General features: G+C 71.2%; 55 protein-coding genes and 2 pseudogenes (1 of these 57 only partly in view). 49 read left to right on the top strand and 8 right to left on the bottom strand.

The window, feature by feature from the left end:
• The 6 genes in view from ACYVAQ_RS16875 to ACYVAQ_RS16850 are tightly spaced (at most 58 nt apart) and all read left to right on the top strand, a layout consistent with a single transcriptional unit that may run on beyond the window.
• On the top strand, positions 1–640 hold the 3' portion of the coding sequence (locus tag ACYVAQ_RS16875) for a TylF/MycF/NovP-related O-methyltransferase (RefSeq protein ID WP_460791573.1). The gene continues 311 nt to the left of window position 1, outside the view; 640 of the gene's 951 nt are visible here — the last part of the coding sequence; the start codon falls outside the window, past its left edge; it ends in the stop codon at positions 638–640.
• Positions 641–698: 58 nt separating this feature from the next.
• Complete coding sequence (locus ACYVAQ_RS16870; protein ID WP_460791572.1) at positions 699–1,613, top strand: NAD-dependent epimerase/dehydratase family protein; 915 nt, start codon at positions 699–701, stop codon at positions 1,611–1,613.
• Between the two features lie 8 nt (positions 1,614–1,621).
• A complete protein-coding gene (locus tag ACYVAQ_RS16865; RefSeq protein WP_460791571.1) occupies positions 1,622–2,911 on the top strand; it encodes a hypothetical protein in 1,290 nt (429 codons plus the stop codon).
• Positions 2,908–3,654 (top strand): glycosyltransferase family A protein, encoded by a 747-nt coding sequence (locus tag ACYVAQ_RS16860; RefSeq protein ID WP_460791570.1) that lies wholly within the window; start codon positions 2,908–2,910, stop codon positions 3,652–3,654. Before ACYVAQ_RS16865 ends, ACYVAQ_RS16860 begins: the two co-directional genes overlap by 4 nt.
• Positions 3,651–4,694, top strand: a complete 1,044-nt coding sequence (locus ACYVAQ_RS16855; RefSeq protein ID WP_460791569.1) for a hypothetical protein — start codon at positions 3,651–3,653, stop codon at positions 4,692–4,694. The genes ACYVAQ_RS16860 and ACYVAQ_RS16855 overlap by 4 nt, the downstream gene beginning before the upstream one ends.
• Positions 4,691–7,372 carry a glycosyltransferase family 8 protein gene (locus ACYVAQ_RS16850; RefSeq protein WP_460791568.1) on the top strand — a complete coding sequence of 894 codons (2,682 nt, stop codon included), beginning with the start codon at positions 4,691–4,693 and terminating at the stop codon, positions 7,370–7,372. Before ACYVAQ_RS16855 ends, ACYVAQ_RS16850 begins: the two co-directional genes overlap by 4 nt.
• A gap of 28 nt (positions 7,373–7,400) precedes the next feature.
• Here the strand turns inward: ACYVAQ_RS16850 and ACYVAQ_RS16845 are convergent, their stop codons facing one another.
• The gene (locus tag ACYVAQ_RS16845; RefSeq protein WP_460791567.1) at positions 7,401–8,051 is read right to left on the bottom strand and encodes a sulfotransferase family 2 domain-containing protein; all 651 of its coding nucleotides are present in this window, start codon (positions 8,049–8,051) and stop codon (positions 7,401–7,403) included.
• Positions 8,052–8,161: 110 nt separating this feature from the next.
• Positions 8,162–10,228, bottom strand: coding sequence for a phosphoadenylyl-sulfate reductase (locus tag ACYVAQ_RS16840; protein ID WP_460791566.1), 2,067 nt, complete (start codon positions 10,226–10,228; stop codon positions 8,162–8,164).
• A gap of 120 nt (positions 10,229–10,348) precedes the next feature.
• Here ACYVAQ_RS16840 and ACYVAQ_RS16835 point away from each other — a divergent pair, with 120 nt between their 5' ends.
• The 9 genes from ACYVAQ_RS16835 (at position 10,349) to ACYVAQ_RS16795 (ending at position 20,662) form a co-directional block, all read left to right on the top strand.
• On the top strand, positions 10,349–11,383 hold the full coding sequence (locus tag ACYVAQ_RS16835) for a hypothetical protein (RefSeq protein WP_460791565.1): 1,035 nt from the start codon (positions 10,349–10,351) through the stop codon (positions 11,381–11,383).
• Positions 11,380–12,102: a glycosyltransferase family A protein gene (locus tag ACYVAQ_RS16830; protein WP_460791564.1), complete on the top strand. Its 723-nt coding sequence runs from the start codon at positions 11,380–11,382 to the stop codon at positions 12,100–12,102. The genes ACYVAQ_RS16835 and ACYVAQ_RS16830 overlap by 4 nt, the downstream gene beginning before the upstream one ends.
• Positions 12,103–12,114: 12 nt before the next feature.
• Positions 12,115–13,257: a signal recognition particle-docking protein FtsY gene (ftsY, locus tag ACYVAQ_RS16825; RefSeq protein WP_460791563.1), complete on the top strand. Its 1,143-nt coding sequence runs from the start codon at positions 12,115–12,117 to the stop codon at positions 13,255–13,257.
• A gap of 141 nt (positions 13,258–13,398) precedes the next feature.
• Positions 13,399–14,715 carry an ammonium transporter gene (locus ACYVAQ_RS16820; RefSeq protein ID WP_460791562.1) on the top strand — a complete coding sequence of 439 codons (1,317 nt, stop codon included), beginning with the start codon at positions 13,399–13,401 and terminating at the stop codon, positions 14,713–14,715.
• Entirely contained in the window at positions 14,712–15,050 is a 339-nt protein-coding gene (locus ACYVAQ_RS16815) for a P-II family nitrogen regulator (protein WP_460791561.1), read from the top strand. Before ACYVAQ_RS16820 ends, ACYVAQ_RS16815 begins: the two co-directional genes overlap by 4 nt.
• Positions 15,051–15,129: 79 nt before the next feature.
• On the top strand, positions 15,130–16,413 hold the full coding sequence (locus tag ACYVAQ_RS16810; protein ID WP_460791560.1) for an ammonium transporter: 1,284 nt from the start codon (positions 15,130–15,132) through the stop codon (positions 16,411–16,413).
• Positions 16,413–18,644 (top strand): [protein-PII] uridylyltransferase, encoded by a 2,232-nt coding sequence (locus tag ACYVAQ_RS16805; RefSeq protein ID WP_460791559.1) that lies wholly within the window; start codon positions 16,413–16,415, stop codon positions 18,642–18,644. Before ACYVAQ_RS16810 ends, ACYVAQ_RS16805 begins: the two co-directional genes overlap by 1 nt.
• 66 nt (positions 18,645–18,710) lie before the next feature.
• A complete protein-coding gene (ffh, locus tag ACYVAQ_RS16800) occupies positions 18,711–20,288 on the top strand; it encodes a signal recognition particle protein (RefSeq protein WP_460791558.1) in 1,578 nt (525 codons plus the stop codon).
• A gap of 5 nt (positions 20,289–20,293) precedes the next feature.
• Positions 20,294–20,662 (top strand): NYN domain-containing protein, encoded by a 369-nt coding sequence (locus ACYVAQ_RS16795; RefSeq protein ID WP_460791557.1) that lies wholly within the window; start codon positions 20,294–20,296, stop codon positions 20,660–20,662.
• Between the two features lie 15 nt (positions 20,663–20,677).
• Here the strand turns inward: ACYVAQ_RS16795 and ACYVAQ_RS16790 are convergent, their stop codons facing one another.
• Positions 20,678–21,559 (bottom strand): VanW family protein, encoded by an 882-nt coding sequence (locus ACYVAQ_RS16790; protein ID WP_460791556.1) that lies wholly within the window; start codon positions 21,557–21,559, stop codon positions 20,678–20,680.
• A 62-nt stretch (positions 21,560–21,621) separates the two neighbouring features.
• On the opposite strand from ACYVAQ_RS16790, the gene ACYVAQ_RS16785 reads away from it, so the two are divergent.
• Positions 21,622–22,695 (top strand): amidohydrolase family protein, encoded by a 1,074-nt coding sequence (locus ACYVAQ_RS16785; RefSeq protein WP_460791555.1) that lies wholly within the window; start codon positions 21,622–21,624, stop codon positions 22,693–22,695.
• On the opposite strand, the gene ACYVAQ_RS16780 is transcribed toward ACYVAQ_RS16785, so the two are convergent.
• The gene (locus ACYVAQ_RS16780) at positions 22,672–23,280 is read right to left on the bottom strand and encodes a hypothetical protein (RefSeq protein ID WP_460791554.1); all 609 of its coding nucleotides are present in this window, start codon (positions 23,278–23,280) and stop codon (positions 22,672–22,674) included. The two genes, ACYVAQ_RS16785 and ACYVAQ_RS16780, sit on opposite strands and share 24 nt — an antisense overlap.
• A 138-nt stretch (positions 23,281–23,418) precedes the next feature.
• Between ACYVAQ_RS16780 and ACYVAQ_RS16775 the strand changes: the two genes are divergently transcribed.
• Positions 23,419–24,123: a hypothetical protein gene (locus ACYVAQ_RS16775; RefSeq protein ID WP_460791553.1), complete on the top strand. Its 705-nt coding sequence runs from the start codon at positions 23,419–23,421 to the stop codon at positions 24,121–24,123.
• Between the two features lie 124 nt (positions 24,124–24,247).
• Here the strand turns inward: ACYVAQ_RS16775 and ACYVAQ_RS16770 are convergent, their stop codons facing one another.
• A complete protein-coding gene (locus ACYVAQ_RS16770; RefSeq protein ID WP_460791552.1) occupies positions 24,248–24,793 on the bottom strand; it encodes a carbohydrate-binding protein in 546 nt (181 codons plus the stop codon).
• 29 nt (positions 24,794–24,822) lie between these two features.
• Positions 24,823–25,956 (bottom strand): FUSC family protein, encoded by a 1,134-nt coding sequence (locus ACYVAQ_RS16765; protein ID WP_460791551.1) that lies wholly within the window; start codon positions 25,954–25,956, stop codon positions 24,823–24,825.
• Between the two features lie 187 nt (positions 25,957–26,143).
• Between ACYVAQ_RS16765 and rpsP the strand changes: the two genes are divergently transcribed.
• Positions 26,144–26,635, top strand: a complete 492-nt coding sequence (gene rpsP, locus ACYVAQ_RS16760; protein WP_460791550.1) for a 30S ribosomal protein S16 — start codon at positions 26,144–26,146, stop codon at positions 26,633–26,635.
• 4 nt (positions 26,636–26,639) lie between these two features.
• Entirely contained in the window at positions 26,640–26,879 is a 240-nt protein-coding gene (locus tag ACYVAQ_RS16755; RefSeq protein ID WP_460791549.1) for an RNA-binding protein, read from the top strand.
• Between the two features lie 51 nt (positions 26,880–26,930).
• Here ACYVAQ_RS16755 and ACYVAQ_RS16750 read toward each other — a convergent pair whose 3' ends face one another.
• Positions 26,931–28,154, bottom strand: coding sequence for a CoA transferase (locus tag ACYVAQ_RS16750; protein WP_460791548.1), 1,224 nt, complete (start codon positions 28,152–28,154; stop codon positions 26,931–26,933).
• A 37-nt stretch (positions 28,155–28,191) separates the two neighbouring features.
• Between ACYVAQ_RS16750 and rimM the strand changes: the two genes are divergently transcribed.
• The 18 genes and pseudogenes from rimM (at position 28,192) to ACYVAQ_RS16660 (ending at position 43,687) form a co-directional block, all read left to right on the top strand.
• Entirely contained in the window at positions 28,192–28,755 is a 564-nt protein-coding gene (gene rimM / locus ACYVAQ_RS16745; protein ID WP_460791547.1) for a ribosome maturation factor RimM, read from the top strand.
• A pseudogene (trmD, locus tag ACYVAQ_RS16740) lies at positions 28,752–29,426 on the top strand (tRNA (guanosine(37)-N1)-methyltransferase TrmD); the annotation flags it as partial. The gene rimM and the pseudogene trmD, both read left to right, overlap by 4 nt.
• Positions 29,427–29,438: 12 nt before the next feature.
• Positions 29,439–29,906 carry a GNAT family N-acetyltransferase gene (locus ACYVAQ_RS16735; RefSeq protein WP_460791624.1) on the top strand — a complete coding sequence of 156 codons (468 nt, stop codon included), beginning with the start codon at positions 29,439–29,441 and terminating at the stop codon, positions 29,904–29,906.
• Positions 29,907–29,944: 38 nt separating this feature from the next.
• Positions 29,945–30,919, top strand: coding sequence for a hypothetical protein (locus ACYVAQ_RS16730; RefSeq protein ID WP_460791546.1), 975 nt, complete (start codon positions 29,945–29,947; stop codon positions 30,917–30,919).
• 156 nt (positions 30,920–31,075) lie between these two features.
• Positions 31,076–31,438: a 50S ribosomal protein L19 gene (rplS, locus tag ACYVAQ_RS16725; RefSeq protein WP_460791545.1), complete on the top strand. Its 363-nt coding sequence runs from the start codon at positions 31,076–31,078 to the stop codon at positions 31,436–31,438.
• A gap of 142 nt (positions 31,439–31,580) precedes the next feature.
• A complete protein-coding gene (lepB, locus tag ACYVAQ_RS16720) occupies positions 31,581–32,399 on the top strand; it encodes a signal peptidase I (protein WP_460791544.1) in 819 nt (272 codons plus the stop codon).
• 36 nt (positions 32,400–32,435) lie between these two features.
• On the top strand, positions 32,436–33,257 hold the full coding sequence (gene lepB, locus ACYVAQ_RS16715; RefSeq protein ID WP_460791543.1) for a signal peptidase I: 822 nt from the start codon (positions 32,436–32,438) through the stop codon (positions 33,255–33,257).
• On the top strand, positions 33,254–33,943 hold the full coding sequence (locus ACYVAQ_RS16710; RefSeq protein ID WP_460791542.1) for a ribonuclease HII: 690 nt from the start codon (positions 33,254–33,256) through the stop codon (positions 33,941–33,943). The genes lepB (ACYVAQ_RS16715) and ACYVAQ_RS16710 overlap by 4 nt, the downstream gene beginning before the upstream one ends.
• Positions 33,940–34,248, top strand: a complete 309-nt coding sequence (locus ACYVAQ_RS16705) for a DUF2469 domain-containing protein (protein ID WP_460791541.1) — start codon at positions 33,940–33,942, stop codon at positions 34,246–34,248. Before ACYVAQ_RS16710 ends, ACYVAQ_RS16705 begins: the two co-directional genes overlap by 4 nt.
• 140 nt (positions 34,249–34,388) lie before the next feature.
• Positions 34,389–36,152: a pilus assembly protein TadG-related protein gene (locus ACYVAQ_RS16700; RefSeq protein ID WP_460791540.1), complete on the top strand. Its 1,764-nt coding sequence runs from the start codon at positions 34,389–34,391 to the stop codon at positions 36,150–36,152.
• A 156-nt stretch (positions 36,153–36,308) separates the two neighbouring features.
• Positions 36,309–36,776 (top strand): TadE/TadG family type IV pilus assembly protein, encoded by a 468-nt coding sequence (locus ACYVAQ_RS16695; protein ID WP_460791539.1) that lies wholly within the window; start codon positions 36,309–36,311, stop codon positions 36,774–36,776.
• A gap of 1 nt (position 36,777) precedes the next feature.
• Positions 36,778–38,556: a hypothetical protein gene (locus ACYVAQ_RS16690; protein WP_460791538.1), complete on the top strand. Its 1,779-nt coding sequence runs from the start codon at positions 36,778–36,780 to the stop codon at positions 38,554–38,556.
• A 139-nt stretch (positions 38,557–38,695) separates the two neighbouring features.
• Positions 38,696–39,094 carry a YraN family protein gene (locus ACYVAQ_RS16685; protein ID WP_460791537.1) on the top strand — a complete coding sequence of 133 codons (399 nt, stop codon included), beginning with the start codon at positions 38,696–38,698 and terminating at the stop codon, positions 39,092–39,094.
• On the top strand, positions 39,094–40,716 hold the full coding sequence (locus ACYVAQ_RS16680; protein WP_460791536.1) for a YifB family Mg chelatase-like AAA ATPase: 1,623 nt from the start codon (positions 39,094–39,096) through the stop codon (positions 40,714–40,716). The genes ACYVAQ_RS16685 and ACYVAQ_RS16680 overlap by 1 nt, the downstream gene beginning before the upstream one ends.
• Positions 40,713–41,846, top strand: coding sequence for a DNA-processing protein DprA (locus tag ACYVAQ_RS16675; protein WP_460791535.1), 1,134 nt, complete (start codon positions 40,713–40,715; stop codon positions 41,844–41,846). Before ACYVAQ_RS16680 ends, ACYVAQ_RS16675 begins: the two co-directional genes overlap by 4 nt.
• 41 nt (positions 41,847–41,887) lie before the next feature.
• Positions 41,888–42,832, top strand: a complete 945-nt coding sequence (locus ACYVAQ_RS16670; protein ID WP_460791623.1) for a tyrosine recombinase XerC — start codon at positions 41,888–41,890, stop codon at positions 42,830–42,832.
• Positions 42,833–42,930: 98 nt separating this feature from the next.
• Entirely contained in the window at positions 42,931–43,428 is a 498-nt protein-coding gene (locus ACYVAQ_RS16665) for a DUF5994 family protein (protein ID WP_460791534.1), read from the top strand.
• A 28-nt stretch (positions 43,429–43,456) separates the two neighbouring features.
• The gene (locus ACYVAQ_RS16660; protein WP_460791533.1) at positions 43,457–43,687 is read left to right on the top strand and encodes a hypothetical protein; all 231 of its coding nucleotides are present in this window, start codon (positions 43,457–43,459) and stop codon (positions 43,685–43,687) included.
• A gap of 19 nt (positions 43,688–43,706) precedes the next feature.
• Here ACYVAQ_RS16660 and ACYVAQ_RS16655 read toward each other — a convergent pair whose 3' ends face one another.
• Positions 43,707–44,210 (bottom strand): murein hydrolase activator EnvC family protein, encoded by a 504-nt coding sequence (locus tag ACYVAQ_RS16655; RefSeq protein WP_460791532.1) that lies wholly within the window; start codon positions 44,208–44,210, stop codon positions 43,707–43,709.
• A gap of 304 nt (positions 44,211–44,514) precedes the next feature.
• Between ACYVAQ_RS16655 and rpsB the strand changes: the two genes are divergently transcribed.
• The 12 genes and pseudogenes from rpsB to ACYVAQ_RS16595 all read left to right on the top strand — a co-directional run.
• A complete protein-coding gene (gene rpsB, locus ACYVAQ_RS16650; protein WP_460791531.1) occupies positions 44,515–45,387 on the top strand; it encodes a 30S ribosomal protein S2 in 873 nt (290 codons plus the stop codon).
• A 37-nt stretch (positions 45,388–45,424) separates the two neighbouring features.
• Entirely contained in the window at positions 45,425–46,234 is an 810-nt protein-coding gene (gene tsf, locus ACYVAQ_RS16645; protein ID WP_460791530.1) for a translation elongation factor Ts, read from the top strand.
• A 143-nt stretch (positions 46,235–46,377) separates the two neighbouring features.
• On the top strand, positions 46,378–47,499 hold the full coding sequence (locus ACYVAQ_RS16640) for an SPFH domain-containing protein (RefSeq protein ID WP_460791529.1): 1,122 nt from the start codon (positions 46,378–46,380) through the stop codon (positions 47,497–47,499).
• 4 nt (positions 47,500–47,503) lie between these two features.
• Positions 47,504–48,688 (top strand): TFIIB-type zinc ribbon-containing protein, encoded by a 1,185-nt coding sequence (locus tag ACYVAQ_RS16635; RefSeq protein ID WP_460791528.1) that lies wholly within the window; start codon positions 47,504–47,506, stop codon positions 48,686–48,688.
• 46 nt (positions 48,689–48,734) lie between these two features.
• Positions 48,735–49,448, top strand: coding sequence for a UMP kinase (gene pyrH / locus ACYVAQ_RS16630; RefSeq protein WP_460791527.1), 714 nt, complete (start codon positions 48,735–48,737; stop codon positions 49,446–49,448).
• A 94-nt stretch (positions 49,449–49,542) separates the two neighbouring features.
• Positions 49,543–50,097 carry a ribosome recycling factor gene (frr, locus tag ACYVAQ_RS16625; RefSeq protein WP_460791622.1) on the top strand — a complete coding sequence of 185 codons (555 nt, stop codon included), beginning with the start codon at positions 49,543–49,545 and terminating at the stop codon, positions 50,095–50,097.
• A gap of 21 nt (positions 50,098–50,118) precedes the next feature.
• The gene (locus tag ACYVAQ_RS16620; RefSeq protein WP_460791526.1) at positions 50,119–50,994 is read left to right on the top strand and encodes a phosphatidate cytidylyltransferase; all 876 of its coding nucleotides are present in this window, start codon (positions 50,119–50,121) and stop codon (positions 50,992–50,994) included.
• 14 nt (positions 50,995–51,008) lie between these two features.
• A complete protein-coding gene (locus ACYVAQ_RS16615; RefSeq protein ID WP_460791525.1) occupies positions 51,009–51,335 on the top strand; it encodes a hypothetical protein in 327 nt (108 codons plus the stop codon).
• A 3-nt stretch (positions 51,336–51,338) separates the two neighbouring features.
• The gene (gene rlmN, locus ACYVAQ_RS16610) at positions 51,339–52,466 is read left to right on the top strand and encodes a dual-specificity RNA methyltransferase RlmN (protein ID WP_460791524.1); all 1,128 of its coding nucleotides are present in this window, start codon (positions 51,339–51,341) and stop codon (positions 52,464–52,466) included.
• 91 nt (positions 52,467–52,557) lie between these two features.
• The gene (locus ACYVAQ_RS16605; protein WP_460791523.1) at positions 52,558–54,009 is read left to right on the top strand and encodes a flavin-containing monooxygenase; all 1,452 of its coding nucleotides are present in this window, start codon (positions 52,558–52,560) and stop codon (positions 54,007–54,009) included.
• A complete protein-coding gene (locus ACYVAQ_RS16600; RefSeq protein WP_460791522.1) occupies positions 54,009–55,385 on the top strand; it encodes an FAD-binding oxidoreductase in 1,377 nt (458 codons plus the stop codon). Before ACYVAQ_RS16605 ends, ACYVAQ_RS16600 begins: the two co-directional genes overlap by 1 nt.
• A 71-nt stretch (positions 55,386–55,456) precedes the next feature.
• Positions 55,457–55,873: pseudogene (locus ACYVAQ_RS16595) on the top strand (lamin tail domain-containing protein); the annotation flags it as partial.
• Between the last annotated feature and the right edge of the window lie 863 nt (positions 55,874–56,736).

The following is a 56,736-nucleotide window of genomic DNA, read 5'->3' as shown; positions in this document are numbered from 1 at the left end:
CAAGCCGCGCACGATGACCGGTCCGCCCAAGCTCGCGCCGCTCATCGAGGCGGTCCGGTACGTCGTGCGCCACCGCATCCCCGGCGACGTCGTCGAGTGCGGCGTCTGGCGGGGCGGCAGCATGATGGCGATCGCGCTGACCCTCGCGGCCGAGGGTGACACGTCGCGCGAGCTGCACCTGTTCGACACCTTCGAGGGCATGCCGCCGCCGACCGAGGAGGACACCCGGCTCGACAGCGACGGTGCGCGGATCACCGCCCAGCACGCGCTGGACCGGGTCGGCCGCGACGCCCGTGTCTGGGCCGTCGCCGGGCTCGAGGACGTCCAGGAGGGCATGGCCGAGACGGGCTACCCGGCCGACCGGGTGCACTTCCACCAGGGCATGGTCGAGGACACCGTGCCGGGTGAGGCGCCCGGCACGATCGCGCTGCTGCGCCTCGACACCGACTGGTACGCCTCGACCAAGCACGAGCTCGAGCACCTCTACGACCGGCTCAGCCCGGGCGGCGTGCTGATCCTCGACGACTACGCCGACTGGGAGGGGGCGCGGCGCGCCACCGACGAGTGGCTCGCGGCCACGGGGGAGCGGCTGCTGCTGGTCCCCATCGGCCAGGGCGTCATCGCCGTCAAACCCGGCTGAACCGACCCGACCCCCTATTCTTGGTGCCCGCCCTACCCCGACCCGAAGAGGATCGCTCGTGAAGAACGTCCTGATCACCGGAGGAGCCGGTTTCGTCGGCGACCACCTGGCCGATCACCTGCTCCGCCGTGGTGAGTACGCCGTCACCGTCATCGACAACGAGGTCCTCGGCGACCGCAACGTGCTCGACCTGGACCGGGTCACCTTCATCGAGGGCGACCTGCGCAGCACCGACGACGTCGCGAAGGCCGTCGAGGGGCAGGACGTGATCGTCCACCTGGCCGCCGACACCCGGGTGATCCCGAGCATCGAGGACCCGGCGTTCAACTTCGACAACAACGTGGTCGGGACCTTCAACCTGCTCCAGGCCGCGCGCGCGGCCGGCGTGCAGCGGGTCGTCGCGGCGTCGACCGGCGGCGCGATCCTCGGTGACGTGACCCCGCCCGTGCACGAGGAGATGGCCCCCCAGCCGACCTCGCCGTACGGCGCGTCGAAGCTGATGCTCGAGGGCTACCTGAGCGCGTTCTCGGCGTCGTACGGTCTCAGCGGTGCGGCCCTGCGCTTCTCGAACATCTACGGCCCGCGGTCCTTCCACAAGGGATCGGTCGTCGCGCACTTCTTCAAGCAGATGCTCGACGGCGAGCCGCTCGTCGTCTACGGCGACGGCAGCCAGGCCCGCGACTTCCTGTACGCCGGCGACCTGGTCGAGGCGATCGAGGCGGCCATGAACAGCACGGCCACCGGCGCGTTCCAGCTGGGCAGCGGCAAGCCGACCACGGTCAACGAGCTGCTCGACGTGATCCGCACGGTCACCGGCCTCGACCCCGAGGTCCAGTACAAGGACTTCCGGGCCGGCGAGGTGCGGTTGACGTGGTGCCAGGTCGACAAGGCCCGCGAGCACCTCGGCTTCGAGCCGAGGACGCCGCTGGAGCAAGGTCTGCGCGAGACGTGGGAGTGGTTCCAGAGCCGATGACGGACCCGATGAGCGACAAGGACGCGTGGGGACCGCGGATCCGGCGCAAGCTCGGGCAGGTCAGGCGGACGGCGCAGGACAAGCGCCGGCCGGTGGGCGAGAAGCCCGAGGTGGTGCGCGAGGAGACGCACTACGGACCCGCCATCGACGACCTCGTGGCGCGGCAGCGGGAGAACCAGCGCCGCTACGGCGTCAACGACGAGTACGACCTGGTCCGCGAGCACTTCGACCACTACCACTACGCGCTGCAGACCGAGGGCGCCCTCGACGAGGACGTCGACCCGATCCGGCACTTCCTGTGGTCGGGCCCGGTGGGACGGTACAGCCCGCATCCCGACTTCAACGCCCGCAAGTACCTGCGCCGGCACCCCGAGCGCCGCCTGACCGAGGAGCGCTCGCTCTACCTGGAGTGGCTCAAGCGGGGCCGGGACGCCGGCGAGATCGCCGACCCGGCCGAGGGCGTCGAGCCGATGGCCGAGCTCCTCGGCATGGAGCCGCTCACCGTGGTCGACAAGGTGCGGGCGATCCGGAGCGACACCACCGAGCGGCTGCGCACCGGCACCCTCGGCGAGATGTTCGCCAAGGCCGTCGAGCTCGAGCCGCTGATCGGCGACGCGTGGCGCGAGACCGCCGCGCGGATCGCCCAGCTGCCGCTGCGCAACGACTCCGTCGCGCTGTGCGCGGCGGCGATCCACGACGCTCACGAGCAGGCCGGCTTCCGGCGCGCGCGGGTCGTGGTCGCCGTCGATCGGCCGCGTGCCGACGGTCTCGACGTGCTCGTCGTGACCAGCCTGGCCGCGGGGGTCGACCCCGAGGAGATCGTCGTCATCTACACCGACGCCGCCCCCGGGGACGTCGCCGTCACGCTGCCCACCGGGGTCCGGGTCGTCGACTTCTCCAGCCGCTTCGCCGACCTCGTCTGGGTGGTGCCTGAGGACCGCCAGCAGGCGATGGCCTCGCTGGTGCGGTCGTTCTGGGCGGACGCGCTGGTCAACGTGGAGTCCGAGCTGTTCCACGACATGCTGGCGCCGTACGCGAAGGCGCTGCTCAGCTCGGAGCGGATCTTCCTCAGCTTCGGCACCGGTGCCGACGGCCGGCCCAGCCCGGGCAGCCTGCGCTGGCTCTACCCCACGATCGGGTACGTCGAGAGCATCTTCGTGGCGACCGACGAGGTCCGCGACGTGCTCGACGAGCACTTCCAGCTCACCGCCCCCTACCTGGAGAGGTTCCACGTGCTGGGTGCCGAGGGCGATCCGGACCTGGCCACGCGGGTGCTGCGCGAGGAGGCGCGGTCATGACCGACCTGACCCTGATCGTCACCGCGCACAGCGAGACGACCGTCGCCGGGCCCACGATGCGCTCGGCCAACGCCGCCGTCGCCGCGGCGCGTGCCGCGGGCTACTCGGTGCAGCAGATCATCGCGCTCGACCGCGCGACACCGGCCACGACGGCGTACTTCTCCCAGGAGCGGTTCGACGACTGGGAGCGGTGGACGATGGACGAGGGCGACCTCGGCCTGGTCCGCAACGCACTCGTCCCGCGGACCGACGGTGACTTCATCGCGTTCCTCGACGCCGACGACATCTTCAGCGAGAACTGGCTGTCCGCCGGCCTCGACGTGGTGACCGAGGGCGCCCGGCAGGGCGTCGGCATGATCGCCAGCCCCGAGCTCGAGGTCCTCTTCGACCGCAACGTCGCGGTGACCCGCAACCTGGAGCAGGACTCGGAGCTGTTCACGCCGTACTTCCTGTACCTGCGCGGCTACTACGATTCGCTGTGCATCACGCCGCGGGAGGCGCACCTCGAGGTGCCCTACGCGAGCCGGGACATCCCGAACGGGCTGGCGTTCCAGGACTTCCAGTTCGCGATCGAGACCATGGCGAGGGGTTGGAAGCACGTCACCGTGAAGGACACCATCATCTTCAAGCGGCGCCGTGACGTGTCGCTCGTGACCGAGAGCAGCGGCCGCCGCGCGATCATCCGCTCGCTCCCCGAGATGACCATCGACCGCGTGCGTGGCCTGGCGCAGGAGACCCGATGACCAACCCCAAGGACCTCGACCTGGTCCTGCACATCGGTCTGCACAAGACCGCATCGACGTACCTGCAGAACGTGCTGAGCGCCCGACGCTACGACCTCATCGAGCACGGGGTGCTGTACCCGAGCACGGGCATGCACCCCGAGCGGCCGATCCGCACCCGCGACGGCGCCCAGTCGGGCCAGGCCAAGTTCACCGGTCGCACCGTGGGCAAGCAGCTCTTCGACGACCTGCTCGACGAGATCCCGTCGACGGCCTCCACGGTCCTCATGTCGGCCGAGGACTTCACCCACCCGCGGGTGTCCCCGGCCCAGCACGTGGAGCGGTTCAGCATGTTCGGCTCGATCAAGGTGCTGCTCGTCCTGCGCCGCCAGGACGTGTGGATCGAGAGCCTCTACAAGCAGTCGGTCGACCAGCACTACTACTTCGAGTCGCGCGCCTTCGGCGACTACCTCGCCGAGGACGGGCCCGAGCTGCTCGACTTCCACACCCGGTTCTCCCCGTGGCGCGACCTGGTCGGCCCGGAGAACTTCCACGTCGTCTCGTACGACGACGTCCCCGACGGTGCCGCGATCTGCCGGCGCCTGCTCGAGGTGGCCGGTGTCGACGTGGACGCGCTGGAGCCGTTCCCGGGCGTCGACGTGCCCCGCTACGACAGCATCCGACCGATCGACACCCTCGGCCTGCGGATGCTCAACAGCCTGCGGCTGCGCAACCGCGACCTGCGCGACCGCACCGCGCGCCGGATCTACGACGCGGCCCCGGCCGGCGACATCGCGCTGATGACCGAGGAGATGCGCGAGGGCATCATCAAGCTCTGCGCCCCCATCAACGAGCGCATCGAGGCCGAGTGGTTCGACGCGCCCGTGCCTTGCCTGCGCTTCGGCACCGAGATGCGCTCCACCCCGGCCGTCGTCCCGAGCAGCGAGGAGACCGTGCGGTACGTCGAGGACGTGCTCGCGCTGTGCACGGCGGCCCGGACCCAGGACGACGCCGAAGCGGAGCTGGCCCGGCAGGCCAAGGCGGAGAAGGCCAAGGCGTGACCGAGCTGAACGGGCTCGTCGTCGGCACGCTGTTCCGCGGTGACGCGAGGCAGCTGCTCCAGTGGTGCAACGTCCACCTTGGCCGCGGCGCCGACGCGCTGTACGTCGCCCTCGACCGCCCCGCGGCGGCCCTGGTCGACGCGCTGCCGGACGACCCGCGGGTGCACTGGCTGCCGATCGACGCGGCGACCTGGACCCGCTTCTACGCCGACAGCTCGGCCGCGGTCGAGCGCAAGCAGGTCGACGCGGCCCGGTGGCTCGCGCGTGCGGCTGCCACCGACGGGCACACCTTCTTCGCGTTCATCGACGCCGACGAGGTGCTCGACCTGCGCCGCCCGTTCACCGAGCTCGCCGCCGAGCACCCCGCGGCGGCGGCGTACACCATCGGCGTGCGGGAGATGTGGTACGACGGCCACGGCGTCGACGAGCCGTTCGGCGCGACCCTCGCGATGCGCAAGGTGCCGGCCCGGACGGACCTGACGCCGGTCTTCGGCTGGCGCTCGCAGTACCTGCGCAACGGCATGCTCGGCCACGACGTCGGCAAGACCGTCTACCGCCTCCCGATCGGGGCCGGCGCCATCAGCGTGCACGGGCCGCTGCCGGGCCGGCTCCGCGCGCGCACCGTCGCCCTCGGCGAGGACGCCCGGCTGCTGCACTTCGACTCGGGCAGCGTGGCGACCTGGAACCACAAGTGGGCCTCGCGGCTGTCCGGGGACGCGGTCGCCCGTGGCCTGGGCCTGCACCGGCAGGCCCAGCTGCGGCTGTTCGAGCCGGTGCTGCGGCGTACCCCGGACGAGCAGCGCGCCTTCTTCGACAGCTTCTTCCGCCTCGACCCCGCGGGCGCCGCGCGGCTCGAGGCCGAGGGCACGGTGGAGCGGATCGACCTGTCCGGTCTCCTCGATGGTCCGTTGCCCGTGCCCGCCGGGTCGCACGACCTGGTCCGGCTGCCGGCGAAGGACGATCGGGTCGACTTCCAGTTCGCGATGGTCTGCGACCGGAACTTCGTCAAGCCCACGTTCGCCACGATGATCTCGGTGCTGGCCCAGCTGGACCCCGAGCGCTCGGTGCGCTTCGTGGTGCTCGGTGACGCGCTGGACTCCTCCGACGTGCACCACTTCCGCTCCCTGGAGCGGTTGGGCCGGCCGGTCGAGGTGCAGGTCCACGACGTGACCCGTGACCTCGACCGCGACGTGGGTGTGGCCGAGACCGGCGTGAGCCGCTCGCGGGCGACGTACGGCCGGGTCTACCTGGTCGACCGGCTGCCCGAGCAGCGCACCGTCTACCTCGACGGCGACGTGCTCGCGACCCGTGACATCGCGGAGCTGTTCACGCTCGACCTCGGCGGCGCCTGCGTCGCCGGCGTCCCCGACAGCGCCGCGCTGCGTGCCGTCGAGCAGCCCGACAGCGTCTCGACCGAGCAGCGGATGCGGCTCACCGGCATCGCCGGCCCCGACCCGCTGGAGTACGTCAACGCGGGCGTCCTGGTCCTGGACCTGGACAACCCCGGCTACCGCGAGCGTGCCCTCGTGGCGCGGGGCCTCGTGGCCCGGGCCGGCCGCGCGCTCGCCCAGCACGACCAGGACGCCGTCAACATCGCGTTCCGCGGGAGCAAGCACCGGCTGCCCAGCACCTACAACTACATGACGCAGTTCTACACCTCCGAGCGCGCCGTCGCCGACGGCCTGCAGGCGCGCAAGTACGCCGCCGCGGACGCCTCGCTCATCCACTTCTCCGGCCGCATCAAGCCGTGGCTGACCGCCGACGAGGAGTTCTACAACGGCGTCTACCGGCAGATCGTCGGGCGGGCCGAGGAGCTGCTCGGCGTGAGCTGTGGCTTCTACTTCTCCCACCGCCCGCGCGTCGGGCACCTGGACTGGACCGCGGACGGCTGGGCCACGAACCTCACCATCGGGCCGCTGCGCGAGGACGGTCCCGGCTCCCACGACACCGACGTCGAGTACGTCGACGCCACCGACTCCGCCCTCTACCTCCGGCTCTCCGCGGCCGCCTACGAGCACGTGCTCGCCACGGGTCTGGTGCTGCGCGTCGAGGCCGGTGGCGCGGTGCTCGCGAACCTGTCGCCGGCCGACCTCGGGCCGCAGCAGGCGCACCTGGTCGAGCGGGTCGCCGCCGGCGTACGACGCCTGCCGGTGGACCTGCCCGCGCTGCTGACGCCTGCCGGCGGGGTCGCCCGCGGCGTCGAGATCTCCCTCGTCGACCCGGCCGCGCCGGACGGCTACCGGCGTCCGATCGCCGTGGTGGACGTGCTGTCCTCCGGCGCGCTGACCGCGGCCACCCGCGACGGGCTGCTGCGCGAGCTGGGCGTGACCGGCTCGATGACCGGGCTGGCGAAGGGCTGGCTGCAAGGCAGCTACCGCAGCACCGGCGACGTCCCGGTGGTCCTGCACGCCGGCGACGAGCTCGTCGTGCGGCGGACCCCCGACGCCGACCCCGACGGCAGCCGTCGGCTCCGGTTCCGTGCGGCCCACCTCGCCCGGCGCGGCTACGGAGCAGCCGGCGGTCGCTTCGTGGTGTGCGTGGCCGGCACCAACGTATCGCTGCCGGGGGAGACCCCGACCGCGGCGGAGGTGATCGCCGAGCAGGCGTCACGACCGGCTCTGGAGATCGCCGCCGGGATCGGCGGGCGGGTCCGGCGTCTCGCGAAGCGGCGCCGCTGAGCGGTCATCCGACGGGTCGGCCGACCGGTCAGCGGAACCGCGACCGCTTCCTGGTCGCGTAGCCGAACCGCTCGAAGTCACCGGCGTACAGCTCGCGCAGCCGGCCCTCGAGCCGCCGGCTGATCCGGACGTCGCTGCTGGCGAGCCGGTCCGGGCGGCTCTGCGACGACGTACGACGCTTGAGGGGTACGTCGATCTCGATGGCGTGCCTCTCGCGCAGGTCCGTGACGGCGGCCTCGAGGCCGTCCTCGTAGCGGTAGACGACCGTGTCGGGCACGACGAACTCGTGCTGCGGGCGCAGGTGGTTGTCGAGCAGCGTCGGCTCCGTGGCATAGCGACGGAACCGCTCCTCGGCCCACTCCTCGACGACGTGCTCAGCGCCGCCGGCCGGATCCTGGCAGCGCATGGCGTACTCGGAGCGGAAGCGGGCCAGCGGGTCGCGGACCATGCAGAAGCGCAGGTCGAACAGCCCGACGCGCAGGGTCGTCCGGAGCAGCCGCCCGTGGTAGTGCTGCTGGGAGACCCGGACCAGGTGGAACCGGTCGGGCTCGGTGCCGGGGGACTGGTAGAACGAGCGCGTCCAGCCGGACTCGATCAGACCCTCGCCGAGCGAGGTCCCGCCGGTCTTGGGGATGTGGATGAACAGGACCGAGGTGTCGTCCTTCACGAAGATCGGCACGAGCTGGTCCCCTTTGTTCTGTTCTGCTCCGGCTGGCGAGCCCGACCCTAACGCAACGAGGCTCCGGTCCCTGTCGGACCGGAGCCTCGTGGCTGCGTGGGTTGCCGGCGTCAGACGGTGGCCGACTCCGGCACCGGCGGGGCCTCGTGCTGGTGCTCCTTGTTCCACGCCGAGAGGGCGGGGATCTTGGCGAGGTCGCAGCGGTCGGCGTACTTCCGGGTGATCTCGGTGACCTCCTCCATCAGGCCCTGCGACAGGGTGATGGGGTCGAGGCCGAGGTGCAGGAAGCGGTCGTTCGCGACGTGCAGCTCGTTCTCGTCGGCCTCGTTGCGCGGGTTCGGCAGCTTCGCGATCTCGACACCCGTGCGGTCCGAGATCATCTTGGCCAGGTCGCGGACCCGGTGGGTCTCGGTCATCTGGTTGAACACCGAGACGCGGTCACCCTTCGCGGGCGGGTTCTCGATGGCGATCTGGATGCACTTGACCGTGTCCTGGATGTGGATGAAGGCACGGGTCTGGCCGCCGGTGCCGTGCACCGTCAGCGGGTAGTTGATCGCGGCCTGCATGAGGAAGCGGTTGAGGACCGTGCCGTAGTCGCCGTCGTAGTCGAAGCGGTTGATCAGCCGCTCGTCCAGCTTGGTCTCCGTGGTCTGGGTGCCCCACACGATGCCCTGGTGCAGGTCGGTGGCCCGGATGTGGTCGTTCTTCGCGTAGTAGGCGAAGAGGAGCTGGTCCTGGGTCTTGGTGAGGTGGTAGATCGAGCCCGGGTTGGCCGGGTACAGGATCTCCTGCTCGACGAGGCCGTTCTCGCCGGCGTCGACCTGGACGGTCAGGTAGCCCTCGGGGATCTGCATGCCCGCGGTGCCGTAGCCGTAGACGCCCATCGTGCCGAGGTGGACGACGTGGATGTCCTTGCCGGACTCGACGACCGCCGCCAGCACGTTGTTGGTCGCGTTGAGGTTGTTCGAGACCGTGTAGCGCTTGTGGTAGCTCGACTTCATCGAGTACGGAGCGGCCCGCTGCTCGGCGAAGTGCACGATCGCGTCCGGCTCGAAGTCCTCGATGAGGGTGAGCAGGCGGTGGTAGTTCTCGGCCACGTTGAAGTTGTGGAACGAGATGTCCTTGCCCGAGACCTCCTTCCACGCCTTCAGCCGCTCGCCCATCGGGCGGATCGGCGTGAGCGAGGAGACCTCGAGCTCGGTGTCGATGTTGCGACGCGAGAGGTTGTCCACGATCGCGACCTCGTAGCCCTGCGCAGACAGGTGCAACGCGGTCGGCCATCCGCAGAAGCCGTCCCCTCCGAGGATCAGTGCCCGCATTGCCTTCCCTTCGTTCGGTGTTTCCATGGTCGGTGCAGCATCGGGCTGCGCCTGCTTGGTCGTGGTGGTGGCCACCGGGGCCGGAGTGGCCTCCTGCGGCTCCTTCGGTCCAGTCTCGGTGACGAGCGTGTCGATCCGGGGGACGTCGCCGCTCTTGACCCGCTCGAACTTCCCGGTGAGCGGGTTGATGTGGATGCCGCACTCCTTGACGGTGTCGACCTCCCACCACCAGCGGCCGGCGCGCTCGTCCTCGCCGGGCGAGATCGCCCGGGTGCAGGGCGCGCAGCCGATGCTGGTGTAGCCCTTCGAGTGCAGCGCGTTGACCGGCACGCGGTGGTCCTTGATGTAGGCCCAGACCTGGTCCTTGGTCCAGTCCAGCATCGGCAGGAACTTCTGCAGCCCGTGGCCCTCGTCGTACGACGACACCTCGAGGTTGCGCCGCGTCGCGCTCTGCTCGCGGCGCAGGCCGGCGATCCACGCCCGCTTGCCCTCGAGCTGGCGCGACAGCGGTCGGACCTTGCGGACGCCGCAGCAGCCCTCGCGGTTCTCGACGCTCTCGTAGAAGCCGTTCTGCCCGTTCTCGCGCACCCAGTCGGCGACCTCGGTCGGGTCGGGGCTGACCATCGTGATGATGCCGCCGTACCGCCGGTGCACGTTCTGTGCGAGCGCGTGGGTCTCCTCGGGGAGCCGGCCGGTGTCGAGGCTGAACACCTCGATGTCGAGGCCGTGCCGCGCGATGAGGTCGGTCATCACCATCGCCTCGGGACCGAAGGCGTTGGCCAACGTGGCCGGGCTCCAGTCGCGTTCGATCTCTTGGAGGAGCGCAAGCGTGCTGCTCAGCGCATCGCTGTAATCCAAGAGGTTGCTCCCGTGGGTGCTTCGACGGTGGGAAAGGCGACCCGATGCTAGCATCGGCGCCCGATGAGATGGTTGCCCGCACGTCGTAGGACGACCGTCACATCCCTTCTCCACGCCCTCGTGCACCCGCGGTTCTACGCCGCCCAGACGGGCACCGATCCGCTCGCGAGCCCGGCCGAGGTGCTGGCGCACTTCCGCGCCGAGGGCAAGGCGGCGGGCGCCCGCGTGACCGCGCTGTTCCAGCCGGCGTTCTACTGCGCGGCAGCCGCGGCGGCGGCCGTGCCGGTCGAGGGGGACCCGTTCGAGCACTGGCTCGCGGTCGGGGTCGAGCGCCGGATCGTCCCCACGCCGCTGTACGACGACGCGCACTACCGTGCCCACCACCCCGAGCTCCGCGACGACCGGTGGGCGTTCGTCGACTACGCGACCGACGGCTGCTACCGGCTGGACCGGCGGCCCACGGCGTACGTGCAGAGCTACGGGGCGCGGGTGCCGGAGCGGGCACGCGAGCGGCAGGACCCGGTGCTGCTGACCGGGATGCTGCACCGCGCCGGCGAGTTCGACCTGCGCACCACCTCGTGGCTGGAGGAGGGGATCGCCGCGGTCGCGGCCAAGGTCGAGCGGCTGGCGTCCGGTCCCGTGGCCGACCTGGTGGCGCGGGCTGTCGCGATCGAGCCCGCCATCGGCGAGGCGCCGCTGGCGATGCGGACCGCGAGCTGGCCCCCGCACCTGCACTGGGACTCGCTGACCGTCGCCGCCGCCGAGGACCTGCGCCGCTCCCTCCCGGTCGGGCAGGCCGACGCGGTCGTGTTCCTCCCCGACGACGGCTCGGCCGCCGGTGTCGACCTCCCGGGCCTGGTCCTCGAGGTCGCCTGCACCGACGCCGCCGCGTCCGCGGCACCCCACGCCGTCGACCTGCGCCCCTTCCTCGACCGGCTGGGTCCGCGGCAGCGGGTCCAGGTCGTGCTCGACCTGGTCCGCGGCGTACGCCCCGGCCGCGTGGTCGTGCTCGAGAACGTCCTCGGCACCCGGATGCTCGCGCGCTACGGCCGCCCCCTCGCCAACACCATGACGGTGGCGGGCCGCGTCGACGGGGAGAAGGTGGGTCTCGCCGGCTTCGTCGAGGCCCAGCGACGCAGGGACGAGGGCGCATGACCGACATCACGGCGGTGATGACCGGGCACAACGAGGGCGAGCTCCTCGTCACCTCCTGGCGCAGCATGCTCGCCGCGGCCGACCACGCGCGGGCCGCGGGGCTCACCGTCGACTTCGTCGTGATGCTCGACCGCCCCGACGACGCCACCCTCGCGACCGCGGAGGTCGTGCGCGACCGGGCTCGGGTCGAGGTGCTCGACCTCGGCGACCACGGCATCGTGCGCAACGAGGCGATCGGGCTCGCCGAGGGCGAGTACGTCGCCTTCCTGGACGGCGACGACCTCTGGAGCGAGAACTGGCTCACAGCGGCGTACGACGTGTGCCGGGCCGACCCCGACCGCGTCGTCGCCCACCCGGCGCTCAACTGGTTCTTCGAGGGCCAGTCCAACCTGTTCTTCATCGCGGACCAGGACGACCCGGACTTCTACGCCGGAGCGTTCCTCCGCGTCGCCAACCCGTGGGACCAGCTCTGCATGGCCTCCCGGGCGCTGCACCTGGCGTATCCCTACCCGGCGCGCGACCTCGCCGTGGGCTACGCCTACGTCGACTGGAGCTGGAACCTGGCCACCGTCGAGGCCGGCTGTGTCCACCGGGTCGTGGAGGACACCATCCACTTCAAGCGGCGTCGGTCGACCTCCCAGCTCACGCTGGCGCAGGCGGCGTCCACGATCCCGTGGCCGAGCGCGCTGCACAGTTGGGGGGAGCAGCCGTCGGGCTGATTGGATAGCGCCATGGCTGAATGGCTCTACCTCGTCATCGGGATCGCCGTCGTCGGCGTCCTCGCGATCGTCGGCTTCGTCACGACGGCGGTACGCCGGAGGACGCCCCCGCCCTCGTCGACGCTCACCCCGGTGCCCGGCACGCGGGTGGGGGTGCCGTCGGTCGAGGCGCCCACCGAGGAGCCGACCGCGGTCGAGGAGCCCGAGGTCGAGGAGCCGGCCGCTCCCGAGCTGGAGAAGCCGGAGAAGGTCGGCAGCCGCCTGCAGCGCCTCCGCGCGCGCCTGGCCGGCTCCGGCACGCTCGGCAAGGGCCTGCTCGGCCTGCTCAGCCGCGACCAGCTGGACGAGGACACCTGGGAGGCCATCGAGGACCTCCTCATCGGTGCCGACCTCGGCGTCGCGCCCACCCAGGAGCTCGTCGAGAAGCTGCGCACCCGCCTGCGGGTCGAGGGCGGCAACGCCAGCCCGCGCGACGTGCTGCGCGAGGAGCTGATCGCCCTGGTCGGCCCCGACACGGACCGCGCGCTGCGGGTCAGCGGCGCCGACGGCAAGCCCGGCGTCGTGCTCATGGTCGGCGTCAACGGCACCGGCAAGACCACCACCTGCGGCAAGCTCGCCCGGATCCTCGTCTCCGAGGACCGCACGACCGTGCTGGGCGCCGCCGACACCTTCCGCGCGGCCGCCGCCGAGCAGCTGTCCACCTGGGGCGAGCGGGTCGGCGTCGACGTCGTCCGCGGGCCGGAGGGCACCGACCCCGCCAGCGTCGCGTTCGAGGCGGTCAAGGAGGGCATCGACACCGGCGCCGACACGGTCATCGTCGACACCGCCGGCCGGCTGCAGAACAAGGCCGGCCTGATGGACGAGCTGGGCAAGGTCAAGCGGGTCATCGAGAAGCAGACCCCGGTCACCGAGGTGCTGCTCGTCCTCGACGCCACCACCGGCCAGAACGGCCTGGTCCAGGCCAAGGTCTTCTCCGAGGTCGTCGACGTCACCGGCATCGCCCTGACCAAGCTCGACGGCTCCGCGAAGGGCGGCATCGTCGTCGCGGTCCAGCGCCAGCTCGGCGTACCGGTCAAGCTGGTGGGCCTGGGCGAGGGCCCGGACGACCTGGCGCCGTTCGACCCGGCCGCCTTCGTCGACGCGCTCCTGGGGTGAGCCGTGGCCGGTTAACCGGCGCGTAACAAAGGCCCACAGACGTTTCTTCACCGAAACAAGTCACTGCCTGACGCGAAACCTCACGCCTTCACTGTTGGCGCAACGGCGGCAAACCTTGCCGCAGCTGAAAGTGGAGGTCCCATGGACAACGGCTATTACGCCTGGATGATCGTGGCTACGGCCCTCGTCCTCATGATGACCACGCCCGCACTGGCACTGTTCTACGGCGGTATGACCCGCGCGAAGAGCGTGCTCAACATGATGATGATGTCGTACCTCGCCATGGGCGTCATCGGCATCGTCTTCGTGCTCTGGGGCTGGTCGATGGGGTGGGGTGGCGACGGCATCGGCAACCTGAACGGCAAGCTGATCGCGAGCCCCTTCTCGATGTGGGAGCTGCACGGAGTCTCTGCTGGCAACTACATCTACGTGCTGTTCCAGCTGACCTTCGCCGCGATCACGGCCGCGCTGATCTCCGGCTCGATCGCCGACCGCGTGAAGATCTCCTCCTGGATCGTCTTCATCGTCGGGTGGGTGACGCTGGCCTACTTCCCGATCGCCCACAACGTGTGGGCCGGTGGCTGGCTGTACAAGCACTTCCCGAACCTCGACTACGCCGGTGGCACGGTCGTCCACATCAACGCCGGTATCGCCGGCGGTGTCCTCGCGCTGATCATCGGCAAGCGGATCGGCTTCAACAAGGACCCGATGAGGCCGCACAACCTGACGCTCACCATGATCGGCGCCGGTCTGCTGTGGTTCGGCTGGTACGGCTTCAACGTCGGCTCGATCGTCTTCACCGCGGACTCCCTCAAGGACCCGGCGAAGTTCGCCGCGCAGTTCCAGTCCGAGACCGGTGCGACGTTCATGAACACCACGCTCGCCACCATGGCGGCGATGCTCGCCTGGCTCGTGGTCGAGCGCCTCCTGCACGGCAAGGCCACCTCGCTCGGCGCCGCCTCCGGCGTCGTCGCGGGCCTCGTCGCGATCACCCCGTCCTGTGGTGCGGTCGACATCAACGGCGCGCTGATCATCGGCGTCGGAGCCGGTGTGCTCTGCGCCCTGGCGGTGAACCTGAAGTACAAGGTCGGCCTGGACGACTCGCTCGACGTGGTCGGCGTGCACCTCACCGGCGGCATCTTCGGCGCCCTCGCCATCGGCTTCGTCGGCACGCGCACCGGCTCGCCGCAGGGAGCCGACGGGTTGTTCACCGACCAGAACGGCAACCTGATGAACGGCCTGTTCCACGGGGGCAACCTGACGCTGCTCGGCCACCAGGGCGCGGGAGTTCTGTTCACGCTGGTCGTGTCCGGTGTCGTCACCGCCGTGCTGGGCCTGCTCATCAAATACACTCTGGGATGGCGCATCACCGAAGAGGCCGAGGTCGAGGGCATCGACGGCGACCAGCACGGTGAGTCCGCCTACGACATCGCAGCCGGATCGGGGATCCTCGCATGAAGCTCGTCACCGCAGTCATCAAGCCGCACAAGTGGGAAGACGTCCGGGAGGCTCTCGAGACCTTCGGCGTGACCGGTATGACGGTCAGCGAGGTCAGCGGCTACGGCCGTCAGAAGGGCCACACCGAGGTCTACCGGGGCGCCGAGTACGACATCGCGCTCGTCCCCAAGATCCGGATCGAGATCGTGGTCGACGACCAGGACGCCGAGGACATCGTCGGCCTGATCGTCAAGACCGCGCAGACCGGCCGGATCGGCGACGGCAAGGTCTGGGTCAGCCCGATCGAGACCGTCGTCCGGGTCCGCACCGGCGACACCGACTCGGCTGCGCTCTGACCGGAGCACGCCGGACTTGCTAACACCCCTGTGCGAGTCCTGTTACATGCCCGTAACAGGACTCGCACAGGGTTTGCGCATGACGAATCCCGGAGTGGCTGCTGGCGACACCGCCTGGATGCTGGCCGCGAGCGCGCTGGTGCTCCTGATGGTGCCCGGCCTGGCCTTCTTCTACGGCGGCATGGTGCGCGCCAAGAGCGTGCTGAACATGATGATGATGGTGTTCGGTGCCCTCGCCGTGGTGACCGTCGTGTGGGTGCTGGTTGGCTACTCGCTGGCGTTCGGCAAGGACGTCGGCGGAGGTCTGATCGGTGACCCGACCCAGTTCTTCGCGTTCAAGGGGATGCTCGACCCGGTCGAGGGGGCGTCGTACCCCTCGACCCTCTTCGCCATGTTCCAGGGCCTGTTCGGCGTGGTCACGGTGGCGCTCATCGCTGGCGCGATCGCGGACCGCACCCGGTTCGGCACCTGGCTGATCTTCTGCGGCATCTGGACCCTGGTGGTCTACGCGCCGGTGGCGCACTGGATCTTCGCTGCCGGCAGCGGCTGGATGACCGCGAAGCTGCACGCCCTCGACTTCGCCGGCGGTACGGCGGTCGAGATCAACTCCGGCGCCGCCGGGCTGGCCGCGGCGCTCGTCCTCGGGCAGCGCGTCGGCTTCGGGCGCGACCCCATGAAGCCGCACAACCTCACCCTCGTCATGATCGGCGCGGGCCTGCTCTGGTTCGGCTGGTTCGGCTTCAACTCCGGCTCGGCACTGGCCGCCAACAACACGGCGGCCATCGTCTTCGTCAACACCCTGCTCGCGGGCTGCACCGGTCTGCTGGCCTGGCTCGGCATCGAGCGGTGGCGCGACGGCCACGCCACCTCCTTCGGCGCGGCATCGGGGGCGGTGGGCGGCCTGGTCGCGATCACCCCGGCCTGCGGCTACGTCACGCCGCTCGGTGCGATGGCGGTGGGCCTGGTCGCCGGCACCGTCTGCGCGATCGCGGTCGGCCTCAAGTACCGCTTCGGGTACGACGACTCGCTGGACGTCGTGGGTGTCCACCTGGTCGGCGGCCTGGTCGGCACGATCCTGATCGGACTGCTCGCGGAAAGGCGGGTCGCCGGTCTGGACGGCCTGTTCTACGGCGGCGGCGCGGACCAGCTGGTCAAGCAGGTCGTGGCGGCCGGTGCCGCCCTGGCCTACTCCTTCGTCGCCACCGGGATCATCGTCTGGTTGCTGGAGCGCACCATCGGCTTCCGGATCGACGGCGAGCACGAGGTGGCCGGCGTCGACCTGGTCATCCATGCCGAGGCGGCCTACGACCTGCACGCCGCGAGCGCGCGTCCGCACTTCACCAGCGGGGGACTGCACGGCTGATGACCGCTGCCGACCGCCTCGAGCGCACCGAGCTCGCCGACCAGCTCTGCATCTCCGCCTACGAGCAGGCGGGAGGGCCCGACACCGGGTTCGCACTGGTGGCGGTGGGCGGCTACGGACGAGGCGAGCTGGCGCCGTACTCCGACCTCGACGTCGTGCTGGTCGCCGACGAGAGCGCGGAGGCCGCTGCGTTCAACGAGCTCGGCTCGTCGCTGTGGTACCCGCTGTGGGACTCCGGCCAGCAGATCGACCACTCGGTACGCCGGCTGCCCGAGATGCTCGCTGCCGCGCAGGACGACCTGCGGGTCGCCACCGGGCTGCTCGACATCCGGCACGTCGCCGGTGACCCCAACCTGACCCTGCGGGCCCGGTCCCTGCTGCTCGCGCAGTGGCGGCGCGAGGCTCGCGAGCGACTGCCCGCGCTCGAGGAGCTGACGAAGGCCCGGCACGCCCGGGTCGGCGAGCTCGCGCACCTCTCGGTGCCGGACCTCAAGGAGTCCGAGGGCGGGCTGCGCGACGCGACGGTGCTCAACAGCCTGGTCGCGACCTGGCTGGTCGACGTGCCCGCGGCCGACCTGCAGCGCTGCCGGGGCCAGCTGCTCGACGTCCGCGACGCGCTGCACGCCGTCGTCGGCCGCAGCTCGGACCGCGTGACGCCGGAGTGCTGGGCGGGCCTCGCCGAGCTGCTCGAGCTGCCCGACCAGGCAGCCGCGCAGCGCTACGTGCGTGAGCTCGGCAGGCGGATCACCCACCTCTCGCGGCTGGCGTGGCGGCGTACCGACGACGTGCTGAGGAGGGGGCGCGCCGGCGCCTCGCGCCGTCCGGAGCTCTCTCCGGTCGCGCCCGGCGTCGCCCTGTCGCGCGGGGAGATCACCCTCGCGGCGGGCGCCCAGCCCTCCCGCGACCCGGTGCTGCTGCTGCGCGCGGCCGCCGAGGCGGCGACCCGCGACGCGGTGCTCGCGCCGCCGACCGCGGCACGGCTCGCCGCGGAGGCCGCTCCGCTGCCCGATCCGTGGCCCGCCGAGGCGCGGCACGAGTTCGTCCGGCTGCTCAGCGCCGGCCGCGGCCTGCTGCCGGTCTGGGAGACGCTCGAGGAGACCGGCGCGCTCGCCGCGATCCTGCCCGAGTGGGAGCGGATCCGGTTGCTCCCGCACGCCTCGGTCATCCACCGCTTCACCGTCGACCGGCACGTGGTCGAGACCTGCATCGAGGCGGCCTCGCTGATCCGCTCGGTGTCCCGGCCGGACGTCCTGCTCGTCGCCGCGCTGCTCCACGACATCGGCAAGGGCGGCGTCACCGAGCACAGCGTCGCCGGCGCCCCGATCGCCCGAGGCATCGCCACCCGGATGGGCTTCGGGCCCGACGAGGTCGAGCTCATCGGCGAGCTCGTGCGCTGGCACCTCCTGCTGGCCCAGGTCGCCACCACGCGCGACCCCGACGACCCGGCCACCGTCGAGGCCATCACCGAGCGCCTGCGCACGCCGGAGGCCATCGCCCTGCTCGCCGCGCTGACGGAGGCCGACGCCAAGGCGGCCTCGCCCCAGGCCTGGACCGCCTGGCGGTCCGGCCTGGTCCACGACCTCGCCCGGCGGGCGACCGCGGTCCTGGAGCAGGGGAGCGTCCCCCCCGCGATGGCCGTGGAGGAGATCGAGATCCCCGCGGCCGCGCGCAAGCGCGGCATGTCGATCACGGTCGAGCCGGCCGGCGACGGCGCGCGGGTCACCGTGGTGTCGAAGGACCGGATCGGGCTGCTCGCCGACGTCGCCGCGGTGTTCGCGCTGCACCGGATCCGGGTGCGCGCGGCCCGGATCTGGTCGCCGGAGGAGTACGCCGTGTCGGTCTGGGACGTCGCCGAGGACCACCTCGAGCCCGGTGCGCTCCAGGACCGCTTCGACAGCATCGTCGAGGGGCGCGTCGACCCGGCCCGGCGGCTGGCGCCGCGCGCGGGGTCGGGGGCGACGCTGGCCCCCACGGTCGTCGTACGCCCCGAGGCCAGCGAGCAGGCGACGGTGATCGAGGTCCGCACGGCCGACCAGCTCGGCGTCGTCTACCTGGTCTGCTCCGCGCTGGCCGAGCTCGGCATCTCGGTGCGCTCCGCCCACGTCTCCACGCTCGGCCCGCAGGCGGTGGACGTGTTCTACGTGCAGGAGGCCTCCGCCGGTGCCCTCTCGGAGACCCGGGCGGCCTCGGCGGCGTACGCGATCAGGGAGCGATTGACGGCGACCGACTGATCGCCCCGTAAACTCGTCGAGTTGCCCGCCGTTTGCCCGCCGTACGACGACTGAGGACATCTCACCTTGTTCGCCACACTCTCCGACCGCCTCTCCGCGACGTTCAAGAACCTCCGCGGCAAGGGACGGCTGTCCGAAGCCGACATCGACGCCACCGCACGCGAGATCCGCATCGCGCTGCTGGAGGCGGACGTCGCGCTGCCGGTGGTCAAGGACTTCGTCGCGGCGGTCAAGGAGCGCGCCCGCTCCGAGGAGGTCTCCGGCGCGCTGAACCCGGCGCAGCAGATCGTCAAGATCGTCAACGAGGAGCTCGTCACCATCCTCGGCGGCGAGACGCGCCGGCTGCGCTACGCCAAGACCGGCCCGACCGTCATCATGCTCGCCGGCCTCCAGGGTGCCGGCAAGACCACGCTCGCCGCGAAGCTCGCGCGCTGGCTCAAGGAGCAGGGCAAGTCGCCCCTGCTCGTCGCCTGCGACCTCCAGCGCCCGAACGCGGTCAACCAGCTGCAGGTCAACGGCGAGCGCGCCGGCGTACCCGTCTTCGCGCCGGAGCCGGGCAACGGCGTCGGCGACCCGGTGGCCGTCGCCCGCGAGTCGGTGGAGGAGGCCAAGCGCAAGCTGTACGACGTCGTCATCGTCGACACCGCCGGTCGCCTGGGCGTCGACACCGAGATGATGGGCCAGGCCGCGGCGATCCGCGACGTGGTCTCGCCCGACGAGGTCCTCTTCGTCGTCGACGCGATGATCGGTCAGGACGCGCTCACGACGGCGCAGGCCTTCCTCGACGGCGTCGGGTACGACGGCGTCGTCCTCACCAAGCTCGACGGCGACGCCCGCGGTGGTGCCGCGCTGTCGATCCGCCAGGTCACGGGCCGCCCGGTGATGTTCGCGTCGACCGGTGAGAAGCTCGAGGACTTCGACGTCTTCCACCCCGACCGGATGGCGTCGCGCATCCTCGACATGGGCGACATGATGACCCTGATCGAGCAGGCCGAGAAGGCCTTCGACCAGGAGCAGGCGCTCAAGGCCGCGCAGAAGCTGACCGGCCAGGGCGGCGAGTTCACCCTCGACGACTTCCTCGAGCAGATGCAGCAGCTGCGCAAGCTCGGCTCGATGCAGAAGATCCTCGGGATGCTGCCCGGAATGGGCCAGATCCGCGAGCAGCTGGAGAACTTCGACGAGCGCGAGATCGACCGCGTCGAGGCGATCATCCGCTCGATGACGCCGGCCGAGCGCGCGAACCCGAAGATCATCGACGGCTCGCGGCGCGCCCGCATCGCGAAGGGTTCCGGACGCCAGGTCTCCGACGTCAACGGCCTGGTCGACCGCTTCTTCGAGGCGCGCAAGATGATGATGCAGATGGCGCGCGGCGGCGGGATGCCCGGAATGCCGGGCATGCCCGGCATGGGTGGTGCCGGCGGCGGCAAGCGCGTCTCCGCGAAGCAGAAGGCGAAGCAGCAGGGCAAGGGCGGCAAGCGCCGCTCCGGCAACCCGGCCAAGGCCGCCCAGGAGGCCGCGGCGGCCCAGCAGAAGGCGGCCGAGCGTCCCGCTGCCAACCCGTTCGGGATCGGCCAGGACATCGACTACGAGGCGGCCGCGGCCAACCTCGAGCTCCCCAAGGACTTCTCGAAGTTCCTGAAGTAGTCCTCGTGGGCTCCACCTTGATCGTCGACGGCGCCAATGTCGTCGGTGCGCGCCCCGACGGGTGGTGGAAGGACCGCGCGGGCGCTGCGCGCCGGTTGCACGACGCCCTGCTCGTCGCCGACATCGAGTACGACGTCGTGGTGCTCGTCCTCGAGGGGCAGGCCAAGGGCGCGGTCAGGGCCGGCCGGGACGCCCACGTCCGGACGGTGCACGCGCCGAAGGACGGCGACGCGACGATCGTCGAGCAGGCCCGCGTGGCCGCCGAGAAGGGTGGCCGGGTCGTGGTCGTCACGGCCGACCGGGCCCTGGACGCGCGGGTCCACGGAGTCGGTGCCACGACGCTCTCGCCGAGCTGGCTGCTCGACCGTCTGTAGCGGCCGTCTCTGAGCTCAGACGTCGATGATGAGGTCCTCGGCAGGCAGGTACTTCACCAGCGCGCAGTTGGTCTTGAGGAGCTCCTCGCCGACGACGTCCCCGGTCCGGCGCGAGATCACGGTGCGCCAGATCTCGTTGCGCCGGTAGACCCGGCCCTCGTGCCGCAGGAACGCCTCGTCGCGGGCCTCGACCCGATAGGAGTGCTCGGTCGCGGTGTCGGCGCGCAGCTCACCGCGGAGGTGCCGCTCGTCCACCCGGGTGCGCAGCTCGAAGGTGTGGTCGGTGTCGTTGCGGACCACGAGGTCGACGTAGTTGTAGACGATCGAGCAGCCCACGCCCCACGGCAGCACCCGGCCCTTGTCCGGGAACGGGTCGAAGGAGTGCTCTGAGCGCTCCACGACCGTCAGCGGGCTGTGCAGGAACATCCAGTGCAGCAGGTTGGCGAGCTGGCAGATCCCACCACCCACGCCGGCGATCGCCCTGCCGTTCGAGAGCCGCATGCCCTCGACGTACCCCTTGCGGCGGGTGCAGTTGCCGACCACCTTGTTGAACGAGAACGTCTCCCCGGGCCGGATCAGGACGCGGTCGGTGCGGGCCGAGGCGAGGCGCAGGTTGGTGACCTTGTTGCGCTGCAGCACCATCTCGTCGTCCGACAGCTCGCGCATCAGCAGCGAGGCGTGCTTCAGGAGGCGGAGCGGCAGGTCCTCGTCGGTGCGGCTCGCCGCCCAGGTCGCGTCGGAGGTGGCCCAGCGCAGGTGACGGCGCAGCTGGTGGACGCGGACGGCGGCGGGGTAGAGCGCGGGGTGCCGCTCGGACAGGCGTGGGCGACCGGTCACGCGGTCCGGGATCGTCAGTCCCGCCGAGGTGGTGGCCGCAGGAAGGGTCAGGGTGGTCATGTCTGGGAAGACGCACGTGCCGGTGGTTCGGTTGCGCGACGCGCCCGGCTAGGTTCGTCGTCGTGACGGCGCTGCGATTCACCGGACCGGTCCTGCCCGACGGCGAGAGCCGTGAGCTGTACGTCGTCGACGGCGTCGTCACCTACGAACGCCCGGCCGGCGCCGAGACCGTCGCGCAGGGCTGGATCGTCCCGGGCCTGGTCGACGCCCACAACCACCTGGGCCTCGAGGACGGGGGCGCGGTCTCCGACGAGGAGATCGAGCGGACCTCGATCCTCGATCGGGACACGGGCGTGCTGCTGACCCGGGACTGCGGGTCGCCGGCCGACACCCGGTGGGTGCACGAGCGCGAGGACCTGCCGCGGCTGATCCGCTGCGGTCGCCACGTCGCCCGGACCCAGCGCTACCTCCGGAGCTACGGCGTCGAGGTCGAGCCGGACGCGCTGGCCGACACGGTCGGGGAGCAGGCGCTCGACGGCGACGGGTGGGTCAAGCTCGTGGGGGACTGGATCTCCCGCGAGGAGGGCGACCTGACGCCGTCCTTCCCGGCCGACGCGGTCGCGGCGGCGATCGGGGTCGCTCACGCCTACGGTGCCAAGGTCACGGCGCACTGCTTCGGACCGGACGCGGTCGGGCCGCTGCTGGATGCGGGCATCGACTGCATCGAGCACGGCACCGGCCTCGGCTCGCACCACATCGAGCAGATGGTGCGGGGTGGGGTCGCGCTGGTCCCGACCGTGCTGCAGACCGACAAGTTCCCGGGCTTCGCGTCGGCGGGGCGCGAGAAGTTCCCGGCGTACGCCGACCGGATGCTGGCCCTGCACGAGACCCGTCGCGACGTCCTGATGAACGCCTACGACGCCGGCGTCCCGATGTTCGTGGGCAGTGACGGCGGTGGCAGCCAGCGGCACGGCGTCCTCCACGAGGAGATCCGGGCGATGGCCGCGATGGGGCTGCCCAACGACTACGTCCTGGGCGCCGCCTCGTGGCGGGGTCGGGCGTGGCTGGGTTGGAACCCGGGGCTCGACGAGGGCGACCCCGCGGACTTCGTGGTGTACCCGCGCGATCCCATCGCCGACCTGAGCGTGCTGCTCGAGCCGAGCGCCGTGGTGCTACGGGGTCGTGTCGTCGCCTGAGCCGTCGTCGGACGTGCCGGTGCCGTCCGTAGAGTCGTCGGTGCCGTCGGTCGAGGAGTCGTCGTCGATGTCCTGGTCGGCCTCGTCCAGGCTGTCGCGGGCGTCCCGGGTCGCGGAGCGCGGGCTGGACGCGGTGATCCCCAGCGCGGTCGCGACGGCCTGGTCCAGCGCGGCCTGTGCGGCGGGGACCGTGGCGGCGCCCGCGACGAGGCCCTCGGCCCGGCGCAGGATGGCCACGACCCGTACGTAGTTGTCGACGTGGAAGGCCCGCAGCTGGCGGCGGGCAGCCTTCGCGTCGGCTGGGGTCATCGCGTCGACCGAGTCGTCGAGCGTCGCGAGGATGGCGCGGTCGTTCTCGATGTTCGCGTCGACCGCCTGCTCGGTGTCGTCGGCGAGCGCGGCCAGCGCGTGCGAGGCCTCGACCCGGGCGAGCCGGCGGTCGAGGCCGGAGACCTGGTGGTGCAGCTGCCGCGTCTGCCCGGCGGCGTGACCGTGGCCGGAGGCGATGGCGGACTGGCCGAGCGCAGGCACCAGGCCCGCTGCGGCGATGGCGGCGACGGCCACCGAGGTACGACGTACGGGCATCCTGGGCTCCTTCGCAGGCTCGGCTTCGTGCCGCTCCGATGGTCGCCCGCGGAGCGGTCCGGCCGACACGGGCGCTCGGTCACAGGCGAGGGGTCCGCAATGACCAGGGGGTCCCGGGTCGGGTCCTAGGCTCGCGCCATGCCCAGCAAGCACCAGCTGCCCCGCACACGGAGGGTCATGGTCGCGGGGTTGGCCGGCTCGGTGGTGGCGCTGGCGAGCGCGCGCGGCGTATTTGGGGGACGGCCGGTCGCGGTCGCCCTCAGCGGTCTGCTGGTGGTCGCTGGTCTCGGAGCGGCCGTATGGGCACTGCGCGCCGTCGACAGGGTGCACCGCCACGAACTCGCCGAGCTGACGGACCGCGACGGGGCGGACGGCCTGCCCTTCGGCGCGTTCCGGCGAGGTGATCGGATCGGGTTGGACGCGAGCGATGTGTGGCTGCTGCTCGCCTCGATCTTGGCGGTCCTGGGCGCCTTCGTGCTTCTCACCGGTCTCACCGACCGCGAGATGAATCGCGCCGCTGCGCTGCTGCTGCCCCTCGTCGGATTTCTGCCGGCCGCTGCGTGCGCGTGGTGCGGCAGTGGCACGCCGTACTGGCTCACCGAGGATCGTGTGATCGTGCGTGGGCCATTCCGTCGGCATGTCCGCTACGACGACGTCGAGCGATTCCGAGTGAGCGGCACCGCCATCGAGCTGCAGGCATCCGTGGAGCGTCCGATGCGTTGGGGCAGGCTGGGTCTGACGATGCGCTTGATGCTGGTGGCCGTCGACGCGCCGGAGCTGCTGGCACTACTTGCCGAGCGCTGTCCCAGCGCTCACGTGATCGGCGCGGCTCAGTCCCCGTAGAGCTCGCCGACGATGGTGCCGTCGTCTGCCTGGATGGGTTCGGCTTCGCGGGTGCCGCGTGGGATCACGACTCGTCACCAGGTCTCGCGACGGTTGCAGAGCAACGTCCTCGACCCCGGTTGGATCACCCGCTGGTGACCCGCCGGATGATCGTGACCAGCAGCACCACGCCCCCGGCCAGACCCAGCAGGAGGGGGAGCAGGATCGTCACCAGGATCCCCACGACGAACCCGGCCCCCAGCTCGGCACCGACCCGCACATCGACCCGGCCAGCGCCGGAGGCGGTGCAGCTGACCTCGACGTGCGCGGTGGTCGGGGTGAAGGAGCCGATCGCGACCCAGGTGCGACCGTCGACGGTGACCGTCGAGGTCATCCGAGGTCGGCCCGGGACGAGCTGACGCCCGTCGTCCTGGGTGACGTCGCAGTGGGTCGCAGGTGCCGTGGGCCCGACGTACAGCGCCCGCCGGCCACCCGCGGGGACTGTCACGGCGTGGTACGTCCCGTCGGCCGGGATGACCGCGTCGGTGGCGGTGGCACGATGGAGCGTCAGCACCAGACCGGTCACGAAGCAGGACAGCGCCAGGACGAGCAGGCCGCCTCCGACGAAGAACCACACGAAGCGCGGTCGGCGTCTCACCGGTGCGGAGAGGTACGGCGGAGGCACGGTCACGCTCCGACCCTGCCCGCCCGACCCAGAGGTCACACGCTGTCGGGACCCACGAGGGGCGGGATCGCCTCCGTCGCGGCCACCGGGTCCAGTCCGGCGCACGCGAGCAGGTCCGCGGTGATGGAGCGCAGCTGGGCGAGCACGACCTCGCCGGAGAGCTCGGGAGTGCGGGGGAGCCGCGAGGTGGACTCCCCGAAGTGGATCAGCCCCTCGCGGGCGTCGTCGATCGCGTGCCCGGCACCGAGCTCGGCCGCGACGACGTCGACCTGGTCGGCCAGGGCGCGGGCGGCCTCGGCGTACGCGGCGGGCAGGGCCTCGGCGCGGTACGTCGCCACCGCCACCCGCCGCAGCAGCACCCGGGTGTTGCGCAGGGCGAAGTCGAGCGGGTCGACGATCTCGGCCAGCTTGCGGACGGTCGGGCCGTGCCGGCGTCGCTGGAACGGTGAGGAGGCGACGAGCGAGAGCCCCTCGCCGGCGGCGACCTTGAGCTGGCTCACGAGCCGGTCGGTGGCGCGCGCGTCGGTGAGCGCCGACAGGGCGTGGTCGAAGTCGGCGTCGGTCATGCAGTCGGCCGCCGCCCGCAGCAGGGAGGCGATCGCCGAGGCCACCCGCGCTGCCTGCTGGTGGGGTCGGCGCAGCGCCGTGGCGGGGACGACGCTCGCAGCCACGAGGGCGACCGCGCCGCCGATCAGCGCGTCGGTCCACCGGGTGAACGCCCCGCCGCCGTTGTTCGGCAGCGCGACCGCGACGACGATCGACTGGACGGCCGCCTGGTTGACGAACAGCACCCCGGCGTCGAGCAGCAGCGCTGTCGACATCGCGCCGGCGACGAGCAGCGTCAGCTGCCACGGCCCGCTGCCCAGCAGGTGCGTGAAGAGGTCCCCGAGGAAGACGCCGACGGCCACGCCGACGGTGATCTCGCCGACCCGCCGCAGTCGTTGTCCGTACGACGTACCGAGCCCGACCACCGCTGCGACGGGCGCGAAGAACGGCCGGTTGTGGTGCAGCACGTCGTGGGCCAGCCACCAGGCGAGCCCGGCCGCCAGGGCGCACTGGCCGACCTGCCAGGACGCCGACCGCAGCCGCGTCACCCGGGCGCCGAAGGACGTCCGTCCCCGCGCCATCCACCGGTCGAAGAAGACGGTGGGGGACAGCGGCGAGCTCACCCCGCAAAACTAGTGGCTGGCGATTTCGACCACCTCGGGGTGTCTGGCAGAATCGACCGCTGAGTTCTGTGTCGTCCGGAACCCTCTCAACCGGGCGGCCCAGCACCCTCGAGACGCAGAGCCGGTGTTCCCCACCTGGACCGAGCGCCTCACCCACACACAAGTCTGAAAGCGAGACACCACAACCGTGGCCGTCAAGATTCGTCTCAAGCGCCTGGGCAAGGTCCGGGTGCCGCAGTACCGCATCGTCGTCGTCGACTCGCGCAAGAAGCGCGACGGCGCCGTGATCGAGGAGATCGGCAAGTACCACCCCAAGGAGGACCCGTCGTACATCGACGTCGTCTCCGACCGGGCGCAGCACTGGCTGTCCGTCGGCGCGCAGCCGACCGAGGCCGTCGAGGCCATCCTCAAGGTCACGGGTGACTGGCAGAAGTTCAAGGGCCTCGACGGTGCCGAGGGCACCCTCAAGGTCAAGGAGCCGAAGCGCGACAAGCTCGAGATCTTCAACGAGGCACTCAAGGCCGGCGACGGTGAGGCCCCGAAGGCCGCCACCACGGTGAAGGCCGGCACGCCCGAGGCCAAGGCCGAGGTCGAGGCCATGGTCGAGAACCTCGCCGCCGAGGAGGAGGCCGCCGACGTGGCTGCCCTCGCCGACGCGCCCGAGTCCACCGAGGCCTGAGCCGATGCTGGCTGAGGCGCTGGAGCACCTCGTCCGCGGAGTGGTCGACCACCCCGACGACGTCGTGGTCCGCGACAAGCAGCTGCGCCGCGGCTCCGTGCTCGAGGTCCGGGTCCACCCCGACGACCTCGGCAAGGTGATCGGTCGCAGCGGTCGCACCGCGACCGCGTTCCGCACCGTCATCTCCGCCCTCGCGGGCAAGGACGGCGCGCGGGTCGACTTCGTCGACACCGACCGTCGCTGACTCGAAGCACCAGCAGCCAGCCCCGCACCTCGGTGCGGGGCTGGCTGCTTTTCAGGTCCAGGCCGGCTCGTCCCCGCCCCAGGGACGCGCGGGCCTGGGGTAGTCGTCGTACCCGGGGAGCGCGGGTGGGGCGGTGATGCGCGTGCCGTGCCGCACCACCGAGGTCGGTACGCCGGCGGGCGGGTGCTCCGGCACGCGACCGGGGGCGTCGAGCAGCCACTGGGCCGTGCGCGCGAGGGCCGCGGCGACGTCGCGCCCCTCGCCGTCGGCCGCCCGGTCGACCAGCGCGTCGACCACGCCGGCCGCCAGCAGGTAGCCCGAGGCGTGGTCGAGCGCCTGGACCGGAAGCGCTCCCGGGGAGCCGTCCCCCTCGATCATCGCGATGCCGCTCGCCGCCTGGACGATCGAGTCGAAGCCGCGCCGCAGCGCCCACGGGCCGTCGTCGCCCCAGGCGTTGATCCGCGCGTGCACGGCACCATCGGGCAGCCGCAGCCCGAAGGCCTCGATCGCGCCCGGCCGGTAACCGGTGACCAGCACGTCGGCCGCGTTGAGCAGCTCCTGGGCTGCCTCCCGCTGCGCGTGCAGGTCGAGGATCGCCGACCGCTTGCCCTGGCCGGTGTCGAGGTGCTGCCACTCGATCTCGGCCGGGTCCGGAGGGTCCACCCGCAGGACGTCGGCCCCCAGCAGGGCGAGCGTGCGCGTGCAGATGGGGCCGGCGAGCACCCGGGTCAGGTCGAGCACGCGGATCCCCGCGAGCGGCCGCGGACCGCCGGCGAGGGGGCGTCGCCGGCCGGACACGTCGCGGCGGCGCACGGAGAGCACCGGCGGCCCCACGGCCGCGCGCCCCATCGCGCTGGCTCGCCACTCCGCCTCGTCGCGGACACGGACCAGGATCGCGCCCGCATCCGCCGCTTCCTCCTCGAGGTCGGCGGCCGACCGCTCGCGGACGGCTGCGGCGACCGACTCCCGCTCGGGCGCTCGCAGGCCCAGGACCGCGGCGAGGCGGGCCGCGTGGTGCGGGTAGTTGCCATGCGTGCGCACCCAGCCGTCGGCGGCCTCGAAGAAGCCCGAGAGCGGGGCGAAGGCGTCGACCTGTCGACCGCCGTCGCGGAAGAGCCGGTCGCTGCCGAAAGAGGCCGCGAGCCGCTCGGGCTCCGGGGCCGCAGCCACCGCCTCGCTCGCTCCTGCGCGGACGGCGGCCGCTCCCACGGCGCGCACGGACATCTCCGCCAGGTCGAGGACCGGCAGGGTCGCGGCGAGCCAGGCCGACGTCATTCCCCGAGTCTCGCAGCCGTCGGGAAGAATGCCCGCCATGAGCACGGTGGAGGTCGTCGTCGGTCGGATCGGCAAGCCGCACGGCATCCGGGGTGAGGTGACCGTCGACGTGCGGTCCGACGAGCCCGACAAGAGGTACGCCGCCGGAGCGGTCCTGCTCGCCCAGGCACCCCGCGGTTCGGCCTTCCCGCACACCGCGCTGACCGTGAACCGCACCCGCTGGCACCAGGGCGTGCTCCTCGCGACCTTCGCCGAGCTGCCCGACCGCAACGCCGCCGAGGCCGCCCGCGGCGTGGTGCTGCGGGCGCGGGTCGACGAGACCGAGCGCCCCGAGGACCCCGAGGAGTTCTACGACCACCAGCTGATCGGGCTGGCGGCGTACGACACGGACGGGACGCACCTCGGCGAGGTCACCGGCCTCACCCACGGCGCCCAGGACCTGCTCCAGATCCGCACCCTCGACAAGAGGGACGTGCTGGTGCCGTTCGTCCACCAGCTCGTGCCCGAGGTCGACCTCGACGGCGGGCGCCTGGTCATCGCCGACCGCCCCGGCCTGGTGCACCCGCTGCCCGAGGAGGAGATCGAGGAGGTCGAGGAGTGAGGCTCGACTACCTCACGATCTTCCCCGACTACCTCGCCCCGCTGCGGCTCTCGCTGCCCGGCAAGGCGGTCGAGTCGGGCCTTCTCGACATCCACGTCCACGACCTGCGTCGGTGGACCCACGACCGGCACCACAAGACCGACGACACGCCGTACGGCGGCGGCGCCGGCATGGTGATGAAGCCCGAGCCGTTCGGTGAGGCCTTCGCCGAGCTGGGGGTCGACGAGCAGACGACGGTGATCTTCACGACGCCGTCCGGCGAGCCGATGACCCAGCGCCTCGCCGAGGAGCTCGCCACTCGCGACCGGCTGCTGTTCGCGTGCGGGCGCTACGAGGGCATCGACCAGCGGGTCATCGACCACGCCCGGGACGTCGCGGAGGTCCGCGAGATCAGCCTGGGCGACTACGTCCTCAACGGCGGCGAGGTGGCCGCGCTCGCCATCACCGAGGCCGTCGTGCGGCTCCTGCCGGGCTTCATGGGCAACGCCGCGTCCCTGGTGGAGGAGTCGCACAGCGCCTCCGGCCTGCTGGAGTACCCCGTCTACACCAAGCCCCGCACCTGGCAGGGCAGGGAGATCCCCGAGGTGCTGCTGTCCGGCGACCACGCCCGGATCGAGCAGTGGCGCCACGAGCAGTCGGTACGCCGTACCGCCGAGCGCCGTCCCGACCTGCTGGCCCCCTCCGTGCTGGACGACGGCACCCCCATCGTGCGCGCGACGCCCGCCGACGCGGCCGAGATCCTCACCCTGCAGCGCGCCTGCTGGGTGCAGGAGGCGCTGGCCAACGACCGGCTCGACATCCCCGCTCTGCACGAGTCGTACGACGACGTCCGCGCCTGGTTGGGGGAGTGGGACACCTACGTGGTGCGCCGGGCCGGACGGCTGGTCGGGGCGGCGCGCGGCCGGCTCGAGGGCAGGACCTGGGACATCGGCCGGATCATGGTCGCCCCGGACCTGCAGGGCACCGGCCTCGGCCGCCGGCTGCTCGAGCACATCCAGGAGGTCGCGCCCGCCGCGGCGACGTCGTACCAGCTATTCACGGGGGCGCTCAGCGAGCGCAACCAGCGGCTCTACCGGAAGGCCGGCTTCCGGCTCCGCCGCGGCGCGCACGCCCCGGACGGCGCGGTGGTGCTGACCAAACGGCGAGGCTAGGGAGCAGGTCGGGCCGGATCGGCGGTAGGTTTCGCTTCGTGTCCGCTGGTGGGGCGAAGCTGCAGCCGATCGCAGCTCTGTGCGCGGTTCTGATGATCATCTGGGGTGCGGTCGCGGTGGCGTCCGTCATCGCCCAGATCGAGATCAACCACAAGCTCGACCTCTGGCCGTCGACGCTCGACTCCTGGGCGGCGTGGTCGGTGCTGCTGAGCTTCGCGGCCGCGGTGGTCGGTGTCCTCGCCGTTCCCTGCGGGATCGCCGGTCTGCGCAGCCGCTCGGCGCTCCACCTGGGCGGTCTGGCCGTCCTGCTCTCGATCGCGGCGACGTTCGTCGCGCTCATCATCGACAACGTGAAGTTCCACGTGCCGTGGTTCGGGGACGGCCCCTCGCTGTGGCAGAACTACCGCTACGGGCTCACCTGGCACGACCTCCCGGCCGACATCGGCTTCCAGCGGTGGTGGTTCTTCGCCGAGTACCTGCTGCTCCCGCTCGCCGTCGTGGTCCTGCTGGCCTGGCTCCTGGCCCTGGCGACCGGCTCCGGGCGTCGGGCTCCGTCGAGCGGCCTCGGCTACGCCTACGTCGCCGCACCGCAGGCCGACTACCGCTACGTGGTGGCACCGGACGCCCCGGCGACCGCCGGTGCGGCCGGGGCCGGCACCGAGCCCGAGCGCGAGGCCCCGCCGCTCACCGAGCCGCGCGACGTGCCGGCGCCGCTCGGTACGGCGCCGGAGCCCGAGCCCGTCGAGGCGGCGCCCGCCGCCGACCCGGAGCCGGCGGCCGCCGACACCGCCGGCACCGCCGGCACCGCCGACACCGAGCCCGACGCCGCGCCTGCCGGCCGCCCCGCCGACCACGAGCGGGTCTGGTTCGTGACGGTCCAAGGCGCCGACCACGGCCCCTACAGCCGCACCCAGCTGCGGGCGTACGCCGACGAGGGTCGGCTGCACGACGGCACGATCACCCACCTGACCGGCGGCGAGAACCAGCGCCTGGCCGACGTGCTCGGGGACTGAGCGGCCGCTCGGATTTCCGCTCGGCGGCCGGGCTGTGGGAGGATCGCCTGTCGGCGTACGGACGCTTCTGCCACAGGGGAAATGCCGTTCGACGCCACCGCAATCGTTGAACACCGACAATCCGCGGCTGACCTGTGGCATCTGCGAGGAGACACCATGAGCATCCCGACCCCCTCGGCCGTGACCGAGCTCGGCAACGCCGCGAAGCGCACCGACATCCCGGACTTCCGCGCCGGTGACACCGTCAAGGTCCACGTCAAGGTCATCGAGGGCAGCCGGTCCCGTGTCCAGATCTTCCAGGGCATCGTGATCCGCGTCCACGGCAGCGGCATCGGCCGGACCTTCACGGTCCGCAAGGTCTCCTTCGGTGTGGGTGTCGAGCGGACCTTCCCGCTCCACTCGCCGATCTTCGAGCAGATCGAGGTCGTCACCCGCGGTGACGTGCGCCGAGCGAAGCTCTACTACCTGCGCAACCTCACCGGCAAGAAGGCCAAGATCAAGGAGCGTCGCGAGGCGTGAGCCTCGCACTGGTCACTCCTTGATCGGCGGAGCGAAGCGACGCCCGATCTGACCAGTGAGAGGCCTGAGCCTCTCAGCTCTCCGACGACGCCCCGACCCGCTGGGTCGGGGCGTCGTCGCTTTTCTGCCTACACTCGCCGCCATGGGAGTGGAGACCGGGCAGGCGCGTGCGCCGCGTGCCGGCTGGAGGGATCGCGTACGTCGCAGGAAGCTGCCTGTCTGGCAGGAGACGATCCTGCTGCTGGTGCTCGCCCTGGGGCTCGCGATCGTGGTCAAGGCGTTCTTCCTGCAGGCCTTCTACATCCCGTCGGCATCGATGGTCCCCGGGTTGCAGGGAGGTCCCGGCTACCCGCAGAACGACCGGGTGCTGGTCGAGAAGCCGTCGTACTGGTTCGGGCGCAGCCCGCAGCGCGGCGACGTGGTCGTGTTCTCCGACCCCGGCGGTTGGCTGCCGGCGAGCGAGGACGTCAGCCCGACCGGCGTCCAGGGTCTGCTGTCGAAGGTGGGTCTCTACCCGAGCGGCGGCCACCTCGTGAAGCGCGTCATCGCGCTCCCCGGCGACACCGTCCACTGCTGCACCCGACAGGGCGAGCTCGAGATCAACGGCACCCCGGTCGACGAGAGCGCGTTCCTCAACCAGGACCCCGGGCCCGGAGAGTGCGACGCGCCGCTGAGCCCGAGCCTGACGGCCCGCGGCACGCCGTTCGCGGCGCCCTGCGACTGGACGCTGGGCCCGATCCCGTCCGGTCAGCTGTTCGTGCTCGGCGACAACCGCTCCAACAGCGAGGACGGCCGTGCGCACCTGTGCAGGCCGGCAGACGAGGGCTGCGGCAACGTCCAGTTCGTCCCGGAGCGCGACGTCGTCGGCAAGGTGTTCGCACTGGTCTGGCCGAGGTCGCGCTGGACCTGGATCGGGCGGGCGCAGGCCTTCGCCGGCGTACCCGATCCCGCGGCCCGGTAGCGGGGATCCGACCGGCGTGCTCCTAGACTTCGGGGCGTGACGACCGACGACGCGCTGGGCCCCGACGAGGAGAGCCCGGGCGAACCGGCCGGCTCCACCACCGCCCAGCAGCCGCGTCACTCCCACAAGAAGCACCTGCCGGTCTGGCAGGAGAGCATCCTGCTGCTCGTGATCGCGCTGGGCCTGGCGATCGTCATCAAGGCGTTCTTCGTCCAGGCCTTCTACATCCCGTCGGCGTCGATGGAGCCGGGCCTGATCCAGAACGACCGGATCCTGGTCGAGAAGCCGTCGTACTGGTTCGCGGGCAGCCCGCAGCGCGGTGACGTCATCGTCTTCTCCGACCCCGGCAACTGGCTGGACCCCAGCGAGGACGCCGGCCCGACCGGGCTCGCCAGCCTGCTGGCGAAGATCGGGCTGTACCCGACCGGCGGCCACCTGGTGAAGCGGGTGATCGGTGTCCCGGGCGACACGATCCACTGCTGCAACGCCCGTGGCGAGCTCGAGATCAACGGCCAGGCCGTCGACGAGTCGTCGTTCATGAAGCAGGGCAGCACCGATCCCTGCGACGCCGCGCTCTTCGAAGGCACCGCGAAGAAGGGCACCGCCCTCGCGGGTCGCTGCGACTGGACGATCGGCCCGGTGCCCCAGGGCAAGCTGTTCGTGCTCGGGGACAACCGCGACAACTCGGCCGACTCCCGCGCCCACCTGTGCAACCCCGCCGAGGACCCCTGCACGAAGAGCCCCTGGGTCCCGGAGGACTCCGTGGTGGGCAAGGTGTTCGCGCTGGTCTGGCCGAAGTCCCGGTGGACCTGGATCGGCCGCCCCGCCGCGTTCAAGGACGTCCCGGACGCATCATGAGCGTGGCGCCGTCGTTGCGGGTCGAGCGGCAGCTGCTGCGCGACGGCCGCACCCTCGTCGCGGGGGTCGACGAGGTCGGCCGCGGCGCGCTGTGCGGCCCGGTCACCGTCGCCGTGGTGACGGTCGACCTCGCCACCCGCACGGCGCCGCAGGGGGTGCGCGACAGCAAGCTGCTCAGTGCCGACGTACGCCGGCGGCTGGCCCCGCGGATCCGGCGGTGGGCGGCGTCGTACGGCGTCGGGCACGCCAGCTCGCTGGAGATCGACGAGTTCGGGATCATGACCGCGATGCGGATGGCGGGACACCGCGCCCTGGCGCAGCTCGCCGTCCGTCCTGACCTGGTGCTGCTGGACGGCAACCACGACTACCTCTCGCCGCCGGAGCAGGACACCCTGCTGCCGCCGCCGGACCTGCTCGCCGACTTCCCGCCGGTGCGCACGATGATCAAGGCCGACCTGCGGTGCGCAGCCGTCGCCGCGGCGAGCATCCTGGCCAAGACCGCCCGTGACGAGATCATGGTCGGGATGGCGGCCGACCACCCGGCGTACGGCTGGGCGGACAACAAGGGCTACTCGGCGCCCGAGCACATCGCGGCGCTCGCCGAGCTCGGCCCGACCTGCCACCACCGCACGTCGTGGTCCCTTCCTGGGGTGCAGCCCGTCGAACCACTAGGCTCGCCCGCATGAGTGCCGAGGACCTCGAGAAGTACGAGACCGAGCAGGAGCTCAACCTCTACCGCGAGTACCGCGACGTCATCGGCATCTTCAAGTACGTCGTCGAGACCGACCGGCGCTTCTACCTCTGCAACTCCGTCGACGTGAAGGCCCGCTCGGAGAACGGCGACGTCTTCTTCGAGGTGACGATCAACGACGCCTGGGTCTGGGACATCTACCGACCGGCCCGCTTCGCCAAGAACGTCAAGGTGCTGACGTTCAAGGACGTCAACGTCGAGGAGCTCGCGAACTCCGACTTCGAGCCCCCGAAGGCCTGAGCCTCCTCCGTTCGTCCGACCGCTGCAGGACGTCGGTCCTGTATCCGCAGGACGGTGGGTCCTGACTTGCCCGGCTGCCCTGTCCCGACCTCCCGGGCCGACCTACCGTCGTCGGCGGGGAAGGCGCAGGGAGGACTTCGGTGCTCAAGGAGGAGCGAGGCGCCGTCGCGGTCGTGGCGGCGTTCGGACTGGTGATCGTCATGGCCGTCGCGGCGACGGTCATGGACATCGGCACGCTGCGTGTCGCCCGCACGGACATGCAGAGCCTGGCCGACGTCGTCGCCCTCGACCTGGTGCGCGACCTCGACGGGCGCAGCGTCGCCCAGCTGCAGCCGGTCGTGAACGCCGACGCCGTGGCCTCCATCGCCCGCAACACCACGACCGTCGGGACCCGGCCGACCGCGACGGTCCAGCTCGGAACGACGTCCTCCGGCGGGCAGTTCGTCCTCCTGACGACCGGCTCGCCGACCGCCGTACGGGTCAGCGTGGGGACGAACGTCTCCTTCGCCTTCGCCGGCATCATCGGCTCGCACGGCGGATCGACCAGTCGCGCCGCCATCGCGAACACGTCCTCCAACGCGTGCTTCCGGCTCGGGTCCTTCGCGGCCTCGCTGCGCACCGGTGACAGCACGATCGCCAGGGTCTTCGAGAGCATGCTCGGCAGCAGCAGCGCGCTCGGCATCAGCATGAACTCGGTCGGCTACATGGGCCTGATCAACTCGAGCATCAACCTGGACGCGCTCGCCGCCCAGATGGGCGTCGGGACACCCGAGGCGCTGGTCGAGCAGGGCAACGTGTCGGTGAAGAACCTGTTCGCCGCGAGCGCCCGGGTGCTGAACGCCAAGGGCGACACCAGTGCCGGTGCGGTCATGGGCCAGATCGCCGCCAAGGTGTCCGCGACCGTCGTCGCGAACATCGGCAACATCCTGAGCGTCGGGAACGGCCAGGGAGCCGGTGCCGCGATCAACGCCGTCGACCTGCTCGGCGGCGCCGCCCTCGGTGCGGCGCTCATCGCCAACATCGCCGACCACAACAACCTGCTGCACACGGGGGTCGTCTGGAGCGCCCCGCACGCCTCCAACGGCGACATCGCGCTGACCGTCATCGAGGCGCCGAAGCAGGGTTGCGGGCTGCCCGGCACGGCGACCGCGTCGACCGGTCAGGTGCAGCTGATCACCTCGATCGGGTTCAACCTCCCCAACAGCGTGGCCGGGCTGTCCGACAGCAACGCCACCGACCCCACGACCAAGCAGGCGTCCATCGCCGTCGACGGGGAGCTCGGCGGCGCCTCCGGCACGTTGACCGGGATGACCTGCTCCTCGAGCCTGACCGAGACCCGCGTCCGGGTCAGCACCCGGTTCACCAAGCTGGCGGTCACCCTCCCGTTCCAGCTCAACGGCACGATCAGCGCCACCGGCATCGTGCCGGCCGCCCTGGTGCCGCCGGTGCTCAAGACCGCGGCGAACCTCCAGGTCCAGCTGCACCTCGCGATGAAGGCGTCGTCGTACGTCGAGACGGCCGCCCAGGGCGGCACCCAGGACACGCTGTACGACGTCCCGCCGCACAACTACAACGACCCTCAGCCCAGCCCGGGGTCCTCGTCCTCCTACCTCGGCCTCGCCGCTCCGAACGTGTCGGTCGACCTCGCGAACAGCTCGGCCACGCTCGTGGCGAAGGTCGCCGGCGTCAACGTCACCGCCGCCGTGGACATCACGAAGCTCGACCTCAGCTCGATCATCACGGCCGCGACGTCCAGCGTCATCGGCACCTCCCTGGTCGAGGTCGTGGGCAACCTGAACAGCGCGCTGACGCCGGTCGCGCAGCTGCTCGGCATCCGCTTCGCGGGCGCTGACCTGTTCGGCGTACCCACTCCGACCTGCAGCAGGCCACGCCTGGTCGGCTGAACCGGCGGGTCCCTAGCCCGTTCGGACTAGGACCTTCGGCCCGACCGTCTGAAATGTGCTGCAGACCGTTACCCGGCGCCTGTCGGCGGATCTACGATCCCCCCAGTGCGCCGTGGGTAGGGGGCGCCGGGGAGCGGAAGAGAGCGGGGGATTGCCATGGCGCGATCGAGGTGTGCGTCGGTACGTCGCCGTGAGGACGACCGCGGCGCGTCGGCGGTCGAGTTCGCACTCGTCGTGCCGTTCCTGCTGCTCATCATCTTCGGCATCATCGCCTTCGGCATGATGCTCTCGTTCCGCCAGACCATGAGCCAGGCGGCGACCGAGGGAGCCCGCGCCGGGGCCCTGTCGTCGGGTGCGTCCTCGACGGTCCGCGGCACCGACGCCACGAACGCGGCCAGCAGCGCGCTCGGCGCGCTGAAGGTCGGCGGCGTGGCGCTGTCCTGCGGAGCCTCGAACGTCACCTGCACCTACACCGAGGCGCCCTGCTCGAACGACGCCACGCACACCTGCTCCACGCTGACCGTCAGCTACCCCTACCGGGCGCACCCGATGCTGTCCCTGCCGTTCGTCAACATGGTGATGCCGTCGACGCTGGCCTACTCGGCGACGGCGCGGGAGAACTGAGGTGCGTCGCATCGGCGACCGGCTGCGTCGGTTCCGCCGTCGTGACGAGCGCGGCGCGGTTGCGGTGCTCGTCGGCCTGATGATGGTCCTGGTCCTGGGCGCGGCCGCGTTCACGGTCGACATCGGGCAGCAGCGGGTCGGCCGCGCGGACATGCAGTCGCTCGCCGACGTCGTCGCCATGGACCTCGCGCGCGAGCTGAACGGTCGCAGCTACGCCACCCTGAACCCGATGATGGCGGGGCTCGCGGCCAAGAGCGAGGCCCGCAACCAGAGCGTGATCGGGTACGGCAACCACCTGCCGGTCCTCACCGTCACCCTCGGCACCTGGAACGCCGCGTCCACGCCGCACTTCACCGCGATCACCTCCGGCGTCCCGACAGCGGTGAAGGTCGATGCGCAGACCACCGTGGGATTCGCCTTCGGCGGCATCACCGGCACGAGCTCGGGCAACGCCAACCGCACGGCGTACGGAACGGCGTCGAACACGGCCTGCGTCAAGGTCGGCTCCTACGCCGCCCGCATCACGTCGTCGAACTCACCGATCCTCAACGCCGTGGTCAACAAGGCGCTCGGTGGCAACCTGAACCTGGACGCCGTCAGCTACCAGGGGCTGGCCAGCGCCAACGTCAGCCTCCTCGGGCTCGCCACCCAGCTCGGGCTCGGAACCGTCGACCAGCTGCTGAGGACCAGCGTCAGCCTGAAGAGTGTCTACCTCGCCTCAGCCCAGGTGCTCCAGCAGTCCGGCAACACCGCCGCGGCTTCGGTCCTCAACACCGTCGCGGCCAGCATCACGGTGGCGCACAACATCACGCTCGGCAGCCTGGTCAGCGCGGCCTCGGGATCCGGCGCCGCCGAGACGGCCAGCGTGGACGCCCTCGGGCTGCTGCAGGCGTCCGCTGCGATCGCGAACGGAAGCACCGGGGTGGACATCCCGAGCCTCTCCGCCAACCTGGGACTGGTCAGCGCGACCGGGAAGCTCACGCTGATCCAGGCCCCGCAGGTCGGCTGCGGCGCCGCGGGGTCTCCGGAGGCCAGGGCCAGCACGGCTCAGGCGACCGTCTCGGTGGCGGCGACGGTCCCGAGCACCACTGCCGGGTTGACCGGGCTCACCGTCGGAGGGAGCACCACCGTCACGCTCAACGCCGCCAGCGCCAAGGCGGCCCTGAACGGAGTCACCTGCGGCGCCGGCACCGTCGCCAACCCCAGCGGCGACACGATCGGGGCCACGAGCGCGCTGGTCGGCGCATCGGTCGGCCAGACGCTCTCGATCAGCGGCAGCATCACCGACAGCGGAGCGCTCGGTTCGCTCCTCAGCGGTCTGCTCGGCCTGCTGGGCAGCGTCGTGAAGGTGACGGTGACGGGCACCGTGCAGATCGCCGCCAGCACGACCGACCCGGCGACGACCAAGACGGTCACGCCGCAGTTCCCGCCGAACCCCCTCGATCCCGGCAAGTGGAGCACGGCCACCGACACGGGGTCGGGTGATCTCGGGCTCAACACCACCAACACGACCGTCACGTGGACCACGCCGCTGACGATCCACGCCTACACGGGCATCCTCGGCCTGTCGCTGACCGAGACCACGCTCAGCCTCGCCCAGGTCACCACGCTCACCTCGAACCTGGTGAGCTCGCTGACCAACCAGGTGCTCGGCCCCGTCCTCACCAAGGCCAACACGACGCTGCTGCAGCCGGTCGAGGGACTGCTCGGGCTGAGCCTGGGCGGTGCCGACGTCTTCGGCAACGCCCCGACGTGCGGGAAGCCGAAGCTGGTCGGCTGACCTCACCGGTCACACCTGCCCCACCCCGAGCCGCTCGACGCGGTGGCTCCTGTGGACGACGCAGCGCCTCCACAGGCCGCCGCTGCACCTCCCGCCGCTGTCGGCACCCCTGACCAGGGTGGTCCGCAGGAGGTGGGTCATGACGGACATGGCAGTGACATCCCAGCCGCACCGCGCGACCGCGGCGTCGCGCAAGGCACTGGGGGAGTACGGCGAGGAGGTGGCCGCGCGCTACCTGCACGGACTCGGCTACGCGGTGCTGGAACGCAACTGGCGCTGCGAGATCGGCGAGGTCGACCTGGTCTGCCGCGACGGCAGCACGCTGGTCGTGTGCGAGGTCAAGACGCGCAGCAGCACGATCGCCGGCACTCCCCACGAGGCGGTGACCGACGCCAAGCTGGCCCGGCTCAAGCGGCTCGGCGAGAGGTGGGCGCGCGACCGTGGCATCCGGCCCGACGGCATCCGGATCGACCTCGTGGCGGTGTTGCGCCCGCGGCGCGGGCCGGCGCAGGTCGACCACGTCCGCGGGCTGCTCTGATGTCGACCGCCACGGCCCACACGGTCACCCTGCGCGGCGCGCTGGGGCACCTCGTCGACGTGGAGGTGGACGTCTCCTCGGGGCATGCCGGGATCACCCTCGTCGGGCGGGCAGAGGCATCGCTCCGCGAGGGGCCGGAGCGGGTGCGGATGGCGATCCTGAACTCGGGGCTCGACTGGCCCGCCAGCTACCGCACGACGATCCTGCTCTCGCCCGCCGACCTGCCCAAGGCCGGCACCCACGTCGACCTCGCGATCGCCGTCGCCGTGCTCGCGGCCTCGGGGCAGGTGGATGGTGACGGCCTGCTCGGCACGGCCTTCGTCGGCGAGCTGAGCCTGTCCGGCGGTCTTCGGTCCGCGTCTGGGGTGCTGCCGATGGTCATGGCGGCCGCCGAGCGCGGGATCCGCCGGGTGATCGTGCCGGAGCCGCAGGCCCGCGAGGCCGAGATGGTGCCGGGCATGACCGTGATCGGCGTCCGGTCCTTGGCGCAGGTCGTCGCGGTGCTCAAGGGCGACCCGATCCCGGTCGCGCCGCCGGTGGCGGGTGCCTCGGGCGCGCACCTGTTGGCCTGGCGCGGCGACACCCGTCTCGACGAGCTCGACCTCGCCGACCTGTCGGGGATGGACGAGGAGAAGTACGCGCTGGAGATCGCGGCCGCGGGCGGCCACCCGCTGATGCTCGACGGCCCGAAGGGCGTCGGCAAGACCAGCCTGGTCGAGCGGCTGCCGACGATCCTCCCCGAGCTGCTGTCGGAGGAGTCGCTCGAGCTCACCGCGATCCACTCGCTCGCCGGGACCCTGGATCCGGCCGGCGGCCTGCTCACCCGCCCGCCGTACTCCGCGCCGCACCACGACGCGAGCAAGGCGAGCCTGATCGGCGGCGGGAACGGCAGCGTGCAGCCCGGCGAGCTGTCCAAGTGCCACGGGGGCGTGCTGTTCATGGACGAGTTCCCCCTGTTCCGGGCCGACGTCATCGACGCGCTGCGACAACCGCTGGAGACCGGCGAGATCACGGTCGCCCGCCGGGAGGAGTCGGTCACGCTGCCGGCGCGGTGCCTGCTGGTCATCGCGGCCAACCCGTGCCCGTGCGGCGACTACTCGAGCGTCCGCGATCACAACAAGTGCACCTGCGACGCGGCGTTGCGACGCACCTACCGACGCAAGTTCTCCGGGCCGATCGTCGACCGCTTCGACATCGTCCGCCACCTGCGTCCGCAGACCCGGATGCCGGAGGACCCGTTCGATGCCGCCGAGACGTCGGCCGAGGTGGCGGCCCGGGTCGCACAGGCCAGGCGCCGCCAGCTCGCCCGCTTCTCCGGTCTCGGGTGGCGGCTGAACAGCCAGATCCCCGGCCCGCGGCTCAAGGACGACTGGGCCGTCACGCCGGCCGCGCAGAAGGTGGTCGACACGGCGACGTACGGCGGCAGCCTGAGTGCCCGCGGCGGCGTCCGCGTCCTGCGCCTGGCGTGGACCGTCGCGGACCTGACCTCGGTGCAGGAAGGTCGCGACATCCGGCCGGGGACGGCCGAGGTCGACATCGCGATGCGGCTGCGCGTCGGCAAGCCGCTGCCCTCACGCGTCCTGCACCGAGTGCCGGCCTCCGAGATGGAGGAGGTCGGGTGAGCGCCTCCGACGCCGAACGGGTGGCACGGGCGACCCTGAGCCTCATCCTGGAACCGGGGGACTGGCGCTCGCTCAGCGTGGTTGCCGATGCAGGAGCCCAGCTCCTGGTCGAGGGCATCGCCGACGAGGAGCGCTACCCGCAGTTCGAGGCCGCACGTGCGCGCCTGGTCGGAGCCGACGGCGCCGCGGAGCTGGAGCGGGCCCAGGCACACGGGATCCGCTTCGTCGTGCCCGGTGACGACGAGTGGCCCGCGCAGCTCGACGACCTCGGTGACGCCGAGCCCGTGCAGCTGCGCGGGGGAGTGCCGATCGGCCTGTGGGTGTCCGGGCCGTTGCGGTTGGACCAGCTGTCGGCGTCGGTGTCCGTCGTGGGCTCTCGTGACTCGACCGCCTACGGCGAGCAGATCGCGGTCGACATCACCTCCGGAATCGGACGGGCAGGGCTCACGACGATCTCCGGAGCCGCGATCGGCATCGACTACGCCGCCCACCGCGGCGCCGCCTCGGTCGGCGCACCGACCGTGGCGGTGCTCGCGTGCGGCGTCGATCGTGACTACCCGGTCCGGCACGCCGAGATGCTCCGCCGCCTCCGGGCCGAGCACGCGGTCGTGTCCGAGGTGCCGATGGGCGGTGCGCCACAACGCATCCGGTTCCTGGCTCGCAACCGGCTCATCGCGGCTCTGTCGCGGGGAACGGTCGTCGTCGAGGCCGCGGCCCGCAGCGGGGCGCTCAACACCATGAACTGGGCGCAGCGGTTGCAGCGGATCGCGATGGGCGTACCCGGCCCGGTCACCAGCGTCGCGTCGCTCGGTGTCCACCACCAGCTCCGCTCCGGTGGAGCCGCCCTCGTCACCTGCGCGTCGGACGTGCTCGAGCTGGTGGGCGACATGGGCACGAACCTGACCGAGTTCCCGCGCGGCCCCGACGACGAGCGCGACCTCCTCGAGCTGCGCGACCGGCAGATCCTCGACGCGGTCCCTGTCTACCGGGCCGTGGCCGCGGAGTCGATCGCGCGGTTGGCCTGCGTCGAGCTGACCGAGGTGCTGGCCGCCCTGCCGGCGCTGGAGGAGTCCGGCCACGTCGAGCGCGACGCCGGCGGCTGGAGACTCGCCGAGTCGGCCCGACGCTGATCGCGACCGGGCGAGCGGCCTACGATGCAGATGTGACTGCTGTGACCGATGAGGCGGACGACGGGCTCTCGCTCCTGCCCGATCCGCTGGCGGAGGTCATCGTCGCCTACGAGCGTCACCTCGCCTCGGAGCGGAACCTGGCGAAGAGCACCGTCGTCGCGTACGCAGCTGACATCGCCTCGCTCCTCGAGCACGCCCACCGCGCGAGCATCGACGACGTGGCCGGGCTGGACCTGCGCACGCTGCGCAGCTGGCTCGCGAAGCAGCAGTCGATGGGCCTGGCGCGCACCACCATCGCTCGGCGTGCCACCGCGGCGCGGGTCTTCACCGCGTGGCTCGCCCGGACCGGCCGGACCCCGACCGACGCGGGGTCCTCGCTCGGTTCACCCAAGGCACTGCGCACCCTGCCGAACGTCCTGCGCGCCGACGAGGCGGCCGACCTCATCGCAGCGGCCGCCGAGCGCGCCGACGACGGTAGCCCGACCGGGCTCCGTGACGTCGCGATGCTGGAGCTGCTCTACGCCACCGGCGTCCGGGTCGGCGAGCTGGTCGGCCTCGACGTCGACGACGTCGACCGGGACCGCAACCTCATCCGCGTCGTGGGCAAGGGCAACAAGGAGCGCAGCGCACCCTTCGGCACCCCTGCCGTGTCTGCTCTCGACGCCTGGCTGGTGCGCGGTCGTCCGCGGCTGGCCGGCCCGGGTTCGGGGCCGGCACTCTTCCTGGGCAGCCGCGGGGGCCGCATCAACCAGCGCGCCGTGCGCGCGATGGTGCACCGCCGGATCGCCGACGTCCCGGGAGCTCCCGACATCGGCCCGCACGGACTGCGCCACACCGCGGCCACCCACCTGCTGGAGGGCGGGGCCGACCTGCGCTCGGTCCAGGAGCTCCTCGGCCACGCCTCGCTGGCCACCACCCAGCGCTACACCCACGTCACCACCGACCGGCTCCGGCGCGCCTACCAGCAGGCGCATCCGCGCGCCTGAGGACGTCGCCCAGGTTGTGGCACCGCGTACTGTGGAGGATGACGGATCGGCGATGAGGTCTCCAGTCGGAGTGCAGGACCGGTCGAGAGGCGGACGGCATGTCGTCGTCGAACGGAACGACCGAGATCCACGCGATTCCTCAGCCGGTTCGTGAGCCGCCCCGGCTGCGCATGGCCGAGCGCGGACACCGCAACAGCCTCGACGGAGGGTGGTGGCCGCACAGCCGCGACCTCGCCGCCGAGCTGGGCGGCCTGGTGGCCGGCATGGCCCCCGAGTCAGGGCGGATCGTGCGCGCGTTGTTCTCGCCGCCTGACTGGGATACCGCGCCCCGCCGGATTCCGATGGGCGCCGGTTACCTGAAGGTGGGCTCGTTTCCCGACGACGACACGCATCTGATGCTCCTGACGACCTCGGACCGGCGGGTGCTGCGGATGCTCGTGGTGCCACCCGGCTTCACCAAGGCGCAGGCGGACGAGGCGCTCCTCGCGGCCAGTACCCCGGGCAACTCGCACTCAGCGGCCGAGCTCCTCGCGGAGGTCCTCGAGCACCCCGACGTGGACGCGATGGATCTGTGGACCGATGACGGCGGGTCCTGACCGCGACGCGACGACAGCCGAGCGTCGCGTGGCGCTGTCGGATCTCCTCGATGCACTCGTCCACGCCCGCCGGGCCGAGGAGGCGCTGTGCCGCGCACGACCCCGCGAGGCAGTGTCCAGTGCGCTCGCGGAAGCACGGTTCCTCACGCTCGAGGCGTTGATCGACTACGCGACGGCGATTGAGGCGCTGTCGTGGCCGGTGCCGCGCGGGATCCTGCTGGAGATCCGGATGCACCGGATCACGTGCGGCCGCGGCTGACCCGCTACCCGGCGGACGCTCACGCACCCGGCCACGGCAGGTCCCGCCACAGCGGGAGCAATCGGATCGGCGCCACCCCGACGAGCGTGAGCGGGTCGAGGTAGGCGTCGTCGCTGTTGCGGATCAGGCCCCAGTGCAGGCAGGCGCGGGGGAAGCAGTGCGACTGCACGACCATCAGCCGCCCGATCACGGCTCCGGCTGTGACCCGGTCGCCCCGGCGCACAGTGGCCGCGACCGGCTCGTAGGTCGTCCGGGTCGTCCCGTGGTCGACCACGACCACGCCGCGCCCGGCCAGCAGGCCGGCGAACGCGACGGTGCCGGCGAGCGCCGCGCGCACGGCCTCGCCGGGTCGCCCGGAGAGATCGACACCCCGGTGGCCGGCGCCGTACGTCGAGTCGGGTGGGTCGAACCCGTGCACCACCTCGTGCGGCGGTGGGAGGGGCCACGTGCCGTGTCCCGTGGGTGCCGGTGAGGTCAGCAGCAGGGGGAGGGCGGCGAGGAGAAGGAGGGCGCGGTGGACCATGGCTCCACGATGGTTCGGGCGGCCGACATCGGGGCCTCGGCGTACCGGCCGGTTGTGGACATGTCACGCCCTCCCCAGGGTCACCAGGGACAAGTGGCCCGGATTGGTGCGGGTGGGACTCCGGCGACTACGCTGGCGGGAACCGACCCGTATGGGTGGGAATTCGCACGTCCGCAGACCACGACGGCGCTCGCTCCGAGCGCCGACCGCCCGTGGGCGACGGCCGTCAGTCCCTGAGCGATCAGGGTCCGGTCGCGCGCAGGCGTCAGGCAACCAACTGACAACGAAAAACTGGAGATTCATCATGGCAGTCGTGACCATGCGCCAGCTCCTCGAGAGCGGCGTCCACTTCGGACACCAGACCCGTCGCTGGAACCCGAAGATGAAGCGCTTCATCATGACCGAGCGCAACGGCATCTACATCATCGATCTGCAGCAGTCGCTGGCCTACATCGACCGCAGCTACGCCTTCGTCAAGGAGACCGTGGCCAAGGGCGGCACGATCATGTTCATCGGCACCAAGAAGCAGGCGCAGGAGTCCATCGCCGAGCAGGCGACCCGCGTCGGCATGCCCTACGTCAACCAGCGTTGGCTCGGCGGCATGCTCACCAACTTCTCGACCATGAGCCAGCGGATCAACCGCCTCAAGGAGCTCGACGACGTCGACTTCGACACCGTCGCCGGCTCGGGTCGCACCAAGAAGGAGCTCCTGCAGATGAAGCGGGAGCACGTCAAGCTCGAGAAGACCCTCGGCGGCATCCGCGAGATGGGCCGTGTCCCGTCCGCCGTGTGGATCGTCGACACCAACAAGGAGCACCTCGCCGTCGAGGAGGCGCGCAAGCTCCGCATCCCGATCATCGCGATCCTGGACTCCAACTGCGACCCGGACGACGTCGACTTCCCGATCCCGGGCAACGACGACGCCATCCGCGCCGTGGGCCTGCTGACCCGCGTCGTCGCCGACGCCGTGGCCGAGGGCCTGATGGCGCGCTCGGGCGTCAAGACCGACGGTGCTGAGAACGGCGCCGAGGAGCCCCTGGCCGAGTGGGAGCGCGAGCTGCTCGAGCAGCCCGCCGAGGCCGCTGAGGAGGCCGCCCCGGTCGCCGACGCCGACGCGACCGTCGAGGCCGCTGCCGCCGAGGTCGAGGCCGAGGCCGCCCCGGCGACCGACGCCTGATCCGCACCCACCACTCACGCACCACGAAGGAAGAGACATGGCTTTCACCGCTGCCGACGTCAAGAAGCTCCGCGAGCTGACGCAGGCCGGAATGATGGAGTGCAAGAAGGCGCTGGACGAGACCGACGGCGACTTCGACAAGGCCGTCGAGCTGCTCCGCGTCAAGGGTGCGGCCAAGGCTGCTGCCCGCGCCGCCGAGCGTGAGGCGTCGGCCGGTCTGGTCGCCGCCTCCGGCAGCGCCCTGATCAGCCTCAAGGCCGAGACCGACTTCGTCGCCAAGAACCAGGCGTTCATGGACGCGGCCCAGGCCATCGCCGACGCCGCGAACGCGAACAAGGTCGGCGACGCCGAGGCGCTCAAGGCCGTCTCGCTGGGCGACAAGACGGTCGGCGAGACCGTCGAGGAGCTCGCGCGCACCATCGGCGAGAAGATCGAGCTGGGCGAGGTCGCGTACTTCGACGGCCCGACCACCGTCTACCTGCACAAGAAGGCCTCCGACCTGCCGCCGACCCTCGGCGTCCTCGTCGAGTTCGACGGCGACGAGGCCGCGGCCAAGCAGGCCGCGCAGCAGGCTGCCGCGCTCAAGGCGCAGTACCTGACCTCCGACGAGGTCCCCGCGGACATCGTCGAGAAGGAGAAGGACGTCCTCACCAAGAAGACGCTCGAGGAGGGCAAGCCCGAGGCTGCCGTCGCCAAGATCGTCGAGGGCCGCATCGGCGCGTTCTTCAAGGAGATCGTGCTGCTCGACCAGGAGTCCGTCTTCGAGGCCAAGAAGTCGGTCAAGCAGGTCCTGGACGCCGCCAACACGACCGTCAAGCGGTTCGCCCGCTTCGAGGTCGGCGCCTGACCTGACAGGTCCACCGGAACGGCCGGTGATCGCGGAAACTTCCCGCGATCACCGGCCGTTCGCTTTTTGCAGCATTCCCATGGTTGCCGACCGGTGCCGTGGGTAGGTTCGGTTCGCCAACCCCGTCACGAAAGGCACGCCCCATGGGTCTCATGGACAAGGTCAAGGGCCAGTTCATCGACATCATCGAGTTCCTCGATGACAGCCGCGACACGATCGTGTGGCGCTTCCCGCGGCAGGGCAACGAGATCAAGATGGGCGCCAAGCTCGTCGTGCGCGAGGGCCAGGTCGCCGTCTTCGTGAACGAGGGTCAGATCGCCGACGCCTTCACCCCGGGGACCTACACCCTCGAGACCCAGAACATGCCGGTGCTCTCCGACCTCAAGGGCTGGAAGTACGGCTTCAACAGCCCGTTCAAGGCGGAGGTCTACTTCGTCGGGATGCGGCTCTACACCGACATGAAGTGGGGCACGAAGAACCCCATCACCATGCGTGACGCCGAGTTCGGGATGGTCCGGCTGCGGGCCTTCGGCACCTACGCGATGCAGGTGAGCGACCCGAAGGCGCTGCTCAAGCAGCTGGTCGGCACCGACCCGCAGTTCAAGACCGAGGAGGTCTCGGAGTATCTGCGGCAGACCATCGTCAGCCGCTTCGCGCCGGCCGTCGCCAACGCGAAGATCCCGATGCTCGACCTGGCCGCCAACCAGGACACGATCGCGTCGCAGCTGGCCGAGACGCTGACCGGCGAGCTGCGCGACACCGGCATCTCGATCCCGAAGTTCGTCATCGAGAACATCTCGCTGCCGCCCGAGGTCGAGGAGGCGCTGGACAAGCGCACCTCGATGGGGGTGCTCGGCAACCTCGACCAGTACACGAAGTTCCAGACCGCCGAGGCGATCGACCACGCGGCCCAGAACCCCGGTGGGGGAGCGGCCGGCGGCATCGGTCTCGGCATGGGGATGGCGGTCGGCCAGCAGATGGCGCAGTCGATGCAGGCCCAGCAGACCCAGGCGCAGACCGCGCCCTCGGGCGGTACGCCGCCGCCCCTGCCCGGCGCCGCCAAGCCGTGGTACGTCGCGGTGAACGGCCAGCAGGCCGGCCCGTTCCCCGCCGACCAGCTCGCGTCGAAGGTCGGCTCGGGCGAGCTCACCCCGCAGTCGCTGGTCTGGCAGGACGGGATGAGCGGCTGGGTGGCCGCCTCGACGGTTCCTGAGCTCCAGGCGCTCTTCCCGGCGACCCCGCCGCCGCTCCCGCCGCAGGGCTGAGCCGATGACCGACGTACCCCCGCCGATCCCGGGGGCGGTGCCGCCACCCCCGCCACCTCCGCCGGCCGAGGCCACCGCGCCCGCGCCCCAGGCACCGGCCGCCCAGGCGATCAGCTCGGTGTGCCCGAGCTGCGGCGACCAGCTGGCCTACGTGCCGGGCACCATGCTGCTCAAGTGCGCCACCTGCGGCACCGAGGTGCCGATCAAGGCGGTGGAGGCGACCATCACCGAGCACTCCCTGGACGACTGGGAGGCGAGGAACCCGACCACGTTCGTCGCGAACGTCGCCGCCCACGAGCTGCGCTGCCAGAACTGCGGGGCGACGACCGAGACGACCAACCTGGCCAGCAAGTGCCAGTTCTGCGGGGGAGCGCTGGTTGCCACCGATCGGCCCGAGGGGCTGGTGGCACCCGAGGGGGTCATCCCGTTCCAGGTGCAGAACAAACAGGCCCACGAGGCCTTCGGGAAGTGGGTCACCAGTCGCTGGTTCGCCCCGAACGCGCTGAAGAAGGTCGGCTCGACCGAGGGCCTGACGGGCACCTACATCCCGCACTGGACCTACGACTCGCACACCGAGACCGACTACACCGGCCAACGCGGCGACTACTACTACACGACCGAGACCCGGGAGGTCTCCGACGGGCAGGGCGGCACCCGCACCGAGACCTACCAGGAGCGGCACACCGCGTGGCGGCACGCGAGCGGCCACGTGGCACGCGACTTCGACGACGTGCTGGTGCTCGGGTCGCACGCCCTGGACCCCAAGAAGGTCAACAAGATGGGGCCGTGGCGCCTCGCGGACGCCAAGCCGTTCCAGGACGAGTTCCTGACCGGCTTCGCCGCCGTCCGCTACGACCTGGACCCCCAGGCCGGCGCCGAGCAGGCCAAGCAGCAGATGGTGTCGGTGATCGAGGGCGACGTGCGCTCCGACATCGGCGGGGACGAGCAGCGGATCAGCGGCATGGACGTCGCGTACAGCAGCAACACCTTCAAGCTGCTGCTGATGCCGCTGTGGATCGCGACGTACGTCTTCGCGGGCAAGACGTGGCAGGTGATGGTCAACGCCAACACCGGCGAGGTCGTCGGCGACCGGCCGTACAGCCCGTGGAAGATCACCTTCGCGACCATCGTCGGGCTGCTCCTCCTGGCGGCGATCATCGCCGCGGTGGTTCTTTCCCGTCGCCACTGACGCGATAGGGTCGGCGCGGAAGATCCCGCCCTCAGGAAGGACCCCCGTGCCCGGCTACAAGCGAGTCCTGCTCAAGCTCTCCGGTGAGGTCTTCGGCGGCGGCAAGCTGGGTGTCGACCCCGACGTGGTGCAGGCGATCGCCAAGGAGATCGCCGCCGTCGCGGCCTCCGGCACCCAGATCGCGGTCGTGACCGGCGGTGGCAACTTCTTCCGCGGCGCCGAGCTCCAGCAGCGCGGCATGGACCGGGCGCGCGCCGACTACATGGGCATGCTCGGCATCGTGATGAACTGCCTGGCGCTGCAGGACTTCCTGGAGAAGCTCGGCGTCGACACCCGCGTGCAGAGCGCGATCACGATGGGCCAGGTCGCCGAGCCGTACATCCCGCGTCGCGCGATCCGGCACATGGAGAAGGGCCGCGTCGTGATCTTCGCGGCCGGCATGGGCATGCCGTACTTCTCCACCGACACCGTCGCCGTGCAGCGCGCCCTGGAGAGCAAGTGCGACGTCGTGCTCGTCGCCAAGAGCGGTGTCGACGGCGTCTACAGCGCCGACCCGCACCTGGACCCCACGGCGGTGAAGTACGACGAGGTCACCTACGCCGAGGCCATCGCCCAGGGCCTGCGCATCATGGACCAGACCGCGTTCGCGCTGTGTGGTGAGAACAAGCTCCCGATGGTCGTGTTCGGGATGGAGCCCGCGGGCAACATCCTCCGGGTCGTCCAGGGTGAGAAGATCGGCACGCTGGTCAGCGCCGGCTGAGTCTCGACAGGCTCGACCACCGCCACGAGGCTCGACCACGGCCACGAGGCCCACCACTGACAAGCACAGCGCCAACGACAAGGAGATTCCGGTGATCAACGACATCCTCAACGAGGCCGACGGCAAGATGTCCAAGTCCGTCGAAGCGACCCGCGAGGAGTTCGCCGCGATCCGCGCCGGCCGCGCCCACCCCAGCATGTTCAGCAAGATCATGGTCGACTACTACGGCTCGCCGACCCCGATCCAGCAGCTCGCGTCGTTCACCGCGCCCGAGGCGCGGATCATCATCGTCCAGCCCTTCGACCTGGGTGCCATCGCCAACGTCGAGAAGGCGATCCGCGACTCCGACCTCGGCGTGAACCCGTCCAGCGACGGCAAGACGCTGCGGTGCGTCTTCCCCGAGCTGACCGAGGAGCGCCGCAAGGAGTTCATCAAGCTCGCCAAGGAGAAGGCCGAGGGCGGCAAGGTCGCCGTACGCCAGGTGCGCCAGAAGGCCAAGCAGAACCTGGAGAAGCTCGAGAAGGACGGCGAGGTCGGCAAGGACGACGTCACCGGAGCCGAGAAGCGCCTCGACGCGACCACGAAGAAGCACACCGACGCCATCGACGAGCTGCTCAAGCACAAGGAAGCCGAGCTGCTCGAGGTCTGAGACCCGGCAGCCCTGACAGCGATGAGCGCGAACCCGGCAGCTGCGCCTGCCCAGAAGGATCACGGCCGCGCCGGCCGTGACCTCAAGGCCGCTGTCGGCTCCGCCGTCGTGCTCCTGGCCGCGATCGCGGGATCGCTGCTGTTCTGGAAGCCCGCGTTCATGGTGATCGTCGCCACGGCGGTGGTCGTCGCCGTCTGGGAGCTGGCGCGCGGCATGCGGGCCAAGGACATCGACCTGCCCGAGCAGCCGCTGATGATCGGCGGCGTCGTGATGGTGCTGGTCGCGTACTTCTCCGGAGCGGCCGCGCTCGTGACGGCGACCGCGGTGACCGCGCTCGTCATCATGCTCTGGCTGCTGCGCCGCGGCGTCGACGGCTACGTCAAGAACGCGACCGCCTCGGTGTTCACCCTCGTCTACCTGCCCTTCCTCGGCTCCTTCGTCGCGCTGCTGCTGGCCGAGGGCGGCTGGAACGGCAAGGGTCTCTCCGACGACGGCGTGGCCGGCGTGGTCACCTTCATCCTCGTCACGATCGCCTCCGACATCGGGGGGTACGCCGCCGGCGTGCTCTTCGGCAAGCATCCGATGGCGCCGGTCATCTCCCCGAAGAAGTCCTGGGAGGGCTTCGCCGGCTCGGCGATCTCCTGCATGGCGGCCGGCTGGGCGCTGGTGGTCTACCTGCTCGACGGTCCGTGGTGGGCCGGCATCGCGCTGGGCGTCATCGCCGTCGTCATGGCCACACTCGGTGACCTGTGCGAGTCGGTGATGAAGCGCGACCTCGGCATCAAGGACATGAGCCAGATCATCCCGGGCCATGGTGGCCTGATGGACCGGCTCGACTCGCTGTTGGCGACCGTCGCACCGATCTGGCTGCTGCTGCACCACGTGGTCTTCAAGTAGGAACGGAACCACCCATGGAGACGACGCGACGCCGCCCCGACTGGTGGCACCGGGACCACCCGATCTTCGTGCCCCTGGCCGGCTTCTTCGCCGGCATGGCGTACGTGATCTTCGTGCCCGGTGTCTACGGCGCCCTGCTCAAGCTCATCGTCGGCTACAAGAAGGCCGAGGAGCTCTTCCCCTTCGTGCTGCTGATGTTCGTGGTCCCGATCGGGCTGCTCGTCCCGCAGCACACTCGCAAGTTCGGGCGGTACATGCTCTTCGCGTGCATCGCGACGATCCTCGTCGTGGTCGGCGTCGTCGCCGGCGTGCTGCTCTTCCTCATCCACAAGGACAAGTAAGCAGTGGCCGAGAAGTTCACCACCCTCCCGCTCGTCTTCGAGGCGCCGCGCGGCCGCGGCAAGCCGCCGCGGCACCTCGCCGACCTCGACGAGGCGGGGCGCAAGGACCTGCTCACCGAGATGGGCCTGCCGGGCTTCCGCGCCAAGCAGCTGTCGACGCACTACTTCGGCCGGCTGGTCCACGACCCCGCCGAGATGACCGACCTCCCCGCCGCCCAGCGCGAGGAGCTGGTGGCGGCGCTGCTGCCCGACCTGATGTCCCCGATCCGGCAGCAGACGGCGGACAAGGGCACCACGGTCAAGACGCTGTGGAAGCTGTTCGACGGCTCGCTGGTCGAGTCGGTGCTGATGCGCTACTCCGACCGCGCCACGATCTGCATCTCCTCGCAGGCCGGGTGCGGCATGGCCTGCCCGTTCTGCGCCACCGGTCAGGGCGGCCTGCAGCGCAACATGTCGACGGCCGAGATCGTGCACCAGGTCGTCGTGGGCGCCCGCGCGATGGCGCACGGCGACGTCGCGGGCGGCCCGGGTCGCCTCTCGAACGTGGTGTTCATGGGCATGGGCGAGCCGCTGGCCAACTACAAGGCCGTCGTCGGCGCCGTACGCCGCCTCACCGACCCCGCCCCCGCCGGACTCGGCCTGAGCGCCCGCCACGTCACCGTCTCCACCGTCGGGCTGGTGCCCCGGATCAAGCAGCTGGCCGACGAGGGCATCCCGGTCACGCTGGCGCTCAGCCTGCACGCGCCCGACGACGACCTGCGCAACGACCTCGTCCCGATCAACACCCGCTTCTCCGTGGCCGAGACCGTCGACGCGGCGTACGAGTACTTCGAGAAGACCGGGCGCCGGGTCTCCATCGAGTACGCCATGATGCGCGGCATCAACGACCAGGCCTGGCGCGCCGACCTGCTCGCCGAGGTGCTCTCCGGCGACGGGCGGGGCACCGGTTGGGTGCACGTCAACCCGATCCCGCTCAACGACATCCCCGGTTCGCAGTTCACCCGTTCGCGCGAGGAGGACATGGACGAGTTCGTCCGTCGCCTCAACGGCTCCGGGATTGCGACGACCCTGCGCGACACCCGCGGCTCCGACATCGACGCCGCCTGCGGGCAGCTGGCGGCGTCCGAGTAGCCCGACCGGCGCCCGCGCGGGCGTCAACCCCAGGAAAACGGGTGGTGCCAACCCCCCTGCGCGAGCGTCCGCACCGGTCTAGGTTGAGGCCATGACTGAGCACGTCGACGTCCTCATCATCGGCGCCGGGCTGTCCGGGATCGGGTCCGCGGCGCGGCTGCGCAAGGAGCTTCCGGAGAAGTCGATCGCGATCCTCGAGGCACGGGATGCGATCGGCGGCACGTGGGACCGGTTCCGCTACCCGGGGGTCCGGTCGGACTCCGACATGTTCACCCTCGGCTACGACTTCGAGCCGTGGCCCTCGCCGCTCGGCATCGCGGACGGCCCGGCGATCCGCACCTACGTCGAGGACACCGCGCGCAAGTACGGCGTCGACCACCTGGTGCGCTTCCGGCACAAGGCCGTCGCCGCGTCCTGGTCGAGCAGCGAGGCGCGCTGGACCGTCACCGTCGAGCACGACGGCGGCACCAGCCAGATCAGCTGCTCGTTGCTGTGGGGCAACACCGGCTACTACGACCACACGGCCGGCTACACGCCCGACTTCGCCGGCATGGAGGACTACACCGGCATGCTGATCCACCCGCAGGACTGGCCCGAGGACTTCGACTACACCGGGAAGCGGGTGGTCGTCATCGGCAGCGGTGCCACGGCGGTGACCCTGGTCCCGGCGATGGCCGACAAGGTCGAGCACATCACGATGCTGCAGCGCTCGCCGAGCTACCTGATGGCACTGCCGCGCACGTCGCCGTTCGCCGGGCCGCTGCAGAAGCTCCTGCCCGAGCAGAAGGCGCACGTCGCGGCCAAGTGGGCGCACTGGGCCGTCTTCCAGCTGACCTTCACGCTCTGCAAGAAGCAGCCCCGGCTGATGCGCAGGATCATCCGGCGGGACGCGATCCGCCACCTGCCGGAGGGGTACGACGTCGACACCCACCTGAACCCGACGTACGACCCCTGGGACCAGCGGATGTGCCTGGTGCCGGACGGGGACTTCTTCAAGGCGATCCGTGATGGCAAGGCATCGATCGTGACCGACCGCATCCGGCGGTTCACCCCGACGGGGCTGCTCCTGGAGTCGGGCGCGGAGCTCGAGGCGGATGTCATCGTCACCGCCACCGGCTTCACCATGCTGCTGGGTGGCGGGGCGACCTTCGAGGTCGACGGTGAGCCGGTGCGCATCGCGGACGGGGTGCTCTACAAGGGCCAGATGCTCAGCGGGCTGCCGAACCTGGTCATGACCATCGGCTACACCAACGCCTCGTGGACGCTCAAGGCCAACCTGACCGGCGACTACGTCGTCCGCCTGCTGAAGCACATGGACGAGACCGGCGCCCAGATCGCGATGCCGCTCGCACCGGCACCCGGCACCGAGGTGAAGATGAACCTGCTCTCGTCGGGCTACTTCGACCGCGCGGCCGACATCCTGCCCAAGATGGGCTCCGAGGCGCCCTGGGCGCTCTACATGAACTACCCGAAGGACGTGAAGCTGCTCAGGAAGGGGCCGATCGCGGACGCGGGCATCCGGTTCTCCCGGGCCGGCGCGTAGTGCCCGGCATCTGGCAGGACGCCCTGCCCGCGCTGGTGGGCCGGCTGCCCGCGGGCACGGTGGTCACGGACGTCGACGTGCTGGCGTCGTACCGGCACGACATGGCGATGGCGGCGGACGCGGAGGTCCCGCTGGCCGTGGTGCGTCCGGCGTCGACCGCCGAGGTGCAGACCGTGGTGCGGTGGGCGGCGGCGTACGACGTCCCGATCGTCACCCGCGGCCGGGGGACTGGTCTCGCGGGCGGCGCCAGCGGGCGCAGCGACGGGATCGTGCTGTCGACCGAGCGGATGCGGGGCATCGCGATCGACCCCCAGAACCGGGTCGCGGTGGTCGGTCCGGGCCTGCTCAACACCGAGGTGAAGGTGGAGGCGGCCGAGCACGGGCTCTGGTACCCGCCCGATCCCGCCTCGTTCGAGATGTGCAGCATCGGCGGCAACCTGGCCACGAACGCGGGTGGCCTGTGCTGCGTGAAGTACGGCGTCACCGCCGACTACGTGCTCGGTCTCGAGGTCGTGACGGCCGACGGCCGGGCGCTCCGGCTCGGCGGACCGCGGCTCAAGGACAACGCCGGCTACGACCTGGTGCGCCTCCTGGTCGGCAGCGAGGGCACGCTCGGCATCATCACCGAGGCGACCCTGCGGCTGCTGCCGCGGCCCGCGGTCGAGTCGGTCGCGGTCGGCATCTTCGCCTCGCTCACCGACGCCGCCCGCGCCACCGCCGCGCTCAGGCTGCAGCTGGAGCCCTCGATGCTCGAGCTGATGGATGCCGTGGCCCTCAACATCATCGAGGACAAGTACCGGATGGGCCTGGACCGGACGGCCGGGGCGATGCTGATCGCGGCGACCGACACCCCCGGCGAGACCGGCGAGGAGGAGGTGCACGCGATCGGTGCCACGTTCACCGAGCACGGCGCCACCGAGGTGTACGTCGCCTCCGATCCCGCCGAGGCCGAGAACCTCGTGGCCGCGCGGCGCCTCGCCGCCCCGGCCGCCATGGCGCTGGGGCCGCTCCTTCTCGAGGACATCGCGGTCCCGGTCTCGCTGCTCGCCGACCTGGTCGGCGGCATCCAGCAGGTGGCGCGCGACCGGGACGTGCGGATCGGCGTCGTCGCGCACGCCGGCGACGGCAACGTGCACCCGGTCGTCATCCGCGACCCCGCGGACCCCGGGGCGGCCGCGCGCGAGGACGCCGCCTTCGACGACATCATGCGGCTCGCGATCCGGCTGGGCGGCACGATCAGCGCCGAGCACGGCATCGGCCGGCTGAAGCGACCGTGGCTCGAGGACGCCGTCGGGTCCGACGTCCTGGAGCTCAACCGCCGGATCAAGGACGCCCTGGATCCGCAGGGCATCCTCAACCCCGGCGTCGGCCTGTAGGACCGCGAGTCGCGCGCTGCCGTTCGCGTGTCGTTCGCCGAACGGACGGGCTGCGGGCGGATGCTGCCAGCATGTCTCGGACTCGCTCGTCGGCACTCGCCCTGACCATCGCCCTGGGCCTCGGTGGCGCCCAGCTCGTCGGCGCCGCGTCTGCCCACGCCAACCCGGCCGGCACCGGGCTCGTCATCAACGAGGTGTACGGCGGGGGAGGCAACTCCGGTGCGCCGTACACCAACGACTTCGTGGAGCTGTACAACCCGACCGGGGCGGCGATCAGCCTGACGGGCCTGAGCCTCCAGTACCGCAGCGCGGCCTCCACGACCGCCCCCACCGCCAGCGGGGTCAACGCGCTGAGCGGCTCGGTGGCCGCGCACGCGCACTTCCTGGTGCAGCTGGCGGCGGGCAGCACACCGTCGGGCTCGCTGCCGGCGCCGGACCTCGTCGTCGGCTCGGGTGCGATCAACATGAGTGCGACCGGCGGCCAGGTCTACCTGGTCACCGGTACGTCCGGCATCGCGGCGCAGACGAACACCTCGGCTCCGTGGACGTTCGCGTCCTCGGTGGTCGACTTCGTCGGCTGGGGGTCGAGCACGACGGTCTTCGAGGGCTCGAACCACGCCGGCAGCACCGCCAACAGCACCTCGATCTCGCGGGCGACGACGGGTGGCGACTCCAACGACAACGCCTCGGACTTCGCCGCCGCCGCGGCACCGTCCCCGCAGGGCTCGGGCGGCGGGAGCGCGTCGATCCCGTACGGCCCGGGGCCGCAGTCGACGTACACCGTCCAGGCGCAGCCGCCGACCGGCACCTGCCACTACCGCTACCTCGACCAGGCCAACGGCAAGGTGCTGCAGGACCAGGCCTGCACCCCGGGCGCCCTGAACCCGGACGTCACCCAGGCCACGATCGGCTCGACGATCTGCATGTCCGGCTACACGACCTCGATCCGGCCGCCGTCGTCGATCACGACACCGGAGAAGAGGGGTTCCGAGGCGGCGTACGGCTTCAGCGGCAGCTACGACGAGTACGACCACCTGGTCTCGCTCGAGCTCGGCGGCGACCCGAACGACGCGCGCAACCTCTGGCCCGAGCCGAACAAGAGTGGCGCGACGTCGTACACCAACCCGAAGGACTCGGTCGAGAACAAGCTGCACACGCTCATCTGCAACGGCAGCATCACGTTGGCCGCCGCGCAGCGGGCCATCGTGAACGACTGGACGACGGCGCTGGCCGCCGTGGGGTACCCGAACGGCTAGGGCATGGCTCCTTACTCACCGCCTACTACGCGACGTTTCCGACTCGATGCGGCTGCGTTGGAGCCGCTCGACGTGCGATCCAGCATGCCGTCGCG

This window comes from Nocardioides maradonensis (assembly GCF_054777115.1).
The sequence above is the reverse complement of the archived record's forward strand: the minus strand, read 5'-3'. Positions and strand labels throughout refer to the sequence as shown.

What these genes read in the sequence shown, in the direction of transcription:
- ACYVAQ_RS16865 (WP_460791571.1), top strand. Translation starts at nt 1,622, where the DNA reads ATGAGCGACAAGGACGCGTGGGGACCGCGGATCCGGCGCAAGCTCGGG.
- ACYVAQ_RS16860 (WP_460791570.1), top strand. Translation starts at nt 2,908, where the DNA reads ATGACCGACCTGACCCTGATCGTCACCGCGCACAGCGAGACGACCGTC.
- ACYVAQ_RS16855 (WP_460791569.1), top strand. Translation starts at nt 3,651, where the DNA reads ATGACCAACCCCAAGGACCTCGACCTGGTCCTGCACATCGGTCTGCAC.
- ACYVAQ_RS16830 (WP_460791564.1), top strand. Translation starts at nt 11,380, where the DNA reads ATGACCGACATCACGGCGGTGATGACCGGGCACAACGAGGGCGAGCTC.
- ftsY (WP_460791563.1), top strand. Translation starts at nt 12,115, where the DNA reads ATGGCTGAATGGCTCTACCTCGTCATCGGGATCGCCGTCGTCGGCGTC.
- ACYVAQ_RS16820 (WP_460791562.1), top strand. Translation starts at nt 13,399, where the DNA reads ATGGACAACGGCTATTACGCCTGGATGATCGTGGCTACGGCCCTCGTC.
- ACYVAQ_RS16815 (WP_460791561.1), top strand. Translation starts at nt 14,712, where the DNA reads ATGAAGCTCGTCACCGCAGTCATCAAGCCGCACAAGTGGGAAGACGTC.
- ACYVAQ_RS16810 (WP_460791560.1), top strand. Translation starts at nt 15,130, where the DNA reads ATGACGAATCCCGGAGTGGCTGCTGGCGACACCGCCTGGATGCTGGCC.
- ACYVAQ_RS16805 (WP_460791559.1), top strand. Translation starts at nt 16,413, where the DNA reads ATGACCGCTGCCGACCGCCTCGAGCGCACCGAGCTCGCCGACCAGCTC.
- ACYVAQ_RS16790 (WP_460791556.1), bottom strand. Translation starts at nt 21,559, where the DNA reads ATGACCACCCTGACCCTTCCTGCGGCCACCACCTCGGCGGGACTGACG.
- ACYVAQ_RS16780 (WP_460791554.1), bottom strand. Translation starts at nt 23,280, where the DNA reads ATGCCCGTACGTCGTACCTCGGTGGCCGTCGCCGCCATCGCCGCAGCG.
- ACYVAQ_RS16775 (WP_460791553.1), top strand. Translation starts at nt 23,419, where the DNA reads ATGCCCAGCAAGCACCAGCTGCCCCGCACACGGAGGGTCATGGTCGCG.
- ACYVAQ_RS16755 (WP_460791549.1), top strand. Translation starts at nt 26,640, where the DNA reads ATGCTGGCTGAGGCGCTGGAGCACCTCGTCCGCGGAGTGGTCGACCAC.
- ACYVAQ_RS16750 (WP_460791548.1), bottom strand. Translation starts at nt 28,154, where the DNA reads ATGACGTCGGCCTGGCTCGCCGCGACCCTGCCGGTCCTCGACCTGGCG.
- rimM (WP_460791547.1), top strand. Translation starts at nt 28,192, where the DNA reads ATGAGCACGGTGGAGGTCGTCGTCGGTCGGATCGGCAAGCCGCACGGC.
- rplS (WP_460791545.1), top strand. Translation starts at nt 31,076, where the DNA reads ATGAGCATCCCGACCCCCTCGGCCGTGACCGAGCTCGGCAACGCCGCG.
- lepB (WP_460791544.1), top strand. Translation starts at nt 31,581, where the DNA reads ATGGGAGTGGAGACCGGGCAGGCGCGTGCGCCGCGTGCCGGCTGGAGG.
- ACYVAQ_RS16710 (WP_460791542.1), top strand. Translation starts at nt 33,254, where the DNA reads ATGAGCGTGGCGCCGTCGTTGCGGGTCGAGCGGCAGCTGCTGCGCGAC.
- ACYVAQ_RS16705 (WP_460791541.1), top strand. Translation starts at nt 33,940, where the DNA reads ATGAGTGCCGAGGACCTCGAGAAGTACGAGACCGAGCAGGAGCTCAAC.
- ACYVAQ_RS16695 (WP_460791539.1), top strand. Translation starts at nt 36,309, where the DNA reads ATGGCGCGATCGAGGTGTGCGTCGGTACGTCGCCGTGAGGACGACCGC.
- ACYVAQ_RS16685 (WP_460791537.1), top strand. Translation starts at nt 38,696, where the DNA reads ATGACGGACATGGCAGTGACATCCCAGCCGCACCGCGCGACCGCGGCG.
- ACYVAQ_RS16680 (WP_460791536.1), top strand. Translation starts at nt 39,094, where the DNA reads ATGTCGACCGCCACGGCCCACACGGTCACCCTGCGCGGCGCGCTGGGG.
- ACYVAQ_RS16665 (WP_460791534.1), top strand. Translation starts at nt 42,931, where the DNA reads ATGTCGTCGTCGAACGGAACGACCGAGATCCACGCGATTCCTCAGCCG.
- ACYVAQ_RS16655 (WP_460791532.1), bottom strand. Translation starts at nt 44,210, where the DNA reads ATGGTCCACCGCGCCCTCCTTCTCCTCGCCGCCCTCCCCCTGCTGCTG.
- rpsB (WP_460791531.1), top strand. Translation starts at nt 44,515, where the DNA reads ATGGCAGTCGTGACCATGCGCCAGCTCCTCGAGAGCGGCGTCCACTTC.
- tsf (WP_460791530.1), top strand. Translation starts at nt 45,425, where the DNA reads ATGGCTTTCACCGCTGCCGACGTCAAGAAGCTCCGCGAGCTGACGCAG.
- ACYVAQ_RS16640 (WP_460791529.1), top strand. Translation starts at nt 46,378, where the DNA reads ATGGGTCTCATGGACAAGGTCAAGGGCCAGTTCATCGACATCATCGAG.
- ACYVAQ_RS16635 (WP_460791528.1), top strand. Translation starts at nt 47,504, where the DNA reads ATGACCGACGTACCCCCGCCGATCCCGGGGGCGGTGCCGCCACCCCCG.
- ACYVAQ_RS16620 (WP_460791526.1), top strand. Translation starts at nt 50,119, where the DNA reads ATGAGCGCGAACCCGGCAGCTGCGCCTGCCCAGAAGGATCACGGCCGC.
- ACYVAQ_RS16615 (WP_460791525.1), top strand. Translation starts at nt 51,009, where the DNA reads ATGGAGACGACGCGACGCCGCCCCGACTGGTGGCACCGGGACCACCCG.
- ACYVAQ_RS16605 (WP_460791523.1), top strand. Translation starts at nt 52,558, where the DNA reads ATGACTGAGCACGTCGACGTCCTCATCATCGGCGCCGGGCTGTCCGGG.